This window comes from Candidatus Yanofskybacteria bacterium (assembly GCA_003514055.1).
Lineage (GTDB): Bacteria > Patescibacteriota > Minisyncoccia > 2-02-FULL-40-12 > GWA2-44-9 > UBA12115.
Genome location: DOSG01000008.1, coordinates 1 through 55,666, shown reverse-complemented (window position 1 = coordinate 55,666; position 55,666 = coordinate 1). Strand labels below are relative to the sequence as shown.

The window sequence follows — 55,666 nt, the reverse complement described above, 5'->3', positions numbered from 1 at the left end:
ATTGTCAGGGGCGTGGTGATCCGCCCGATATGCTCGTATTTTCTAGGATCCGTCTTAACGGAGAGTGGAGAGAGATGTGGTTTGCTTTCGAGCAGAGCTATATCGCAGAAACTTCTCGGGCATAAATATCAACAAAGCGGCGTTTCGCCGCTTTTTGTAGTATTATGGTATTAATGGATAAGATGAAGATATCAATAGTAACTGTAAATTATAACGGAGCAGAAGACACGATTAATCTTCTAAATATATTTAAGAATCAAACCGATTCTGATTTCGAATTGATTGTAGTTGAGAATGGTTCTAACGTGGCCGACATAGATAGGCTCAATGAGTATCAAAAAAAGCATGGTTGGCAGAACCTGGTGGTTATTAAAAATGGTCAAAACCTCGGCTTTTCTGGGGGGTGTAATGTGGGCATAAAAAAGGCCTTGGCCGGAGGGTCAAAATGGGTGATTTTGATCAATAACGATACAACACCTGAAAAGGACTTTATCGCTCGCCTAAAGGCCGTTTTGAGGCTCAAAAGGGGGGTAGTTTCAATACCTTTGGATGAGGGTGGGCATACGGCCTATGCTGGCTTGGTGAAGTGGCTAAAGCCTACCCTCGGACACATATATACGCCTGAATACAATGGCTGTCTTTGCGGCCTAAAAGACAGCCATTGTATTCAACGCGGCCATTGTGTTTCTAATATCTACGCCATCGGTGGTGGCGCGGCCATATCTAGTGATGTGTTTGAAAAGATTGGCCTAATGGATGAGGACTATTTTCTGTACTTTGAAGATGCCGACTTATCATTGACTGCGGCTCAAGCCGGGTTTTCAATCGGCATAGCCGAAGGAGTATCTATTAATCATAAGGTATCGGCCTCAACCAAAAAATTAGGGTCTCCGTTACTGTTGAGATATCATTACCGTAACGCTCTTTATTTCAATCGTAAATTTGGTCCGTGGTGGGTGCAAATATTATTGTGGCCCTGGAGCATCTGGATTATTAAAAAGCAGATAATCAAATTGATATTTGGTATCGAAAAAGAAAGGTCGCAGGCAATACTAAACGGAGTATTCGATTTTTATAAAGATAAAATGGGCAAAATAGGAAATTAAAAAGAGGCTACTTAGCCCCTAGTTATTACCGACCCAGCTGAATGGACAGACTGGAATATGTAATTCCTGTACTAGCACGCCATTGATAAGTTCGACCAGGCCTTCTTCAACGCAAGATTCAAATGATACGTTATCGCGTTGCAGTATGGTATTGCATCCTGGGCATGGCAAGGGATAGGATTGTCCTAAATGGTTATTTAGCTCAAATCTTTTTCCCGGCAGTAATGCTTTGTTAGCCATGATGGCCTCCACAAAGATCTTCACGTAGTATATGATGATAACCTCGAGTGTCAATAATAATACGACATGCTTAAAATAGGGATTGAGTGCGAAAATTTAGAGGATGCAAAGTCTAGATGGGGCGTTGGCCACGTGGTTTTAAATTTACTTAAAGAATATGAGAAAAATATAGAATGGCATAAAGAATTTAAATTATATCTATATTTCAATCAATTCATCCCCGACGACGAAGTTCTGAAGAATCCAATATTCGTCAAAAGAATCGTCGGCTGGAAGTCCCTAAAATCGTTTAATATTTTTTATCACATTTTAATGCCAGTTAAGGCAATGCTCGACGGCGTCGATAGAATGTTTTTCCCGGCCTATATGATGCCGCCATTATACTTAGGGAAAGCCGTAGTGATACTGACCAACGATGTTTACTATGAGTACAAGCAAGGTACGTTGCCGTTCAAATATAGATTAGCCTATGGGATGTTTACTAACTGGGCCGCGAAGTTCGCTTATAAAATCATGGCCATATCGGGGGCATCGAAAGATGAGGTTGCCAGACTATACAAAATAAAACCAAATAAGATATTTGTTTCACGTCTTGGGTCCCATCGGGCTAGAGAAGTTGCACAAGATTTTAAATCGAATAGCCTGTACATATTATACGTGGGCCAAATGTTTGCAAGACGCCACGCCAAAGAAACGATATTAGCTTTTAGTCAGATAGCCCCCAAATATCCAGATCTGAGATTAATATTGGTGGGCCGGGATAAATATCCCAGACCGATAATTCAGAGCATGGTTAAAGAAATGAATAATAGATTTGGCCGTGAAAGAATTAATTATCGTGACTATGTAGCTGATGACGAAATCTCAAGATTGTATTCTAGCGCCGAATTGGTTGTTTATGTATCTGAATCAGAGGCGTTCGGTTTGCCGCCGGTGGAAGCGGCTTCATATGGCGTACCAGTAGTTGTGATGGACAACGCCTTGAATCACGAACTTTTTAACGATGCTGCTTTTTTTGCTGCAAACGGTACCTCAGAAAAGATTGCCGATGCTATTGATAGGGGACTCAAAGACGAGCAAAAAAGAAAATATTGTAAGGATAGATACAAAGAATTAATTCCAAGGCTTAGCTGGAGCAGTTTTGCTAAATCATTTTTTGAGAATGTTAAATAATAAAAAAACTGGCGGAATAGTTTACGTGGCTGAGGTTATCTGCTTCTTTCTGGTTATTTCTGGTCTTATACCTCGCGAATTCGTTTTATATTTAGTGGCCATGTTAGCTTTGTATTTGATCTTAGCACCGCTGGAGGATGGAGTAATATTTTTTGCGGCCTCAATCCCGATGTTTTTGGCGATTCCATTCAGTTCTAGCTTTGATAACTTTAATTCTTGGAGGATATTCTCAGTCATATTATTCGTGAAATGGTTTTTGTCCCGGCTTAAAACCACGAAAATCTTTACAAAGGGCGCCTTTGTACAATGGCGCCCTTTGTACGCAATGGCTCTCGTTGCACTTTATGCGCTGATGTTACTTTCAGTGTCCATGGCTTCGGATAAGGCGGCCGCTATCAAAAGAATTATCTATTTTACTAATTTAAGCTTGGTTGGCTTTCCAGTTTACTATCTAACCACGAGAAGTAGCGATTTTTCGAAGCGACTAATTCGAGCCTTAACGATTCCGGTTTTACTAGTTACGATTATTGGTTTTTTACAATTGGCCTCAAGTTACTTTATTGATATTTATCAATTCATGCGCATATGGGGTGAGAACATCCAATGCAATCAGTTTGGTCAGCAATGGTGCGATATTGCCGTGAGGGTTGGTAATACTTGGTTCGCTTACTACGGAGAGCAACTTTCGTTGAGGATGTTTTCTCTTTTTCCAGATTCTCATTCTTTCCCAATATTTCTGCTTCTGGGTATGCCAGCTATTTTTGCTTGGACTATGCGCAAAATGGATGTTGGTGCGAAATTCCAAGATTTGATTAAAACAAGGACTAAGCTATTCGTGGTTTGGGTGCCGATAATATTCCTAGCAGTAATTTTAACTGGCACCAGAGGTTTCTGGGCGGCGAGTGTGGGAGTGGTTGCGCTTGCTATCGGCGTGATTATCTATATGACGATTAAGAAAGAAACTAAGGTGAGTTATTTTAAATTCATTTCTAGCTACATAATTTTGTTTTTTATGATGTTCTTTGTTGCCTATCCGATATTTACTTCGCCTCAATTTTTATTATCAAAAGGGGATTGGAGCATGCTTGGTAATCGAATTAGATCAGTCATAGATTTTGGTGAGACTTCTAACGCTCAAAGAATAGAAATCTGGAAAAAAAGTTTAGTATCTATAGCGGACCATCCATTGTTGGGAGTGGGTATTGGTAATTATCCAGTCGTGTTGTCTCAAGATATTAAACTGTCTAAGGCTGGATCTTCGGCGCATAATATTTATTTGCACGTAGCCGCGGAGATGGGCGTTTTTGCCCTGATTGCGCTATGTGCATTCTTGTTTGAGTTATTCAAAATAATCTATAGAAAATTCATCGATTCTAAGGCGGACACCACGCTGGCAACTTATTATGGTGCAAGTCTATTATTCATTCCGTGGGTCTTCGCTTACTTAATGACTGACGTAGCTATATTCGACGAACGCGCCTTTCTTATGCTTGCCGTTTCTGCCGCTCTTTTGGTAAACAAAGGCCCAGACTAAGCCTGGGCTTGAAATGTTTCGGAAAGAGAAAAAACTGGTTCCAGCACAAATCCAAATGTAGCATTCATATCGGGAGATGTCCTCCAATCGGATATTTCCAATATACTCTGGGCTATCAAATATTTTAGCACCATTATCATGTCTTGCTTGGCAAAGTTGAGATATCTATGGTCGAAATTTATGCAATACCAAGTTTGCTTTTGACCAAGAAAATTGACTACTTGATTCAGTGACGATGTCGCGTCTTCTTTGAAATGTGCGATTAAATCGTTCTTTATAATTTCTTGGCTTGGAGTAAGCTCATCCATCTTTCTGCTTCTCTTGGAAAATGACTGGAAAAAGGATATAATGTTAGGAATAAGATGTCAAGTAGAATCTCAATAAATCTAGTGGTTTTTAATGGCGAAAAATATATTCGCCATTGTTTGGATTCGATAAAGAACTTGAACTATCCGCATGATCTAATTGAGCTAAATATCTGGGATAATAATTCAACCGATGGAACAAAGAAAATAATCAAAGACTGGCAATTAGAACTTGGAGAATTAGCTTTTGTGAATTCTCAAGTTATTGAAAATTCACAAAACATAGGCATGTGGGCTGGGCAGGAAAAGTTGTTTGAAATATCAGCTGGGAAATATGTGGTCGTGCTTTCCGTAGACGTGATATTAGATAAGAATTTTCTACTTGAAGCGATGGGGGTCATGGAAGTAAGCGCCGATATTGGTGCACTTCAGGCCAAAGTCTACCGATTTGATTTGGACCAGCTGAAAGGTCGTAATCTTAGGCTGGGTACCGACGTCATAGACACATGTGGTTTTAAAATATTCAAATCGAGGAGGATAGTTAATATCGGCCATGGCGAGAAAGACACGGGCCAATACAACACGCAGAAAGAGATATTCGGCGTTGAAGGTGCGGTGCCTGTTTTTAGAAAGGAAGCGTTTGCTAGTTTAAGAATCAAAATCAATCCGTCAGGTGCCGGAGAGATATTCGATCACGATTTTTTTTGGTATGCCGAGGATTTAGATATTGCGTGGCGCATGAACCTATTCGGCTGGAAGCAGATATATGCTCCACGAGTTTTGGCTTGGCATGATCGCCAGACAACAAAATCGTTGTCTGGCGGTTTCACCGAATTCAGAAAAAGTAGACAGCAGATACCGCTCAATAAGCGCCGGCTTGAATGGAAAAATCTTAGGTTTACAATGATCAAGAATGAGTATATAATAAATTGCCTCAAGGACTTCTTTTATATAGCGAAAAGAGAATTAACCATGCTGGCCTACCTCCTTATCTATGAGCCAGCCGTTTTAAGCGAGGTTAGCGTGGTATTAAAAAATATTCCTAAAATGCTCAAGAAGAGAAATGCCATTATGAGACGAGCTGTAGCCGCGCCAGCTCGAATGCGCGAATGGTATGAATAATAAAGAAATGAATTTTATAGACCCCGTAGGACATAATAATCAGCCAAGTAAGAAGAAGATACTTGGTCTAGGCGTTTCAATTATAGCCATAGTAGCCTTGAGCTACGGAGCTTTAATGTTGGGCTTAGCTTATAACGAGATTGTCATTACCAGTGATGGTAGTGTTCCTTTCTGGAATCGTGTCTCGGCCATTTTGTCATTTCCGGTAGCCGCAATATCTACCGATCCGACACCAAAGCCTGACCCAAATCGTTTAGACATCTTAATATTAGGCATGCGTGGTCTCGACGATCCGGACGCGATTCAAGGCGGTATGTTAACCGACACGATCTTGCTTTTTAGTTACGACAAGACCACCGCAAAGTCATCGTTGGTGTCTATCCCACGAGATCTTTACATAAAAATCGACAAGTACAAGATGGGCAAGATAAACGAAGTTTATGAATATGGACTTAGTCGCAAAGAGGGGCTAGATTTTACAAAGAGAGTATTTTCGATAATGACTGGAATATATATAGATAATGCCATAGTCTTTGATTTTACAGCGTTCAAGAAAATTGTTGACGAGCTAGATGGGGTGGACGTATACCTAGACAAACCATTTGAAGAGAAGAGCCAGTGGGGGAATAGCTTCTATCTGCCGGCTGGGCTCAATCATCTCGATGGTGAAGGTGCGCTCTATTACGCTCGATCGAGGTATTCAACTAGCGATTTCGATAGGTCTAGGCGTCAACAGGAAATTATAATGGCTATTAAAGACAAAGTCATGACTGCTAATTTGACCTCAGATCCTCTTAAAGCTTTTGGCATGCTAAGTGTCGTTCGCAGCGACATTAAAACAGATTTGAATATTTGGAATTTGTCGGAATTAATAAACTTGTATCAACAAGTGAAAAAGGCTATGCCCAAAGAATATGTAATTTCCACCGCGAATTTACTTTATCAAACATACATCGATGCAATTTACGTGTTACTTCCAAATGGCGAGAATTTCGATTTATTTAAAAAGTTTTTCGCTGAAACTTTAAATTAATGCTTTCGATACTCGTCATCAATTATAAGAATCCGGCGCTATTACGACTGTGTTTGAAATCTTTTAAACGTATTGTTCGCGCAGATTTTAAATACGAAATCATAGTTATCGATATCGCCAGCAGTATAGAGACCCGGAATGTCGTCAATGAAGAGTTTAAGGATATAAAATTAGTGGCATTCGACCAGAATATCGGTTATACCAAAGGCGTTAACGCTGGCCTTCAGGCCAGCGTTAACGATTACGTATTTGTAATCAATCCCGATATAATTCCGCTTGAAGGTGCAGTAGAGACTTTGTATGAATTGATTAAAGATGATCCTAAAATTGGCATAGTCGGCCCGGAATTATTAAATTTTGACGGCAGTCATCAGGATTCATACTTTAGATTCTATTCGCCACTAACTACCATATATCGTCGAAGTTTTATCGGCAGAATAGGATTATTTAAAAAAGAAGTTGAGCAGTTCTTAATGCACGATCACGATCTGTTCAAAGAAACTGATGCCGATTGGTTGATGGGCTCAGCAATCATGGTTAGTAAAAAAGCTATAAAAAAAGTTGGCTCAATGGACGAAAATCTATTTCTCTATATGAGTGATGTTGACTGGGCGCGTCGCTTCTGGGAAAATGGATACAGAGTAATTTATTATCCTAAATCTAAAATGTATCACTATCATCGTAGAGGTTCGAAGAGTCGCTTCGATGTCTTTGATGCTTTATTCAAAAAAGAAACCAGATGGCACATAAAAGATGCTATCAAATATTTTAAAAAATATGGAATCAGAAAATCAAATATTACAACCAGAAGCATCTAGGACTAAATCGAAGTGGCGCTTAGTAGTGCTTGTTGGCGTCTTATTAATCGGCTTAGCAGTCGGTTATTTTATTGGCCAATACGAACCTTCACCGGTTGTAGCTAGGCTGATAAATAAGGATGCGGTTAAGTACAAAGACATTGATTTTGAACTCTTTTGGCAGGTGTGGGACAAATTAAACGAGAAATACGTAGATAAGGGTGAACTTAGTAACGAAAAAATGTTTTACGGTGCTATAGCGGGTATGGTGAACAGCGCCGGAGATCCTTATACTACGTTCTTTGAACCTGTTGAAAGCAAAAAATTCCAGGAAGAAATATCTGGATCTTTCGGCGGTGTTGGTCTAGAGTTGAGTAAAAAGAATAATGTTTTAACCGTCGTTTCTCCATTAAAAGGCACTCCCGCCGATAAGGCTGGGATAAAAGCTGGAGATAAAGTTGTTAAGATTAATGGTAAAAGCACCCAAGAAATGTCCGTGGATGAAGCGGTAAACTTGATTCGTGGCAAGAAAGGAACTAAAGTTATATTGTCGATTTCCAATGGAGAATTAAGAGATTATGAATTAACGAGAGATACGATCAAGATTCCGACAGTCGATCTGAAATATTTTGAAGAGGGTAGTAATAAAATCGCCTACATGCAGATATACTCCTTCAATCAGAATGTTGAATCTGAATTCAACAAGGCAGCACAAGATATAATAAAGAGTGGGGCTACTAGGCTAATCTTGGATTTGAGAAATAATCCGGGTGGGTTGTTGGATTCTGCCATAAATATGGCCGGGTGGTTCTTAAATAGAGGTCAGATTGTAGTCATGGAGCAGTTCGGCGATGGTACGAGAAACGAATTCAAGAGTAATGGTAACGGCTTGCTCAAATTACCTACGGTGATATTGATGAATGGCGGATCAGCGTCGGCATCAGAAATCTTAGCCGGAGCACTGCATGATAATAGAGGAATAAAATTAGTAGGCGAAAAGTCGTTTGGAAAGGGTTCTGTCCAAGAATTGGAAAACTTTTCCGACGGCTCATCGTTAAAAGTTACGATTGCCAAATGGCTGACACCTAATGGTATATCGATTTCTGAAAAAGGGATTGAAGCCGATATCAAGGTTATGTTGCCGGAAGATCCAAAAGAACTCGAAGCATTGGTTATAGGCGAGAAAGGGAAAGATCCTCAGCTCGACAAGGCTTTGGAATTGTTAAGATAATAACTCAGTAGATTACAAAGAACGCCCTTCTCGGGGCGCTCTTTGTAATTGTGATCAAGCCCGCTTGATTATTAATATTGTAGTGATAATCTAGTCTGAGTACTCGAGGGCGCTATGACGAAAAAAGAGCTTCATGACATGTTAGAAGAAGACGCCCGAACTCATTTAAAAGGGATCCTTCCGTCAATCTACAGGAATAGCTATCAGAACGGCTTAGCCGAATCTGACTTCGACTGGATTGATGCAAATAGAGCTAGAGCTAATCGAATCGCTGAGGCTGTCGTAGTAGATTTCATAAATTACGTGGCCATAAGAGGCGGTTGCGATCTGGGTCTACGAGTGGCTGATATTAGGAGAAAAAAACCAAAAGTCATCCCAAGTCAGGTGCATATAGACTGACCGAGCAATTGCTCGGCTTTATTTTCCCCTCAATTTGCTTATTGACAAATCGCCTAGACGGCGTAGATTATCGGTGGAGATAGCTCCACGGTTCCGCCACAGAGCGGGGCATAACATGGGAGGCTACGGTGTTCGAACCACAACAGAAGTACGACATAGCCGTACTCGGTGATCTTTCAAAAAGAGAAGTGAGGCCGACTAAGAACTTTCATGAATGGCTGAAGATGTGGCAAACTGCCAAGACTCTTGGTGAATTGCTAGGGCTACTTCATGAAGGTTTTGAAGTTAGTCTTACTGCATCAACATACGGTGAGCCAGATTACGACGATATCGATCGCCTGATATTTTACTTTCTAGTTGCTGACGGCCATTTCTTGCTCAGATCCAATTCTCCGCTAGATCCGCCGAAGTTTAGGATAGGCTACGATAAAAATGGAAATGAAGTAGTAAGGTCTGAGGGCGAAATTCGACAAATCGTGGCGCAAAAAGCATTCAAGATGCTTGTTCAGAATTTTTTTAAAGGCGCAGAAACTCGAAAAGTGATTGAATATCGACGAGATGATAGTTTTGGTAGTTTTTGGAATAAGACTATTCAATCGGAGCGAATATTTAATGCCATCCTCGGCTTCTTTAGTATCCATCAGAGACGCTACGCTGATGATTTCGAAATTCCGAATCTACCACGCCAACGCGAACGAACTCATCATGAACAGATAGCCTTCGACTTTCTTATGAATTTTGTAGAACTTATCTGGGAGTGGCGAGATCCTGAAGTCCAGTCTTGGCGAAAAGAAGAAGAAATAGCTGAGCAGAAAAAACGCACAGCTGAAATTCGAAAAAGAGTCGACGAAGCTAAACCTTGGACGATCGAAGTCATGGAGATACTAGGCCAACTTGATATATTGCGTAAATACATACCGACTTTGGACAAGGCTTCTTTGGCCAAATTGAAAGAGATCGCTATGCGTAGAAAGATTCATGACTATAGGCATCCAGTGGAAAAAACTCGATTGGTTGCCAGCCTTGATGAAGCTCGGTTCGTAGGATCTCGAGCGGCTTGGCTAATAAGCGAATACGAACTGGTGAAGAGAGAGGGTAATCGTCTTGAAGAAATTCGATCTGCTCAGCGCGAGATCGAAGAAGCGAATGAAAGAATCAGGATGTTGGAAGCACAGAAGAAAACATAGCTAGTGCGGGGTCGGAACGACCCCGCTTTTATTTATCCGTTAAAAAGACTAGAGTTATTAGTATATGAACCTACTAAGTAAATTATCCATTGGTCTAATTAGGCGCGAAAGCATGGTTTTAATTGGTATAAGTGATTCGGGTAAAACAAAATTTGTAAAAGAGGAACTAATCCCTGAGCTTGAGAAAAAAGGCAAAAAGGTTGCGTATTTTAAGGATGCCGACAATATCAGAGAGCAAGAAGCTGATGTCTACATTTTCGACGAAGTCGAGACATTTAGCGATAGGGAATACTTGGAAGAGAAATATCCCGAAGAGAAACCCTACTATACGGATGATTACGAAAGAAAGGTTAAGAATTGGTTCTGGGAATATAAAAAATATGACAGTGCTTGCTTATACATAATTACCCGAAAAACCAAAGAAGATGTCGAATATCTGTCTGACCACTTCAAATTCGCCGATTGGGACAGCCGCAGACTAGAAGTTTTTACTTTCGAATAAGGGGTGAAGCTTGAGATAGAGAGCATTTTTGAATAAAAAGACGGGCGGCCTGTTGGCCGCCCGTTGGCGTCTCTGACGCCGGCGTCGCTACTGCTTGATCTCCGCCGCTACAATTTCCGCCGCGAAGGCGAGAATCTTTTCGCCTTCCTCGGGGACGAGAACGCCGGATCGGATCGTATCGGCTACCATCTGCTGGTGAAGTTCGCCGCTGGCCACCTCTACGAGAGTTTTGGCGGCAATTCTCAACCGACTCTCTGGCCAACCCTCGCTGGGCCTTCGGGCTTTTGCGGTTGCGATCACTTCTTTGGCCTCCGCCAAGGCGAGGATTCTTTGGCCATCCTCCGCGGTGAGGCCGCCCATCCTGACGGCTTGGTTGATCACCATCTGACGGACATACGGGGATCTCTCTTGGATCATCCCGGTGGCCAGACGAATAGCGTCTTCTGGTAGACCGGCGGACTTGCCGTACTCCGCCGTTTCCGCTGACAGCGCCTCGATCTCCTGCATTGTGACCGCCGTTTCCTCCGGCGTCTGCACGATGTGGCCTCCGGCGAGACCTTCGTTGAAGATTGCCTTGCCTTCTTCCACGGAGAAGAAGCTTGCAGACTGCTTATCCGTGGATTTGAGCCTCCAATGAGGCTTCGGATTGGCACACTCGCATCGAACAATTGCAACTTTCATGAAAGGATCTCCTGTGAACGTGGATGGCAAGATAATAGCATAATTGATCTTAAGCGTCAAGCTGGCCATGAATGTCTACGATGCCATGATGATGTTGGCCGTAATTGAAATAAATCGTCAAAAAAGCTAGGATTAATATACGCAATGAAGATGGAAAAAATTGATTCTAAAATTAATATAGACATAGCTGGCGGAGAAGGCGAATATTTCTACGCCAAGGCTAGAAGAAATCCCCAGGAAACTTTTATAGTATTGGACCCTGTTGAGGGACCAGCAACTCCAAGTCTAAAAAACCTGCATAGGATAGCATGGAAAAGTGATATCGATTCTCATTTGCCATTTAGATCTGAAAGCGTAGATCAAGTCTGTATAAATTTCTTAATGGGTGAGATTAAAACAAAGGATCCTCGAGGTTACACCGTAAGCCATGACATCAGTAAGTACACTCGAGTTTTAAAAGATGCTAAAGAAGTATTGAAACCAGACGGTAAAGTTGTAATTATAGAGCCTAAGACGAATATGCGTTACATAATTGATATTCTTGACGAGTTAGGTTTTGTCGTAACTTTGGGTCCATCGCCGTTAGCATATTCTGATGGAAATACGTCCAAATGGGCAAGATTCTTTATTGACGTATCTGAATCAAGTCCAAGGATGGACGCCAGTGACGAAAATTCAATTTGGCCGACGATGGTTGAGGCTATTAAATAATAAGATTGTTCAGCTAGCAATTATCAATAAAGAAACTGGCCAATTTTGGAAAGAAGGCTAAAGAGTAGGCTGGCGATGGGAATGAAATGATCAATAGGATAAAAAAGACGGGCGGCCTGTTGGCCGCCCGTTGGCGTCTCTGACGCCGGCGTCGCTACTGCTTGATCTCCGCCGCGAGGGCGAGGATCTTTTCGCCGTCTTCGGCACCCAAGAGTCCCTCCTGGACAACTTGTGCGACTTGTCGCCGACGATCCTCTGCCAGCTCGAATTCGGCTCGGAGATTCTTGGCAGCACGGGCCAAGATCGTTTCCGGCAGGCCGGTAGACCTGCCATCCATCGCTGCGGCCAGTGCTTCGGCTTTCGTGGCGGGCAGGCCGCAGGATTCCAACTCCTTCAACGTGGCCGCCGTTTCGTCATCGGTCTGCGTAATGAGACCTTTGTTCAGGCTCATTTCGAGGAGCTGTTTGCCCGCCTCGATGGAGAAGAACCCCTGAGATTCATTCTCTGCTGTCTGAAACTTACGGTGAGCCTGCGTAGTTCCGCATTCGCACTGAACGACTGTGACTTTCATGACGAACCTCCCGCGTGAAAAGAACGTGAAACTGAATGCTAAGATGTTAGCATAATCGGGAAGACATGTCAAGCGGGCTTGAATACGCGGCATGCGAAGAATAGGCTAATGAAAGAAATAGGCCTGAGCGTTTGTATTATAGATGAGTGGTCGATGGGTAATATAAAAAACATAATAAATACAACAAAAATGATAAACAGAAAGATAATATTAACCGTAGTTGGTCTATCAGCCGTCGGAGCTATGGTTCTTGCAGGCACAGATTCAGCCTCAGCTTTTCGAGGTGATGCCACAAAGGTCGGGCCAAATTATTCGGTCGAAAGGCACGAAGCTATGCAAAAAGCCTTAGCGGCTAGTGATTATGAGGCTTGGAAGGCCTTAATGGGCGACAAGGGTCGCGTAACTGAAGTTATTACCAAGGATAATTTCGCTAAGTTCGTCGAAGCTTACAAGCTAGCCGAACAAGGCAAATATGCCGAAGCCGAAGCGATTAGAAAAGAATTAAAGCTAGGCGTAGGTATCGGCCGTAAAGCTGGAATGGGTTTTGGACGAGGCATGGGCGAGGGCCTTGGTTTCGGTAGAAATCATAAGTAGAATGGCCCGAATAGAGCATAGCAGCAGAACCCTCAGCCGATAAGATGGCCTGAGGGTTCTGCCTTGTAAGCCAAAGATTGTGATAATATAAATAGGCATGGTTGATCTAAAAACATTAAGCGACGAAAAACTCATAGAATACGTCCGTGCTGCAGATCAAGATGCTTATCTTGAGGTGGTCTTACGTTATCAAGACAAATTGCTAAGATATGCCAACTACCTAGCGCAAGATCAAATGAAGTCAGCCGATATCGTCCAGAATGCCTTCATCAAAGCTTTCGTCAATTTGCAAAGCTTCAATTCAAAGATGAAATTCTCTACCTGGATTTATCGCATAGTTCACAACGAGGCCATGAATGAAATAGTTAGGTACAAGAAAGAGATGCCCATGCCCGAAGAATTTGATTTCAAAAGCGACGAGAACATAGAATACGATCTTATTCAAAAAGAAACTTCAGATTTAGTCAGAAAATGTCTCTCGGAAATGCCCCTAATTTATTCCGAGCCGTTATCCCTTTTCTTTCTTGAAGATAAATCATACGAAGAGATAAGCGATATTTTACGATTACCCGTCGGTACAGTTGGCACAAGAATTAATCGTGCTAAAATTTTAATGAAGAAGATATGTCCGACAATATAAACAACAATTTATCGAACAAGGTTATGGCCCAGATCAAAGATGGCCATACAAAGATGAAACCCAGATGGTACTTCGTGTTGGGCTCTTTAAGTATGATAGTCGGTCTAGCCAGCCTGTTCGTTCTCTCTACTTTTTTTGTAAGTCTAATCACTTTTTCTATTCGAAGTCATGGCCCCATGGCCGGCATACGCTTGCAAAATATGTTAGCCCTCTTTCCGTGGTGGGCCTTGATAACAGCAGCTATCGGCCTTGGCATATCCTGTCTGATGCTTAGGACCTACGACTTATCATATAAAAAGAATTTTTTGATGATAGCCGCTGGGTTTATTTTGGGCGCAATCTTGATGGGTTGGTTTATAGATTATTCTGGCTTAGACAATGCTTGGATTGAACGAGGCCCTGCGGCAAAGATATATAAACCATACGACGCTGGTCAAAGAATGAGAGGCCCCGGCTGGAAATCTGTTCCCAATAAAATTAAGAAGCAAGAAATAATAAAAGACGGACAAATAAAAAGAAGTCTCGATTAATTTTACAAAGCTTGAGGCTTATTGTATAGTAGGCAAAGTACACGAGGCAAAAACACATAGAGAATGGAGGGTATAAATGTTTTACCCAAACATGACTGCTGGCCTGAAAAAACATATTTTGATTCAATATCCTGCCGCCACGCCACTTTTTAGGGAGCCCAACTTGCTTAGTCTTCTAAGCAGTCGAGAGCGAGCGTGCTATGCTCTATGGATGTTAGATTATCTACAGACGTTGACGTCCGGCGATCCGATTACGGCCGCTGCTAGAAGGGGTCGTTGGATGGGATATGTTAACAGAGAGCTTGAGGTGTTGGGTGTCATCACCAATGACGAGATTAGAACGTTGATGCGATTGGATCTAGATAATCCACAGTAGGCCGGGTGTATACCCGGTTTTTTATATTTTAGTGTGGTATAATTTAGTACATAAAGATAAATAAAACACGATGGAAACAAAATGTTCAAAATGTCAGATGCTAGTCACGGAAATGAAGTGTAAGACATGCTCGGTAGTGGTGCCGGAAGCAGAAGTCGAAACTCATGCTTGCGGTAAAGAAAATGTAGTAGCCGTTTGTGATGGATGTAAACTAGTCGATGGCGAGTGTACGTGTGCCGTTGCCGCTTGTGCAACCTGCTCGAAGTTAATGGAAGAGTGTGTTTGTGAAGCCTAAGAGAATTTAATCAAAAAGCGCCCCGAGGGGCGCTTTTTGATTGCGAAAATACAAGACGAATGGAGGCCTGAGTCAACTTTGACTTTACTGACCGGGACTGCTTTAATGACAGCATTATGGTATTCCTTCGACCTGCCTACAAACAGCCGAATGCCTGGACCTGTGGCCCCGCCGTGGCCCGTATTATCTTGCACTCCTTTGGGCGTAAAAAGACCCTCAGGGAGATCTCGAAGGAATTAAGTACCACCAGGGCGGGTACGGCTAATAAAGACCTTAAAAGGGTTTTTAAGAAGCATGGGTTATCGTTTACCGAGAAGGAGGGTGCCACGACTAAAGATCTAAAAGCCAAGCTCAAAACTCACTGGATTATAATCGCATATTGGATCCCAAAGCATAAAGAGGCTCATTATTCTATCGTTCGTCGAGTTACCTCAAAACGTGTCTATTTCCACGATACTTGGTTTGGTTCTAATCATAGTTACTCAGTTAAGCACTTCATGAAATATTGGTGGGATGACGAAGCTACTCGCTGGTTCCTAGCCGTCAAAAAGCCAACCTCATTCGCAGCTCGTATTCTCAAGCCCATCTTCCGCTGGATTAGCTAAAAGACCACTATCGCTATCTAAACAAAGGGCGCCTTTGTACAAAGGCGCCCTTTGTGATATTTTAGCCTAAATTGTTCCTTGAGAGGGGGGTCTTATGTCACAAGAACGCTTGAAGATATATGGCATTGAGTTGCGTTGGATTATTGTCAGTATAGGCTGGCTGATCATGTGCGGGATTATGTATCCGGACATGAAGGCGATAATGCCTCTTTGGGCTTTTATTATTGCTATGCTGCTAGGGGCATTCTGGGGCTGGCTACTTATTGTCTTAGCCCTTAATCCAGTCCTGGCATTCATGAAGAAGACTTTAACTAATGCTCTCAGGGTTGATGTAGATGATAGGCCATGAGCAAGAGAAAATTAAGGATGAAGCCAGGCGTCACCTATATTATCTGCCCAGACAAAAAATGTAAATTATTCTGGGAGCCTAGCGTGCTAGTCCCTTGTGATGGTCATTGTCCAAGACAATCAGAGCAAAAGTTAGTTATTATTTGTCGTGCATGTGAACAGAATATCGTTTTGGATGGCGGACACTTCAAAATACGCAGAGTCGATTGTAAGTGCGGCGGTTCAAACTTTGGTAGAATGAGTGGCAAATATCATCTTCTTTACAAATTGCCCTAATACCACGAAAGTGGTATTTTATTTAAAGTCCTTCGGGGATAAGGTGAAGAGCATGGCATCAATGCAAGTCGTATGCGTAGCCATCAGAAGACGAGTAACCTATGACTACGAGATCATTGGATGGAAGTTATACGATAAAGAGCACGCCGAACTCGCCAGAGGACCATTTCTGAATCCCCTGAAAGAAAAATTACAGTCGACGATGGGCGATATCAAAATAGAGTTCACGGAAGGAATGTGGGAGGAAGGCTAATCCCGGCGAAGCCGGGATTTTGTTTATTTAAAATAGTTTGCTAAATAAAAAAGCGGATTGATATTATCTCTCCGCCGAAGCGATTCTACTTGAATAGCCCACCGAAATATCGATGCTCTCCCAAGATCGTCCCTGGTGGGAACCCCGTCTGGGGCGAGGTGGCGATGATCTGTTCCTTGCCAGAGAAATTGGTAAAGTCATTGTCGAGTGGGATGTTGATGTACTGAAAGATATGTTCGCCATCTTCCAATCCCCTTGGGCCTCGCCCGCCCGTAAAAACATCGGCGTTGTAATTTCTTAACAGCGCTCGTTTGAGAAAGGGGATAACCAGTTCATTATACCAGCCACCATAATGCATAATCCAGACGGGCTTTTCGGCGAGCCAGATCGTCGTAGTTCCGTAGCTATAATCTGAGTCTAACGATACGAAGTAATAATCTAGAAGATCGAATTCCCCATCGCTAAATCGGATACTTTTTGCTCCTGGCAGTTCAGAAATGGCAGATTTTGCCGTCGGTGATGCCCAGCCATTCCGCATAGATTTAAAGAAAAAATGCCTAATTAGATTGATTGTATCCTTGTCCATCCCTGCCTCCACTTAAAGAACGTGCAACTAGAATACCACTTTTATCATAATCGTCAATGTAAGGGGCGCCTTCGTATTGACGATTGTGATAAACAAAAAGGCGGATAATTCCGCCCACTAATTTACAGACCCCATTTCTTACGTTCTTTAACCTCTTCTGTTTCTTGTTTTTTTCTGCTACTTTCTTTATTTTTTGCCGCAAGCATCTTCTGTACTTGTAGGGCCTTTGACTCTAAGGCATCAAGAGCCTCTTCCCACTTACCGGGAATATACGTAACAACCTCTGCGCCGCCTTCGTCAAAAACCAGCTTGCGTTTGTAATATATCGTTTGCGAAAAGAATCCTACTGCTCCGTCGCCGCCGGATATTTCGCCGCTCTCATGTGTAATCTTCAAGTCAGAATTTTCAAAGAAATATCGATTTCCCCAAATGCCATTATGATCATCTAGGCTATTATGCGAGCCTAGATAACGAGCCACTGCGGAAGCTTTACCGGAGATATCTTTGTCTTCTGCCTGTTCTCTGCGTCGTGCAATCTTAGCTTGAAGGCTTATTTTTTTCTTGGCCATTTCGAACTTGCTCCTTCAAAGAACGTGAGTCCAAAATATCACTTTAGTGGCACTTGTCAATTTAAAACATAAGGCCCACTTTTTTAAGTGGGCTCACTAGTATTCCCTGTCCTCGAGGGGTAGTGAATGCTAAGCCTGAGTAGGTCGTCGTCGACAGATATAGTAAATGCCTACGATCGTGATCAGCATGGGAGACACGATTACTAGACACGCATCTCGAAGCGATATCACTCTAGTTGCTCCAATAAAGATCGCCGTGTAAGCCACGCTTAGCAGAAGTAATTCTATCCTTTGTCTAGTTTTCATGAAAGCCTCTGCGCGGTAGACCCTAGAGTCCGAGGTACCTGGCCACGGCGGCCGCCATGAAGAACATGAAAGGGGCAGCAATGAAAACAGGCTTGATGTGATTCTTCTCAAGCCCTGCAAGCATGACCATGATAGCGGACACCACGCCGAAGGAAAAAAGAAGTATAGCCACGTTCTCTCCGCTACTTTTTGAACAATAATGCTCGTGGGAGTAGCTCCCGTTGCTTACGAACTAAAAAGATATTACGACATATCTACGGCACTGTCAATGGAAAGACGCCCCGCATATACGTTATATGCTACTTGAGATATTTCTTACCTTTTAACTCCGCCGGAAGAAAATCGTCGCGAGTGTATTTTTCGTAGCCTTTGCCGTAATTAAGCTCCTTCATTAATTTAGTCGGAGCATTTCGGATCTTAAGTGGAATAGGCAAGTTGCCATGTTTTTTGACATCTTCCATCGCGGCCAAAAAAGCATTGTATGAACTGCGATCTTTATTAGCCTTGGCTAGATAAACCGTGGCCGAAGCCAAATTAATTTGAGCTTCTGGCAAGCCTACGACTTCTACTGCGCGAAAGGCGTCGTTAGCTACAACGATTGCCGTTGGTTGAGAGTTGCCGATATCTTCACTGGCAAAAATAATCATCCTTCGGGCAATAAATTTCGGATCTTCGCCACAATCGATCATTCTGGCCAGATAATAGAGTGCGGCGTCTGGCTGACTAGCGCGCATGCCTTTTATATAAGCGCTAATTAGGTTGTGATGCTCTTCGCCTTTCTTATCATAGCGTAGAAACTTAGACTGTAGAGCATCGCCAAGGGTTTTAAGCGAAATTTTACCATATAGCCTCTGGGCTGAGTCCAGCAAGCCGATAGCTTGCCTAGCATCACCGTTAGCCATATTAATTAGCCAGTCGGCTGACTTGGCGTCGATTTTAACCTTAGCGCGTTTGATGATAGCTTTCATCTCGTCGGATGTATATTCGCTCATCACAAAAACTTGGCAACGAGAGAGTAGGGGAGATATAATCTCGAAACTTGGGTTTTCAGTAGTCGCGCCAATTAAAGTAATATCGCCATTTTCAACAAAAGGTAAGAGATAATCCTGCTGGGCCTTATTGAAACGATGAATTTCATCTAAGAACAAGATCTTGGGTCGCATACCGCGGATCTTAACTATTTCCCTAATGTCATCCTTACCCGCGGACACAGCCGATAATTCAAAAAGTTGGCCATCAATGGCTTGGGCGTATATTTTTGCAAGCGTAGTCTTGCCTGATCCCGGCGGGCCCCAGAGAATAAACGAAAACTTGTGGCCTTTTTCAATGGCTACGCGGATTGGCTTATCTGGCCCAACCAAGTGGCTCTGACCGATATATTCATTTAGATTTTTTGGCCTAATCCTGACGGCTAGTGGTTCTGCCATGCCCCAATTCTAGCAGAGTAGGAGAGCGATTAATACAATTGACAATACGCCACGTTTACCACATACTATCCTCAAGTTCTTTGAGGAGAGTGCCATGGAACTGCTGAGTTTTCTCGGATTGGTATTCATTGGAGTTATTACTTTCTTTATTCCAAGAACCGTAGTTGCTTGCATTGGCATGTATTTTCTTCATGGTAACTTGCTAGCGGTCTTTATTTGGGTAGTCCTTATAGTTATTGCATTCGTGGTAGATGTATCGGACGCTTTTAAATAGACGATTTAATAACATATTCTTTATACCGGCTCTTAGCCGGTTTTCTTTTACTAAATTTACTTATTGCCGAGAATGGGGAATTATTGTATTATATGGCCAGCTATTTCCCAAGGAGGGAGCCGTGAAGGTTAAAGATCCGAAAGCGATTATTGAGCATATCGGTCAATGGTTACGCGAGAAATTGACTATCAAGCCAGACCATGAGCCTGTGGCAGTTATAGGTCTTTCAGGTGGTATTGATTCGGCGTTAGTGGCACTAATCTGCCTATATAACAATATCGAGGTCGTAACTGTGAATATGTCATGCCATTCAAGTAAGTGGAGCTTCGATAGGGCTCAGGAATTTACCAGTACTTATCGCTTGAAATTTATCTCCATACCACTGACTGACGCAGCTGACAATATTTTGGATTGGGCTGATCACGGATTATATGGCTACCGGCTTGGTCGTCTCGGCTGGGCTCAACTACCCAAGCAAGACATGATCGATCGAGGTAGCTTTTTCTCTTGCTTACGAGCGCCGGTACTCGATTACGTGGCCAAGCGTGTTGGTGGATTGATTGTTGGCACCGGCAACAGAGACGAAGATTTTATCCTGCGCTATTTCAATAAGCGCGGCGACGGAGCTGTTGATTTGTCGCCAATCGCTGATCTGCATAAGAGCGAAGTTCGCCAATTGTTCGAATGGCTAGCTTTCGAATGCGCACCGACATCATTTAAAGGCGAAATGCCTCCAGCAGCCGATGCGATTCTGGAAGCTAAGCCATCGGCAGATCTCTGGGGTGGCGAGCCCCAATATGACGAAGACGAACTTGGCCTGACTTACGATCAGGTCGAAGAAGTAGATAAAATCGTCGAAGTTCTTGAGCCTGAGTTTTGGAGTCTTGGTCTCCAAGACAGAGAATTTGAAATTAACTTGTGGTTAGATAACGAAATGATCTCTAACAATGAAGCGGAAATTATTCGAAAAGTGTCCGCAATGGAACTTGTTACCAAGCACAAGGCTAATCCCAACATTCCCGTCTGCCCAATCCGCGAGCATGACGAGTGGTTCGTGAACGATACCGACTAATCCCGAATCAGCCGAGCTAACGCTCGGCCTTTTTATTGACGAATTTATAGGTGGTGGTAGTATACCCAAGCGGTTCTTTGGGAGAAGAAGCATGAACTGTAACATGTCAGATTGCGACGGATCCCTAGATCAGTCAAATCCAATCAATCTTCAGGTCAGTTGCCACTCTATGGCGACATTCTATCCGTGCACCAAGTGTGGACGCATACATTACGACGATGGCGAGATGGCCTTTAATAGAGCCGGCCATGCCGCATATTTCGAAGATGGGCACGTGGTAAATAAAGACGAGCATGGAATCATTCAGAGCATTCTCTAGTAAATAAATAGCCCCGAGACGGGGCTTTATTTTATTATTCTTTGATAGGTGATCTCTTCTATTTTATCTTCTGGACTTGGAGTATATTTATCTCCGATTTTACGGATTATCGCAACGCGATCTTTACTATATCTGTCGCCTTGGAGGCCAAAGAACTCGATTATTTCCCAGAGAAGCTTTTCCCCGGCGATCAATTCGTCGTCATCTTCTTCTTGGACTACGCTCTCATTGCCTTCATTATCTATAATAACGAATCCATTACTAGCTTTACGTATGGTAACTCCCCACCAATCTTTTTTCTCAGGGTCCATCACGTTTCTCCTCCCGAAATGTACTAAATTAATGCTACGACGACCCACGAAGGCAGTCAAGCAAAATATTGATTGACTTAGGGCTTAAATTGTGTAAAATATAATAACTATGATTAAAGTAATACTATTAGAAAATATAAAAGGCTACGGCCTGATTGGTGACGTCAAGAATGTTGCCGATGGCTATGCTAAGAACTTCCTGTTTCCGAAAAAATGGGCTAAACCGGCCACTAGTGGCACAGCTAAGGAGATAGAGAATCTACGGAAGAAGGCGACCATCATGGTCGAGATTGAGAGAAAAAATGCCGAAGGCGTCGCAGAGCAAATGAAAACGCTCGTCACCGAAATCGTTAGAAAAGCTAATGACGGCGGAACTCTATTCGACGGTATAGATAAAATAGATATTGTCGAGGCCGTGAAAGTAGCTACTCGAATCGAATTAGAGGAAGACATGATCACACTCGAAGACAAGATTAAGAAAGTTGGAGAGTACATAGTCCCGGTAGAGCTTATGAAAGACATCAAGACAGAGCTCAAGGTGATCGTCAAAGCCGAGTAAGATCAAGAAATTAAAAAAGCGCAGATATAAGTTTTGAGAGACTCTCGGAGCGCGACTGGCGCGAGAGAGAGGGTGATTTCTAGCAAGAAATACAGCCCGTACTCGAAAAATTTATATCTGCGCTTTTTACTTCCCTAGGTCTAGACTACGTGAATCACTTTTGCCTCTCTCTTAGAACCATCGAAGCATTTCTTCTTTGTAGTGGTGAACTTGACCACGCCTTCTTTTACGGAATATAGAGTATAATCAGATCCAGCTCGAACTCCTTCGCCAGCCAAGATCTTATTGCCAACTTGCCTGACTAAAATACTGCCATTCTTAGCTTTTTCGCCGGCATAAAGTTTGATTCCTCGATATTTTGGTTGTGAGTCTCTACCTAACTGCGTAGAGCCTATAGCTTTTGTATGTGCCATGGATTATATTAATAGTATATAAACTAGCTCAACTATGTTAACAAAATTTATAGACTTAGTCAAACGGTATCAATATGACATATTTCTAGGCTGTTGTTTCGCCTTCGTCGCCATAATCAGCTTCAATATGGGCAAGATTGGACTATTCGGCTCCTCGACTCTCAAGGCTGGAATGGGTGCCAATATATATCAAGCTGCACAGAATGGTTCAGATAAGCCGCTACCGGCCACAACGGCCAAGAAGGCCGTTGATTTGAGGGTGGTTGTATCTAAAAGCGCATCTTCAAAGCTCTATCATTTTACTTGGTGCTCGGGTGCCAAGCGAATCAAAGAAGAGAACAAGGTCTGGTTCAATACCGAGGCCGAAGCTGTGGCCGCGGGCTACTCTCTTGCTGGCAATTGTCAGTAGGTATATATTAGGGTTGGATTCATCGTGGAGGATGCGAATGGACGCAAATAAACTATTCGAAATGACTGCTTTATACAAAGGAATTTTCGATCAAATGGGCGTAGTCTCTAGAAGTTGCGATAGATCGGCAACGAATGTGAGTAGAGAGGCTAAACTTGCCCATTGTCGTAGAATGCTAGACAAGCTACCCAAGTATATTGCTCAGGGAAGAACGGAGAAAGCCCAACGCTGGATCGCCTTCATCCAGGGCGTTCTATGGGGACTCGACCTGACTACGATAACGGAATTAAAAAATACTAGTCGCCCAGTTACCGGCAAATAGCCGGTTTTTCTTTGCCCTTGCCGCCAGCTATTAACGAGTATATATTGAGGCTAGTTCCTATCAGAAGGATACTACTATGCCCAACCTAGAAGTGTCCCCGAATTCCCAGCTCACGCTTATTGCGAATCTTGAAGCAGAATTAAGAGAGAAAATTAGAGAGGCTAGGCTGACAATTCATGGTGCCGAACACCAGCTCGCCGTACTAGAGAGTATTAAAGCCAAATTACCTCAACATTCTGATTTTTGCACTAACTGCTTCGGCAACGGGAAAACTCAAAAGCAGGATTTCTATGGTCACGACTCCAATGAATGGCAATATGTACATGTAGAATGTCCCCAGTGTGCGGGCACCGGACTCAAATCTTCTGCGAAAATGACCCCTCCAGCCGGCTAATAGCCGGCCTTTCTTTACATTTAATTAAAAATGGTATAGAATATATTGCTTGTGTGCTAGGCTTAGGTGTGCACTTCTCGAGTACGGGCTGTATCTCTCTACTGAGAAATCACCCTCTCGCTCGAGCCCAGTCGGCTCTGCGCGGGCCTCTCGAAGTCCACACCTAAGCCTTCCACCTATAAGAAGGGGTAGGAAATAAGACACAATCTCAAGTAATTTATGGAAATACGCAATATCGCAATTATAGCTCACGTGGATCATGGCAAAACTGCTCTGACCGATGCCCTAATGAAGCAGACAGGCATGGTTGAAGAAGGTTTTAGCATGGACTCGAATGACCTAGAAAGAGAAAGAGGCATAACCATTTATTCAAAAAATGCATCTTTATTTTACAAAGGGACCAAGATAAATATCGTTGATACTCCAGGCCACGCTGATTTTAGCTCTGAAGTCGAGCGCGTGCTAAGGTCAATCGACACGGTTTTGCTAGTCGTGGATGCCCAAGAAGGTCCGATGCCACAGACTAAATTTGTTTTAAAAAAGTCGCTTGAGCTAGGACTCAAGCCGATTGTAGTTATTAATAAAATAGATAAACCAGCGGCTGATCCCAAGCAAGCCAACGAAGATGTCCTTGAATTATTTATGGATCTTGGTGCCAACGACGAGCAATTAGACTTCAAGACTGTTTATGCCATTGGTCGCGATGGTATCGCTAAGAACGAACTTCATCATGAATCTGTCGATTTAACTCCGCTTCTGGATACTATCCTATTAGACGTTCCGGCGGCTAAGGCTGACACATCGCTACCATTGAGATTGCAGCCGTTTAATCTAGCCTATGATAATTTCTTAGGCAGATTAGGCATAGGCAGGATATACGAAGGCGTCATAAAGACTGGAAGTACGGTTTTTGTTAAGCAGCCTAATGGTATCACTACTAGTGGCAAGATAACCAAACTCTTTACTTTTGATGGCATGAAAAGAAAAGAAGTCGAGCAGGCCGAAGCAGGGGATATTGTCATGGTCGCCGGTTTGCCAGATATATACATAGGCGAGACATTATGCGACTCTCCGGACCAAGAATTATTGCCATCAATCAACGTTGACGAGCCAACCATTAGTCTGAACTTCTTAGTTAACGACTCGCCATTCGCCGGTCGCGAAGGAAAATTTGTTACCACTCGTCAGATTAGAGAAAGATTAGAGAAAGAGCTAGAAGTAAACATTGGATTAAAAATAGATTTTAATTCTAATGAATTTTATAAAGTATACGGTAGGGGAGAATTGCACATTGCCATTCTACTTGAGAACATGAGAAGAGAGGGCTACGAACTTCAGGTGTCTCAGCCTCAAGTTATTACCAAAGACGTGGATGGCGTTAAACACGAGCCATACGAAGAGGCAATAATCGATGTACCAGACCTACTGGCTGGAGTCGTAATCCAAAAACTAGGCAAAAGATCGGGCATAATGACCGCTATGCAGCAACATCATGGCGAGACCAGACTAACCTTTGAAGTACCCACCAGAGGCCTCTTGGGCTTCAGAAATGAGTTTATAATCGATACTAGAGGCGAAGGCATCCTATCCAGCAGGTTTATTGGTTTTAGACCTCATGTTGGAGATATAAAGAAAAAGGAAACTGGCTCGATGGTTTCAGCTGAGACTGGCAAGGCTCTCGGCTTTTCGTTGTACAATTTGCAAGAAAGGGGAACCCTGTACATTGATCCCAATACTCAAGTATACGAGGGTATGGTCATAGGCAATACGGCCAAAGGCAACGACTTAAACGTAAACCCGATTAAGGGCAAGAAACTTACCAATATGCGCGCCTCTGGTTCTGATGAAAATATTATCCTGATTCCTCCGCTAACAATCTCTCTTGAGCGTGGCTTGGAAGTTATGTCCGAAGATGAATATCTAGAGATAACTCCTCAGAGCATAAGACTCAGGAAAAAATATCTCACCGATATTGATCGCATTCGCGCCGAAAGGAAGAATAACGGCAACTAAAATAATAGCCCTCGCACATGGGAGCTATTATTTTGGACTGGACTGGCAACAGCTTGCGTGGTATTATCTCAATAGCTCCGAAGCCAAGGAATCAAATCATGTCAGAAATCGTTCGTGGTCCAACTCCGATGCAACTCCTGCGATCTGCTCAGGCCGTCCAGGACGCTCTCGAAGATGCCGCCAGAAAAGAATGTTGGCTAAATGTCGATATTCAATGCCCGCATGGTTTTCCCGATGGCAAATTCGTCAACCGCCCAAAAAATTTCTGCCGATACGGTTGCTGTGAATTTATCACCCTAGATATTGCTGAAGAATTACGAGGCATGTCTTAAGCACCATAAAACGGCTTTCAGCCGTTTTATTTTATCATCCAATTAATTGGGGGGGGTAGGCCTACCTTACATTAATATACTTATTCCAGTGCTCATAAAGCTTACCAGTGGCCACAATATCTCCGTAACAGTATTTTGCAATCTTTAGATATTCCTTGCTTTTAAATAAGCCGGCTACGTCATCTCCACTAACGCCTTCAGCCTTGGGACTCTCGATCCCAAATCCTTGGCACCACATATGTAAATTCTTTCTCCATCTAGCAGCGCCGAAATTAGATAATACGTCCAGTAGGTCGAAGTGAGGCTGTTTGGCGTACCGGTTATGCATTAGGTTAATCGTCGGCTTGATTTTGAGTATCGCGGACCTGATCATTATAAACGGCACATCAAAAGAGTGGCCATTGAATGAAACAAATAAATCATAATGAGTTGCTAAGTCCCAAAACTTTTTCAATATCTCTTTTTCATTGAGACAGGGGACATAATGAACGCCGTCTTCTTCTACTATATCCATCTTCTCTCCTTCTGTTCGAAAATATACGGCGCCTTTCTCTGTGTCGGGGTTAAGAATTCCGATTGCGACTATACTACCGGTCAAAGGGGAAAATCCCATACCATTTTTCACGTCATCAATCTCCTCTGGAGATTCAGCGTAGGCGAGTAGGAACTCTTTCGATTTATCATCTAGCGATTCGAACTCAACTCCGACCGTTTCAATATCAAATATTAGTTTAGGCATGAATCTATTCTAACCAATTACATAAAATGGAGCAATTTGAGGGCCAGTCCCCTAATGGGGGATAAAATTAGATCGTCGGCCTATTTAAACAGAAAAACTGCCAAGAGGCAGCTAAGAAGAGAAAAGTATAAAATTCATTTTTACCGATACACGTAGAGGAATATATAGAGAGAGCTACCCCAGGGCAGGAGAGGAATATAAAAATAATTACTAAATAAGTTTTTTACTTAAATGATAAAAATCGTGAGGGGAGTGCCAATTCGAAGCACACGATACGTCGCACAATGTGGGTTATGCGACTCTGTATTGCCTTGAAACCCGGGAATGGCTAACTACCTAATTAGATCCAATACGACCTTGGCGATGCCGGCCATGACCGATATGACAGTCAGAAATATCTCAAGCATCAATGCCCCTATCGCCTTTATCCCTACTATTAAGTCATTTATACCCATTTTTGAGGCCCAAGGTGCTATCTAGGTATTCGTCGAACGCCTAGGATGCATTCTCAAGGCTTTTAGAGTTCAAATTTAGTTCATTATGAACTTTTTTTAATTATACAATTATTTTTACTTTTTTAATATTTAATTAGAAAAGACTTACTAACAATGGCTATCTTTAGGTTCCAAATTTAGATGGCGTTCCTTGAGACCAAAAAAGCATTATCAGAAATCTTAGGCCACTCCCCCAGCCCAATATTATTTTGCAACATGTCTAGGAACTGTCAATACACAAACATTGATAAACCCTATCCCCATTATCTGTCTCGCCTACGAATACCTTTACCTTTATAAATATTTCATCAAATAATCGATATCTTTCTTTGTCGTCTCTCTACCCATAGATATCCTAATACTCGCTAATGCTCGCTCTCTAGTGAGTCCGATAGCAGACAATACGCGCGAAGGCTTCTCAGAATCTGCCTGGATACAAGCAGAGCCAGAAGATATGCACACGCCCTTGATGCTCAAGTCTAAAACCATTCGTTCGGCAACCTTACTAGGAATTGATACATTGATAATACTTGCCAATCCATTCTCCGTATCGCCATTAAATATAGCTTCTGGATATTTACCATAAATTTTTTGAATGGCATATTTCTTTATCGCAGACAGTCTCTTGGTCTCACTCGCCCTCATCTTATCCGATATGCCAAGCGCCTCAGTGAAGCCGATTATACCTGCGACATTTTCGGTTCCAGACCTTAAGCCACGCTCCTGTCCCCCGCCTAAAATCGTGGGGGATATAGTAATCCTTTTATTTTTAAAAAGTAATCCCACGCCCTTTGGGCCATAAACTTTGGCGCTATTAAGAGTTAAGAGATCAGCGCCTAATGAACCAGCATTCATACTTAGCAAGCACGGAGCTTGGCAGGCGTCTATATGTAGGATAGGAAGGTTATTATTGTTTCTATATGTTTTTATAATCTTCGATATCTGGCTAATCTTTTGAATTGTGCCAATTTCATTATTAGCGTATATGATAGATACTAAAATTGTATCTCTTCTCAATGATTTTTTTAGTTCATCTAAGTCCACGTACCCTTTGGCGTCTACTTTTAAGAAAGTTATTTTGAATCCTAACTTCTGTAATTTCTTCACCGATTCGAAAACAGCTGCATGCTCAATGCTCGATACTATGATGTGCTTGCCGATATTCTTGTATTGTTCAGCTACTCCAAATATGGCCAGATTGGCCGACTCCGTGCCAGAGGATGTGAATATAATTTCAAAAGGTGATCCCCCAATTATTTTTGATATCTTCTCCCGAGCTACAATAACTGCACGTTTGGCCTCGAGACCTTTAAAATGCAAAGAGGACGGATTGCCATATTCGTTTTTCATGTAGGGTATCATCTTTCTCAGCACTCTCGAATCAACAGGAGTAGCCGCCGCATTGTCTAGGTATACTTCTTTCATTAACAATATTAAAACATAATTACGATCAATTGACCAGAGCAAACTAAAAGCCGACATTAGTCGGCGAGTATTTGTATATTAAATCCATCTATTTGGATCAAGTCTTCGTAAGAACTTTGTCGGGCTTAAGGGTGATATTATTGGCAGCTAGAGATTTCTCCACTCTGAATTTAGCCGCATCCATGATGATCTTGCCCACTAGTTCCGAAACATAATCTTGTTCATAGGAGGTCAGTTGGCCCAAAATCAAAGCCTCGGCTACGGCCAAAGGTGAACCGAATTTTTCTAAAAGATCGGCTGCTCCAATAATCATGGCATCTCCTCAAGAAACGAACTAAGCACAAGGATACCACTTTTACGACACTAGTCAACATTGTCTATGGTCAACGCCGGCTTATTTTATCTTCCCGGTCTTCTTGTATCTCTTCCAGATTGGCAGCCACTCTTTTTTGAATAGCGCAAGAAGCACATCATCCCAATACCTGCCATTACTGAATTTAGCTTTTCGCTTTCGCCCTTCGATTTTATATCCGCAATGGAGACTGTAGTGAATACTTCTTTTATTATATTCGTACGCCGCCGATTCAATTCGACGAAGATTTAGAGTATTAAAAGCATAATCGAGTAGAAACATTTTGGCATCGGTTCCATAGCCCTTACCCCAGAGATCTTTCTGGCCAATATAAGCTCCCGTGGTACACGATCTGTCTTTCCAATTAATTCTATGCAACCCCATAACACCGATTGCCTTTCGGCTCGTCTTTTCTTCTATCATAAATACAATCTTAGTTTCGTCTGTTGCGCTTTTCTCTACCCACTCCTTCTCATATTTCTCAGAAACTGGTCTGTATCTAGCTATGAATTGCCTTATCTCCGGATCATTGGCCCATACTAGTAATTGGGGGACATCCGATAGTTCAATTGGCCTCAGTATGGTTTTGTGCCCCACGATAAAGATTGGCCTACTTGGCTGTGATTCCATAACTGCTCCTTGTCAAAGAACGAAAACTGCTCCGGCAGAATGCCGGAGCAGTTTATATAATCAAATACGTTTGAGTTTAGATGTAATTACATAAAATGTCCCAGCAAAAATCAGGCCCGTATGGCTTTGCGACGTGGCTGATATTAAATTGGGACATTAATGCGTATTTCATTGCAAAACTATTATAACATAGATACTATAAATAGTCCAGGGGATTAATTGAGCCATCGAAATAGTTAAAATAGAGCTGTCCATTTTTATCCTTCACGTAAGTAAAGAAGTCTTTATAAATGCTGAGGTGTAAATGCGATCCGGATGAATTTCCAGTCGAGCCCTCGTACCCAATAACTTGACCAAGCTTAACGGCCGTACCAACTCTCAAGAACGAGAGGGAGCTCATATGGGCGTAGACGCTAACTAAGTTGTACTGACCAGGATGTTTTATGGCTACCCAATTGCCCCAACCATCATTTTTACCGTTAGCGATTATCTCTCCGTCCCCTATGGCCTTAATCTCGGAGCCCATGCCATTGGCCATGTCTACGCCGTTATGCGGTGATCCGCCGTATGCTCCTCTTTTGGCATAAGTCGTCATACCATAACCCTGAGTTATTCTTTTTATTCCTTCGGGCCAAGAAAAAAGCTTGGTCCCCTTCTTCGGCAACTTCTCGGCTGTCACGTGAACTATATACAAGCCTCCTTGGATAATTTTTGTCTCAAGTTCTCTTAGCTCAGTGAAAAAAAGCATTTTTTTATTCTCGGCTTCTTTGAGCATTTTTTGATAAAGAGCTTCCTGGCCCTTGGTTTCTTTGAGAAGAGTGTTTTTCACGCTCGTAGCCTGACCAAGAGAGTTTCTCTGGGCAGCCTGCTCGCGATTATATGCTTCAAGGTCTTCCTTCTTACCCTCGAGATCGTTAACCTGTTGTTCTAAGGAGCTCTTTTCGGTTTTGAGCTCCGCAACCATATTTAATAAATTCAAATTAATATTTCTGGCATACTGTTCTTGTCTCAAAAAATCGGATAGATTTTGGTTCTTTATCAAAGATATTACCAATGGCTCTGCATCGTACTTATTTATAGACATTAAAAGCTCGCCTATAGTTTCCTTTCTGTAGTCAATACTCTTCTGGGTATCAAAAATAGTAGTCTGAGTATCTTCCATCTCTATCTTTGTTTTATCTATTTTTTTACTGGTCAACAATATCTGCGTCTCTATTCTGGAGATTTGGCTTTTAAGTGAGTTTATTTCGACCTGAAGTGATGCCGCTTCAGCTTTCTCGCTAGCGATATTAGTTCTAAATTTTGCCGCTTCGGCTTCAAGCTGAATAATCTGAGCTTTTAGTTCTTCTATTCTTTCCTGCTCCGTCTGAGCCAAAACAATCGATGGCAAAAGAATAAAGACGGCTAATAGCAAAAATAGCAGACAGTCACTTTTCCACTTTTTGTTCTTTGACAGCGTCATTTATTAAAAGTTTAATTATATTAGATCCTTAACAAGGGAATTCCCATGAACACCGTGCGCTCGATCTTGAATCGCATGCAGATGAATTATGACATTGCAATGTATGGCACACTGATTATACTAGCCACTTCAGTTTTACCACGTATAGCCTATCACCCTCTCAGGCCAAGTCATCATCACCATCCAGCATTAATGATTTGTGCAGGTATGGCGGCCTACATTCTCCTGTCTATAGTACCGGCAATAATAGAAGGATCTCTGCATAGATTGGCTCCCGCTAAAATAGCCACTTGGATCTATCAACGCAGGGAATCTCGAGTTATCAAGGCCCTCAGAGTTGATAAGTTTTTTTCAACTGAGAATGATTTTATCTGGCTCATTCTGGCCATTACGGCTGTGCTCTTCAGTCTTGGCCACAGGACTTGGATAAGCACCTTCGGCCACGTAACCGTAAACATTCTCTATGCTGTCGTCTTTATGCAAAAAGGTTTTTGGCCGTCAGTCTTTACGAATACTCTCGCTAACATAATAATCGGAATCGTGGGAATACTTTTCTCGGCGCTAATCCTGTCCTAGGGCAGGATTTTTGTTGCCTCGTCTATTCTCTTTAATGATTCTTCTTTGCCGAGCACAAAGGCTATCTCGATCGGATCTGGAGATTTTTCTTTCCCGCTTAGAGCTGCTCTGAGCGGCCAATAGATAAGGCCCCTGTCTCCCCCTGATATTTTGGCTAGATCATCTAGCCCCAGCCTTAGCGCTTCTTTGTCTGTGAATTCTTGATGATCGATAATGTCTCTGACTTTTCTTAATGCCTCAATTGATTCTTCCAGTGTAGCCTTTTTCCATTTTAATAAATCTTTATTGTAGACTGGCGTCTCCCAAAAATAACTATAATTAATGACGTCCGTTAGTTTATCTAGCCTCTCTGTGACGAATGGCACTGCCGCTAAAGGCATCTCTTTTATACCAACAATCTCTTTGAACTTTTCGGGCTCCATTTGTCTGACGTACTGGGCGTTTATCCAATCAAGCTTTTCAACATTCCAAACAGCGCCAGATTTATGAATCTTTTTAAGATCGAACTCTTTCAACATTTCATCCATGCTCATAATCTCTTTGCTGTATGTATAGCCCAAAAAAGCGATGAAGTTCATGATAGCTTCGGGCAAATAATCTTTTTTATATTCATCCAGTGCAGTGTTACTGTTACGTTTTGACATCTTCGATCTATCCGTGCCCAAGATTAGCGGTAAATGTGCGAATTTAGGAACATTTTCTTCTAACGCTTCATAAATTAGTATCTGCTTAAATGTGTTAGATATATGATCTTCGCCTCTTATGACATGGGATATCTTCATGTCGACATCATCAACTACTACCGCAAAATTGTATAGAGGATTTTTTAAGTCTTTAGCTATGCTAAAGTCTCCGAGTAGTCGCTCCTCTTGAGCTATGCTCCCTCTGATCTCATCTTCAAAATTAATCTTCCTGATTGAATTCTCATCCACTGCAAGTCTAATAATCCCTTTGCCAAGCGCGCCGTTTCCCGTACTCGACTTTTTGTGCTCGCACACGTGCCTCTGAGGATCACCTTTTTCGATTTGCGATTTTTTTTCCGCCTCGAGCTCTTCTTGGCTATGATAGCACCAGAATGCCTTACCAGAATCGAGTAATTTCCTCAACGATTTCTCATATATATCCGTGCGTTCGGTCTGGCGATAAAATTCGTCCCAATCGAGACCTAACCACTTGAGACCACCGATAATATCATCTTCAAACTCTTTCTTTGATCTTTCGGCGTCAGTGTCTTCTATCCTCAATACAAAAATACCTCCCAGGCTACGAGCGTATAGCCAATTAAAGAGGGTGGTTCTGGCACTACCAATATGCAAATAGCCCGTTGGTGACGGCGCCATTCTAACCCTTATTTCTGGGTTCTTATCCATATACTTATTATATCTAATTCTAGCCTTAAAACAAATATAAAAACCCCTAGGTGGGGCTTTAATGGAGGGTGACTTGTGACATCCCTGGTAATGGACTCTTTTCTATCTCCCAGTTTTCTGGATCTTCTTCGAGTATCGCTAGCAACTCATCATTAGTTATGAAAAGCTTCTTTCTCTTGTCTTGATTTAGTCCTGCTAGCCAAACATCATATGTATGATTGACGGTGTTTATTTTAATGGGACCTTTCGCTAGCAGAAATGATAGCTCATTTTCGCCAACTTTGAGGACGACATCGGGCTCAAAATTATCCATAACAGAGAAAACCTCGTTAGGATCTTCTCCAAATCGCCAAACATGAGTTGCTATCACCGAAGCGATGGTGGTGTCAAAAGGAAGGATAAACCTTATGTCCATTGGTAAACTCACCTTTCAATGATCTGGCATTTATTGTATACTTATTCCGTCGTCTGTCAAAGTCTCAAAAAATCATGACTGCATTCTAGCAGATCACGCTATGTACATACTCGAAGTCATACCCCTAACAAGTTTGCCAGTAAATGCTCCGCAAATATTAAGCTATTTTTGTCATGAAAATTTATCTCGCGGAGCATTAGTAGAAATTCCCCTAGGTAGTCGAAAAGTTACTGCCATAGTGATATCTTCTGATTCAGTTGATCAAATAAAAATATCCTTAAAGAAAACTGGCTATCAGCTCAAGCAAATATCCAAAATCCTATCTGAAACGCCTCAAATATCCGAATACCAATTAAAAATTGCCTCTTGGATCGCCAGATTTTATTACGCACCTCTGGGCCTCTCCGTTAAATCTGTCATTCCACCTTTTGCATTCAAGAAGAAGTATGCTCGAAATGATTCGCTCGCCAATCTTAATAATCTGCCGCATAACTTAGCGGAAATTAAGCCAACAATCATTTTAACTGAGGCTAAATCTTTTCTGATTAATCTTAAATCGCACATTAAGTCTACACTGGAGAAAGGAAGGCAAGTTGCGATTCTTGTTTCCGATAAAACCATAGCCACCTATTTGGCCGAAGAGATTAAGACAATGGCAGCCTTTTCGGTCGAAAAGACTGCCATTGTAAATTCTTCACTTTCAAACAAAAGCCATTTTGATATTTCGAATGGACTAGAATCCGGTGAGATCAAAATCATAATTGGCACACGATCTATCCTATTCAGTCAATTCAAAAATCTTGGCTTATTAATTGTCGAAGACTCAAACAACGAGATGTACAAGTCAGACATGACACCCAAATATAACGCCGCCAATCTCGCCGAAGAAGTCGCTCGCCTCAACAATGCTGAGCTCATATTAGCCAATCAAACTCTCGGAGTTAATGATTACCTCAATACCGTCGAGGCTAAATCGAATTTCATAAATCGAAAATCGCATCCGAAGCTGAGCATAGAGATGGTGGACATAATTCAAGAATTCAAGGATGATAATTTTTCCATATTTAGCCAGAAACTTAAGGCTGCCATGATCGATTGCGTCAATAACGACAAAAAAACTCTCATCCTCTCTCCACGACTCGGCTACTCTGGAACATTAATATGTCAAAATTGTGGAGCTTCGGTCGTGTGTTCAAACTGCGAAATCCCCATGCGCGTCCACAAGACAGTCAACCTAGTCTTAGTTTGTCATCATTGCACCCAATCTCGACAAGTACCAGATCATTGCGCCAACTGTAATAGCGGCAAACTAAAACCATCTGGATCACCAGGCAGTCAAAAAATATTTGAGACAATCATGCGTTTTATTGAATACGGCCAGATGAAAAAAGCGCCAGCGCTTATACTTGATTCCGATGTTATTAAGAACGACTTAGAAGAAAACGAAGCCATAGAAACCCTGAATAAACCCGGCCCGGCTGTAATAATATCCACTCAGATGATATATAGCCATCGTTTTAAATATAATTTTGATCTAGTCGGGATTATAAACATCGACGCCCTAACTGCATTCGTGGATTTCCAAATCGAGGAGCGGCTAAACAATCAAATCCAAAAGATATTTGACTTCGAGCCGAAGAGGTTGATCATCCAAACATATAACCCAAATTCCAGCATTCTTAATTACGTTGCCAACGATAAAATTGAGGATTTCCTTAAAAACGAGCTGCGGATGAGAAAAATGTTCCTCTATCCGCCCTACGCGAAGATAATAAAGCTATCATATCGTCATCTAAACAAGCAAAAAGCCTATCTAGCCGCTAGAGTTGCTAGCGAAAAGTTAAGAATGGCTAGAATGCAATTGAAGCTAGAAGATAAAATAATATTGAATGATTCTTCGACTACATTTCTTAGTAGAGAGAATAACTATTACTATTATAATATGATTCTAAAAATCGAACCTAGCGTTAGTAATTTACGTGAATTTCTTAAATATGTTCCCTCCGGTTGGAACATCGACGTCGACCCCGCTAGGATCTTCTAACTGCTCAAGCCGAACTAAAAGACAGCTATGAATTACCGTTTGACAATTAACAACTTATACGTTATTATCTAGGCAAGGAGGTTCAGATGAGTAAACCAGATGAGATCGGGACATCAGAACAAATCCTATCCAACGAGTTCGATGCTACGATGAAAGCTATTGAAAAGGCCCAAAAGTTCTTGGGCCGGACAAACATTGATGCCTCTGCTATCACTACTTCTAACTTGGCCGTAGCCAGAGCTCTTGTCCTCGTGGCGACTGTCATCGACCACCGAGGCACCGACATCGTCGAAAAGCTCGGGAATCTCGAAGACGTAGCCCAAGCCGTCAAAGAAGTTGGCGGGACAATCGGTCTCAAATCGTTCCGCTAATATCTGGTATCCATGTACGAGCAGCTATCTTAGCCCGCATCCTGCGGGCCTTTATTTTATTCACGCACATCTTGACTTTTAGGTAAATAATCGTTAATATATTCGAAGCTTACCTGAGGAGTGCCCATGGCAGAGACTTATTTTTCCCACGAAAAAACAACAAGAGAGATCATCGGCACATTGCTTCAAATTGACGATCCATCCATTCCTCCTGATAAGCAAGCCCAGATTACCTCAAATCTAGCTATCGCCCAAGCTATTCTTACTTTGGCCGCCGCTGTTCACGAACAAACAGAGGTTCATCGTAATAGTTCTAACAACCTTGACCAAACTATTCGCCAAGCAAGCTACACACTGGCTAGTAAGTAACTTCATCTCCTGCCCGCATCCTGCGGGCCTTTTTTGTCTATTCAATCTCCATTCATTGACTAACCGATTTAAATTTAAGACAATGTGGTTATGGCTGAAATAACCAAAATTCCAGAAAAAATACTCAGAAAGATTCTCGAGAAGATCGATCCTGAAGATATAAAAAATGGCGCCTATACGACGCTCATTTCCGATATGAAAGTTTCCATGCTCAAGAACGAAGGCGTCGGATTAGCAGCCAACCAAATCGGCAAGGATCTGGCCATATTTGTCATAGCCCCATATCTGGCTAAAGAACACGATGTGCCAGAAGTATATTTTAATCCCGAGATAACTGAATATTCAAAAGAATTGGATGAGCTTGAAGAGGGTTGTCTATCCATCCCAAAATATTTCGCGCCCATAAAACGCTCCAAGAAAGTAATGATTAAATTCGTCGACGAACAAGGTAAAAAACAGAAAATAAAAGCGCGAGGTTTCCTCGCGCGGGTCTACCAACATGAGACCGACCATCTCCACGGCCTCGTCATCAAAGACCGCAAATAGGCTATAGAGATTATGTCTTCTTTGCACCGATAGTCGAGCCGCTCCTGCGGCGTCTCGCTGTCTACACGCTCGGCCCTCGGTCCGGCAGTTGCCGGAATCCAAGCCCTCGGACCTGCGCGAGTTGCACGAAGCCACAACCTCTCTAGCTCGAGTTTGAAATTTAAATAAAAACGTAGATGTTATTTTCGAGAGGCCCTCGCAGGCTCGGCTGGAGCCGAGAGAGAGGGTGATTTTCCAGAAGGAAAATACAACCCGTACTCGAGAAAATGATATATACGTTTTTATATTAATGAAAATAATATTTTTCGGAACACCAGAATTCGCCATCCCAAGCCTCAAAAAATTAATTGAAGCTGGTTTTAATATTGCAGCGGTAGTTACCACGCCCGACGAGCCAACCGGTAGGAAAGGCACGTTGACTCCCCCGCCAGTTAAAATTTTCGCCGAAAAAAATGGTTTAATGTTCTCGCAGCCAACCCTCCTGAGCGATGACCGATTTTTTGAAGAATTTAAGGGTCTAGAACCAGACGTATGTATTGTAGTCGCTTACGGTAAGCTCATACCAAAAAGATATCTCGAAGTTCCAAAATATGGCTTTATCAATATTCACCCATCTCTATTGCCGAAATATCGTGGCCCATCTCCCATTCAATCGGCTATTCTTAATGGTGATAGCGCCACCGGAGTTTCGATTATGATAATTGATGAGAAGATGGATCATGGCCCGATATTAAAACAAATTGAGTACGTCATATCCAAAGATGGCTACTTTTACGACACTCAGAAAGAATTAGCCGATATAGGAGCAAATCTGTTACTTGAAACGTTGCCCGAATATCTGAATGGCAAGATTATCCCCAGAAAACAGAATGACGGGCAGGCGACGTACGTGGGCATGCTAGATCGACATCATGGTAGGATAGATTGGGCTAAATCAGCCGAAAGCATCTATAACCAAGTTCGAGCTTTGAGTCTCAATCCCGGTACCTGGACAACCCTAAACGGTAAAACGTTGAATATTTTTAGAGCTGAAATGGTTGAGCTTGCTAGCTACGATAAGATAATCAGAGAGAAAAATAGACTCCTCATCCGAGCATCAAATAACTACATATCCCCAACAGTCCTCCAGCTTGAAGGCAAAAAGATTCTACCCATCAAAGACTTCCTCAACGGTCTAGGCGATGACAATATAATCATTGCCTAAAACAAAACAGCCCCGATTTGGGGCTGTTTTGTTTTAGGCTTAGTTAATTATTGGCTCGCCAGTCTTATAGAAGCTCATTTCAAACTGGTTAACGGGAGCAACTTGGAATTCTTTCAATCCCATTCTCCTTATGGCCATCGGCGTCAAATATTTTTTGGTGCTACCATCAACTGAGAACACATCCCTATTCAATGGATTCTCAAGATAGACGTATTGGTTTACCGGATACAAATTAAATTCCTTAGTGCTAATTACTAATATGTCTTCTTTCCTATCTCCGTATGATTCATAGACCTTTGCGTCGGGAACCAATCTAACGAACCCTGCTTCAGTAAGATAATAAACCTTCTTTGAACCCTTTGGCTGAACTAATCTAACCCTAGGATATTTATTGAGTTCTACTTGGGGGATCTCCCTTACCATCTCTTTCTTATAGCCATAGTTAAGGAATACCTCTTCGCTTGGAACCAAATGCTTCATGCCTCGCACGATTTCATAAACTTCCGGACTTCCGACAACTTTAACCAATGAAACATCTTCTTTGCTTATTTTTCTGGTAACCGTTCCAGTATAAACATTAGCTGATAAATTATATTTACCAAACCAACTGGAGCTGGACTTACTTGAGTTGCTTGTATTAGAATTCTGGACCGAGTTAGAACTCTGAGTCGTGTTTGTATTTGAGCCACCAACAGTCGTACCGCTAGCCAGCGGACCATTGCCGGTGATCATTCCGGTCCTGAGACAGCCTAGCCCCAATTGACCGATAACGTTACAAACTAGTTTCTCTTGATTGCCTTCTGACTTATTAATAGTCTCGTCGAAATTGATAGCAGCAAAAGCAGAATCGCCAAAAATCACGCCAACCAAAATAAGCGCGATGACCAGATATTTAGTAGTATAAACTGAGATTTTATCCATGGGTATATTATATCATTTTGCAGATAATTTGTCAATGTGAGGCTTTATGCACACGTATTGCTTCCAATACTCCAAATAATGGCTTATAATCTATATAAATGGAGCAAGAGTCTATTCTATCAGTTCACGAATTAAAAGTCGTCCTAGACGGCAATGAGATCCTAAAAGACCTTAGTTTTTTCGTAAAAAAAGGTGATGTTTTAGCCCTAGTAGGCCCCAATGGCGCTGGCAAGTCAGTTTTGTTTAGAGCACTCTTGGGACTGATCCCCTCCTCTGGTAAAATCGACTGGGCCAACAATATTAAAATAAATTATGTCCCCCAGAAATTTCATATAGACAAAGACCTCCCCTTGACCGTTGAAGAGTTTTTAAAATTCAAAGGAGCCAGCACCGAACAAATTATTGCGACCTTAATATCCGTTGGCGTAACCGACGAAGCACACGCCGGAGAAGTCGAGCATTATGTCAAAGAGCATTTATTACGTCAAAGAGTCGGGTGGCTCTCGGGTGGGCAATTACAAAGAATATTAATTGTCTGGTCTATTCTCGATGATCCAGATGTTTTACTTTTTGACGAACCTACTTCTGGCATAGACATTGGTGGAGAAGAAACAATATATAATCTGCTAAAACGACTAAACGACGAGAGAAATATGACGATTATTCTGATATCCCACGATTTAAATATCGTTTACAAGTATGCCAATAACGTCATCTGCCTGAATAGACAGATGATCTGCTTTGGCACTCCGAGCATAGTTCTCGATCCAATTGCCCTATCCAAGCTTTACGGCGGCGAAACCAGTTTCTACAAACACGAACATAGCAACAATGAGCACAATCATTAATTACTTAAATGGGCCAACGGGCATCCAGCTGCTAGTCGGCGTTTTAATTGGAATTGGGGCCGGTTATTTAGGTTCATACATGATCCTGCGCAGAATGTCTTTAGTTGGAGATGCCCTTTCACACGTAGCTCTCCCAGGCATAGCTATTGCCCTGCTACTACACATAAATCCATTCATCGGAGCATTCTCGGTGCTAATTATGGCCATATTAGGCATATATGCCCTCGAAAAACATACGACTCTACCGTCTGAGACTCTTGTCGGCATATTTTTTACTATCAGCCTAGCCTTGGGGCTAATACTTACTCCGGAACCAGAATTGCTAGAAGCTCTTTTCGGAGACATAACTAGAGTTGGCCCGCTAGATGTCATGATCACTGCCGTTCTGGTTATTATCTCCATCGTAGTCATGCGTCTCATCTCAAAAAAAGTGATGCTAGGTATCATTTCAAAAGATCTAACAAAGTCTATGGGCATAAAGGCTGATGCAGTTAACTTCGTATTTCTTCTACTCGTAGCCACCATCGTAGCTCTTGGCTTAAAAGTCGTCGGCACATTACTTATGGGTTCATTAGTAATCATCCCGGCCGCGGCGGCCAGGAACATATCCCTAAGCCTTAGAAGCTACACTGTATTGTCTGTAGTATTTGGTGCTATCTCTGCCCTAATTGGCATACCGCTAGCTCTATTCCTGGGAATATCTTCCGGTCCAATCATCGTCCTCACTAGTGGAGCTATATTCTTAATAACCCTCGTCTTTAAGCATTAAGGTTGATCAATCTCCTAATTTTTGCTAGGATATTATCGCTTTTCGATTAAGCATTTAATAAATCGTTTAAAGTGAAGCGTTAGATACTCCAGAGGAAACTGCGCAGACATTTCGGCTTATCCTTGAGATGCCCAACGCCCATTTGCTAGGCAAATAAGCGTTGGGCATAAAGTGGATCTTCGAAATGTCGAGCATTAGGGACGAAGGCTCGCAGGAAGCCTTTGATCCCGATCCGATGGAGCATCTAGCGCACAACAATATAATGTCAATCGTTGTAAACCAATTAAAACCAAAAACTTTCTTCATATACGAAGATCAACCCTACGTAGTCGTCGAGACTCATCATCTTAAGATGCAGCAGAGAAGGCCAACCGTTCAAACTAAAATGAGAAATCTTTTGAATGGCAAAATACTCGAAAGAAACTTTGCCCAATCAGACGTTTTCGAAGAAGCCGATATAGAAAGGCAAAAAGTAAAATTCCTCTACGCTCATAGAGATGAGTTCTGGTTTACGGAAGAGAAAAATGCAGGGAACAGGCTTCAGCTGAAAGAGGAGATATTGGGCGATCAAACTAAATTCTTGAAAGCTGGAACAGTACTTGATGCAATTTTATTTAACGGCAAAGTGATTAACGTTGAATTACCAGTCAAGATGGATTTCAAGATAGTCGAGGCTCCCCCATCAATCAAGGGCAATACCGCTCAAGGCGGCGTAAAGCAAGCTAAAATTGAGACTGGCGCTATGATAAACGTGCCTTTATTCATAGAGCAGGACGATGTCATTACTATAAATACTGAGAATGGCGAGTATGTCGGCCGTGCCGACAAGAATTGATTTTTTTAAATCCCAACAATGGCTGCCTTTGCGGCCTAAAAGGCGGCCATTGTTCTTAGTGGCCTGCATTCGAAAAAATTGTATATACGGACGCTTAGAAACAATAAAGACCCTTACGGGTCTTTTCGATTATTGAAGGATATATCCGGCCTCCTCTAAAAGACTGGCTATCCATTGACGACGTTCTTCGGGAAGTGTTAGCCAGATTCTTCTGGCCTCATTATTATGATCCCTACCGGTCTCACATTGCAGACAACTGAACTCCGAGAGATCCGGATTGCAATCGTGTCCTAGTCCCAAACATGGTTCGTGAGTAAAGACCCACTCAGCGGCAGCCCTCACTTCTTCTCGATCGGTAGAATGAAGCAAGATGCGTGAAATGTCGGTCAGTATCACTGTTTTTACGAGAGAAAGCGGGACAGAGACTGTTATGAATTTACGGGCGTGGATTGACAACTGATCCTCCCAGGAAGATTTACTACGAGAAAGAGCTTACCCCCATATTAATTACATTTTCTTAATATCGTGTCAACTTTGATTTTGAAATCGTCGGAGTATAACTCGCGCTCATTCGTGCCTTTTTAAAAATATTAGCATCAGGATAGGAGCAATCGCCCAATAGAATAAGGCCGTCTTTGTCGAAAAATATAATAAGAATGGCCCAGGGAAATAGGCTAGCATCTCGTAAGAAAGAGTGTTGGTGATAATTGATATTAAAAATCCTAGCTGTAGCACGCTTATGATAAACACAGAGAAAAATGATGCTTCCTTTAGGGTTAGCCTAGCTTTCACTAAGGACCTATTCAATATGTAAAAAACTCCCAGGTATACGATCAGCAAGGCGACAACTCTAATCAGATTGGTATCTTTGAGAGGTATCCACCTATAGAGTTCGCTAAAGTAAATGAACGTGGCATTAAAAACATAGGCGATATATATGCCCAATAAAGAGACCAGTGCCCGAGTTCTACCTAAGCTTAAACCGTATAACAGTAAGAATACGAGCAACAAACCCGCAAATAACATTTGCGGACCAGAAATCGTTTTCAATAAATCGGAGAAACTAGAAAGATGTATTCTCGAGAATATTTGCTGGATATAATCCATTACGATAATTATACAACATATTAAGTTATGAAAAAGCCTCTGCGGGGTTCGTGAACCCCGCAGAGGCCTGAATTAGTCTCTTGAAGATCTAGAAATTGATACCCACGCGAAGCCGTGGGAATCTAGTGAGGAGGCTCATGATCTCTGACGTCGCCGCGTTGACATCCTCACCTGATCCCGTCAACGAGATGACGCTTGATCTTTCGCCTCTGACTGGGGCGAGTGGGAGAGACGGGCTTTTCATGATGCGAACCTCGCCCATGTTCGGCGCCACCTCTAGCAGTTGATGATTTACCCAGGAAGATTTCATCAGCTTGTCTTTGTATTTTTCCAGATCTACGAATGTGGTATTCTCATTCTCACGAAGGAAATCTTCCATGATCACTCCAACCATGGAATTGCCATTCTGGAGGGCACGTGTAGCCACTACGAAAACGGTGATCCCCCTGTTCGCAACCTCTCTCAAGGAGGGTACGAAGTCCGAATCTGCGGCGACCAGCACGACTTCGGTCACCTCAGTCGGAAGCGCTTTGATCTGCTCCTGGATGAATTCATCGTCACGCGGTGCATTCACGACTTTCGTCACAAACCCAGCCGCACGTAGGAACTTGCCGATCTTCTGATCGGCTCCGGAGGACAGGACGTAAACCGGCGGAAGTAATCCGGCCGATTTACCAATCTCTGTCGTAAGAATCCGATAGAGCTCGGAGAACCTGTACGCTCCGATACCAAGGCCCTGGCGCATCCAGCCCAGAGCCTCGCCGTCCACAAAAATAGCTTTCATTACGACCTCCACGAAAATGTTGATAAAACGAACTGTGTGTAATTATATTATACCACATCCTCGATATTCTCACAATACACCCTGAATACAATGACGGCCATTGTATTCAAAACCCATAGCAAAGCGCTACTTGACGCGTATATTCACAACTAAATCCCCCGCCGGCCTCTTAAGTTTACCGGCATTACCACCTTTAGGCACGACTACTACATAATCATTATCTAAATCCACGGGAATCCTGATTTCTATACGTTTTTTAGTCTTTACCCTGCCCGTAGCTTTACAATCGCCACATTCTTTTTCTGGAGCCTGGCCTCTGCCCTTGCAAGCGCCACAAACAGAGACTCGGCTGAACGTGCCGAATGGAGTTCGAGTAGCTTGCTGGACCTGGCCTCTGCCGCCACAAGTTTTACAAGTGATCATCTTCGAACCCTTAGCTACCGACGTACCGTCACATTCTTCACAAACAATCATTGATTCATATTCGAATATCTTAGAATCTCCAAGATCCTTTTTGCCCACGCGAACTTCTAAATGTAGGTCTTCCCCTTTGCTTCTCTCTTCTTGCTGTTGGGCATAGCCTCCACCGCTAAAAGCATCGGAAAAAATATCAAAAATATCTTCAAAACCACTAGGCTGACGACGACCGCCACTAAAGAAATCATAAAAATTAGAATAATCTCCAGCTCCGGCACCACCGAAACCGCCACCATTAAAATCAGCCGAGCCAAAATTATCGTAATTGCTACGCTTTTTATCGTCGGACAGCACCTGATAGGCCTCGTTTATCTCCTTAAACTTAGCTTCATCTCCCGTTCCTTTATCGGGATGATATTGATGAGCCAATTTACGATAGGCCTTCTTTATCTCATCTGGTGTCGCCGATTTAGATATGCCTAGTGTTTGATAATAATCTTTCGCCATATTTATATAATCATTCTCTCTGCCTTTATATCCACCTCTTCTATTTTTATGAATCCCGTCAACCTCAGAACAGCAATTAGGAGCATTCCCATGCCAATCGCTAGCCAGTAAAATATCCAATTCAAACCGTAAATAATCAAGAACAATGTAGCCGCTAAAACTGGCCTAGAATATTTAAAATAGGGCTTCAATGTCTGATTAGTTTGGCTAATAAGATCTTCTGTTGTCTGCTGGGCAACGGCTTCTTTCTCCCTAGGACTGACTTTAGTAGGCACTAGCCCACTATCAATAGCCCTATCAACTATCGATCTAATAAATCTTTCGCTTGAAGATGGAATCCTCTCTTCTTCGGCTAGGGAAGCGATGGCGTCACTTTGATATGCCACGATTGATACGCCCAGAGCCATAGCTACAATTAAAGGAGTTAGGCCGGCGCCGATCATGGCTCGACTTTTAACTTTTATCCTCTGTTCGACTTCGTGGCCAACCATATTCCTAGAGTACCAGCCCAGAAGAATAATCACTCCGACTGTGACTAAATTCAGTACCGAGAAGCCAACTGCCAGTAGAAAGCCTAGAGCGGCAAAAATAAGCCCAACAAGAGCTTCCCGAGCACTCCTAAAAAGTGCCATACCCAATGCCAAAATAGAGATAAGTAATGTAACATAAATAATGCTAACGATATGATAGCTAGAGTAGCTTAGCATCTCGACTCCATTTAGCCAAGAACTCATGCCGTGCCAAAACAAAAATGACAGTACACCAATCACCACCACCCACCCCACAAATTTATATATTCTCATCTACTATATTTTAAACAAAGTTGGGGCAGCTAAGATTCTGAACAATCCGAGACTTATGGAACAAATAAATGAGAGATTCGATGATAAATACGGTAACCCCGAAGGGGCTTGCAATAATCTGGGTCGAAGCTCTTTAGAGCTGAGGGGCATCCAGATTTTGTTCGGATTTATCAGAAGCTCGAATATTAGTTGACCAGAAGTTGAGTTGTGAAGAATCTTAGCTGCCCCGACAAAGCGTTTTTACTTTTTAGTTTCTTCCTTCGGAGCCTCCTCCTCGGCCTTCGCTTCCTCTTTCGGCTGGGCCTGCTGAGCCTTTTCAGCTTCTTGCTGTTGCTTATACATCTCTCCGCCGATACGCTGTGCTACCTTAGACAGCTCTTCGGTAGTCTTCTTAATTTCTTCTACATTGTCAGACTTGAGAGCCGATTTAACAGCTTCAGCCTTTTCGTTTAATTCCTTTTTATCTTCTTCTTTTATCTTATCACCATTATCTTTAATTAGCTTCTCAGTAGTATAGACAAGTGTTTCAGATACATTTCGAGTCTCGGCCATTTCTTTTTTCTTTGCATCTTCCGCAGCAAATTTCTCGGCATCAGCCTGCATTTTCTTCTTTTCGTCATCGGTTAAGCCAGAAGATCCCTCAATTCTGATTGACTGCTCCTTGTTAGTAGCCTTATCTTTGGCTTTAACATTTAGAATGCCGTTAGCGTCGATATCAAAGGTTACCTCAACCTGAGGCACACCTCGCGGCGCTGGCGGGATACCATCAAGTATAAACCTACCCAGAGTTTTATTGTCGTGAGCCATTGCTCTTTCACCCTGGACAATGTGAATTTCTACCGATGGCTGATTGTCAGCCGCCGTAGAGAATATCTGAGTCTTAGAAACTGGTACGGTCGTGTTCTTCTCGATCATCTTCGTTGCCACTTGTCCCAAAGTTTCTATGCCCAACGATAATGGTGTCACATCAAGCAATAGGACATCTCTGACCTCACCCTGCATTATTCCACCCTGGATAGCCGCGCCAATAGCCACGACCTCGTCTGGATTAACATCCTTGTGAGGTTCCTTTCCAAATAGTCTTTTAACTTCCTCCATTATCAATGGCATTCTGGTTTGCCCACCAACCAATATAATCTCATTGATATCTGCCATCTTAAAACCAGAACTTTCAACTGTTTCCTTGGTCAGCTTTATAGATCTATCCACTAACGGCTTAACCAGCTCCTCTAGCTTAGATCGCGTGAAGGTCATGCTAAAGTGCTTAGCGCCAGAGGCGTCGGCCGTTAAGAATGGGATGTTAACTTCGGTTTGAAGGGTGCTGGATAACTCATGCTTGGCTTTCTCGGCCGCGTCCTTCATTCTTTGCACGGCTAGCTGATCCTTGGATATATCTACGCCCTGGTCTTTCTTAAATTCTTCCATGAAATGCCTTATGAGCAATTGATCGATATCATCTCCGCCTAAATGAGTATCACCGCCAGTGCCACGAACTTCAATGGTATCATCGCCTATCTCTAAGACTGATATATCGAATGTACCGCCGCCAAAATCATAAACCACAATCTTCTCGTCTTTTTTCTTATTTAAACCATAAGCCAAAGCTGCGGCTGTCGGTTCGTTTATAACTCTTTTGACATTTAACCCGGCAATTTCTCCAGCATCTTTAGTAGCTTTTCTTTGAGAGTCATCGAAGTAAGCCGGAACGGTGATAATCGCCTCGGTAATCTTTTCTCCCAACTTATCTTCAGCATCAGTCTTTAATTTTTGCAATATCATCGCTGATATTTCAGCTGGCTTTAGCCACTTATCGCCCATCTTAACTTCAACGTCATCATGAACGCCTTTTCTGATCTCGTACGGTAAGAGTTCTTTATCTCTTTGAACTTCTGGATCGCTAAACCTTCGGCCAATCAATCTTTTAACCGAATAAATTGTGTTGTTCGGATTAGTTACGGCTTGCCTTTTGGCGGTAACGCCAACGTATCTTTCACCAGACTTGCCGACGGCCACTATCGAAGGGGTAGTTCTTACGCCCTCTTTGTTCTCTAAAATTCTGGATTGGCCAATTTCCACAACCGCCATCGCCGAATTTGTTGTTCCCAAATCAATTCCTAATATTTTACTCATATATTTATATCGCTAGGCTAATCACTTGTTCGACATGTCAGAATTTCCCAGCGAGAAATTCTGACTAATTTCCTCGGCTCGCTCGTCCCACTAGGCGGGACACCTGCCCGCTCGCCTCCGGATTGTCTCTCAAGTGATTAGCCTAGCTCTGTATTAATTATTCTGATTATTTGTTTTTATCAATTATTTTTTGTACATATACGGAAGGTCTACATATTCCCATGTTCGCTGGTATATCTATTATCTTTCCATCTGGAGTCGGGATCCTGGACGATATTTTACCGCTCACAATACCCACAACCTTGCCAGTATCAAGCGAAAGCAATGGTGATCCGCTGGCTCCATTATTGGTATGCGTATCAATCAGATACATATGAAGCGAGCCATCGACGCCCCTGCGTTTTATCGAGCTAATTATGCATTTATTTGTCGTCATAGTTATTCCAAAACCCATACCCAATAGCTCTGTGGCTAATGGATAGCCTATATATGCCACATCATCGCCCTCATTAACTGACTCTGCTTTTTCAATGCCCTCTATTGTTTTAAATTCGACGTCACTCTCTCCTGGCTCTAAGGTGATTTGCATCAGGGCAACATCATTTTCCCTATCTAATTCCCCGATGAGTTTTGTTTTATATCGCTTATAATGCATGATGCCTTTCTCGTCGACTCCTTCTGGTACTGCAACTCCTAAATATTGATATTCGTTAGGCAGTATCTGGTCATACACATGGGCACAGGTAACATACTTACCATCTTTAGTAACTACAAACCCCGTTCCGCGTATACTTATTTTTTTCTGATCTCCTTCGCCCGGCATTTGAAGATCAATCATAACCACGGCCTCCATATTCTTCTTAATTAACTCTTGTGTATTCATATTTTATTTTAATTATTTTTATCATCGCCTTCGAGTATCGTTGCAGTGAATGGCATGCTATTTGGTAGTCGAATATTTTTCGTCGTACCAGATTCGATAGCCGCGGATTTTGGTTGCGACTCACCGGCTACATTATTCTGAGTCATGTTAATTTTGAGATTCATTATCACACTAGTAAGACCACTGAGCCTGTCATTTATACCAGATAACTCATTTTTGATCTCCAATAAGTTAAAGATTTTAAACGACTTATTTGGATATATACGAACAAACAATAAAATTAATATGACTACAGCTGCCCAAATCGCCGATGCGTCTGGAAAACAAAATGCAAGCATAACTATCAAGAAGATCGCGACGATATGGATAATAGTTTTCATAGTGTCATCCATTTCTATTTAGTTATTCTTACGCGTGACGGTCTGATGACTTTATCTTGCATCATATAGCCAGCTCTGACTTCTTCTAATTTCTCGCCGTCTTTCTCCATCTCAACCGCTTCGTGCAGTCCTGGATTGAACTTCTCGCCAACTACTTTTATTCTTGTTATCTCATATTTTTCTAGCGTCTTCTCGAAGTTCTTTATCGCTTTCTCGATGCCTTCGTACCAATCAGCATGTTTATCCTTCATCTCCACGCTGGCCTTCTTTAGGGCCTCTTCGAGGCCATCGACTACATCGATGATCTCTAGCGCCAGCCCTTCGTTGGCAAATTTTACTATTTGCTCAACCCTTCTACTCTCTTCCTTCTTATAATTCACAAAATCAGCCCTTTCTCTCTTCCAATTATTCAAATAATCCTCACATTGCACCTTACACTTCGCTAACTCTTCTTCAGAATTAACATCATCTTTCTTCTTATGTTCATCCCCCATCTTTTTATCGTTTCGAGCTAAGCGTGAATGGCGATTCCGAGAGGCTCTCGCAGGGTCGACTGGACCCGAGGGAGAGGGTGATTTTTCAGCAGAAAAATACAACCCGCACTCGAGAAATCGCTATTCACACTTAGCACTCTACGTGCTTATTTTATTTAATAAATCCGTCGTATATTTAATCAATGATATATTTTTACCGTAATCCATCCTCTTCGGCCCTATCAGCGTCAATGTAGCCGTACTGAGATCTGGCAAACGATAATGGCCACAAATCACGGAATGTTCTTTTATGTTTTTATTTGGATTTTCTGAACCTATGAACACGCTAGGAGTAAAAGAAATATATTTACTCGTGCCACCAAAAAATTGATTCTCAATCTCGTCGAATAGAGCCTCAAAGCCTTCGGTGAGCTGAGCCATATCTCTAGCTTTAGCTATCTCTTCAAATTCTGGCATAGATAGAATGCTGGCCAGTCCAGATTTGTAAAAACTTCTATCACCAAAACGATTTGTAATTACCAAGCTGTTAGTCAGGCAAGATATTGTTTTGGCAATTTCTCTATTCAAACTGTTCGAATCAAAGATATTTCCCAACACCATGGTGTTTATGATCCTCTTGAAATCATTATCTAGGACTAGATCATTCTTAGATAGTAAATTGTTAACATACAGACGATATGCCTTATCAGTCGGTACTTTACCTCCAGAAGTGTGAAGATGAGTTAGGTAGCCACCATCCTCCAAATCGAGCATCTCGTTCCTTAGAGTAGCCGGACTTATCTTAAAGCCACCGCGTTTATGCAAAAAGCTGGAAGCTATTGGTTTAGCCCAGTTTGTGTGCAACTGTATAACCTCATTCAATATGTTTATTTGTCTTTCACTAAGCATACCGGCATTATATTAAAATTAGCAGTCTCATGTCAAGACTGCTAATTGTGCATATTTTCATACAAAAAGGCGACCCAATGGTCGCCACGGCACTACTCGCAGTCTATAGATGGAAAGCGGAATTTTGACTTAATAAGATAGAGGTATATGAACAGGCCGCCGAGCAGATACGCCATGACGATAGCCTTCGTTCCAGTAAGACCAGACAGCCAAATGACTAGCAAGTATGCTATTCCTACGTCTAGCATCCAGATAATCGTCGGCCAGAACATAGCGTCGCCGATAGCTAGAAGGCAAGCGCATAGCAGAAGGAACGGACCGAATAAAACAGATCCGATAAACAGCCAGACGTGATCAGCTACCGTGCTCTTGCCAGCAACCTCAAGAGAACCCATATCCCCCTCCCTCCCCAAAGTAAGATCTGCAAAAATCATACTTAATTGAACATCCAAAGTAAAGAAAAAGAGTCCACTTGGACTCTACGACCGCGATCGCGCGGCTAGACTATTCTTTGTTCGACCGCTTGGATTAGTCGTGGAAATATGGCATACAAAACACGCATATGCTGCCAAAAGTAAATTTCGCTCCGCCTTCTTTCAATAGGCCACCTTCTACCGCAGTCCATACGACTGGGTCAATCTTCATACCGTCCGCGCCAAGCAACCAGTTTTCAATGACATTGTTCTTTCCGCAGAGAAAACATGTATGCTGAGCACTCATTACCGTAGCCACATTGATATCCTGAGTTCTGTTGGGATTTCTAAGATCGCAGAAATCAGTTGCGGGCATGACGCTTCCTTCCCTACTAGAACTAGGCATAGAATAACCGAATATGCCATAGTTGTCAACATTCACTCCAATTCTTAGATATCAGTTTCTGTGCTAAAATATTAGGGTATGCCCATTATAAAAAAGCTAAAGCGTGTCTGGGAATTATTAGGTGCAGGATTTATTACGGGCGCCTCTGACGACGAACCGTCAGCCATAGCTACATATACTATTGCTGGCGCAAAATATGGATATTCAATGCTCTGGGCATCACTTTTTACTTTGCCCTTCATGATCGCCATGCAAGAAATGAGCGGTCGCATTGGTAGGGTTTCGAATATGGGCTTGGCCGGGAACATGAAAAAACATTATCCAAGATGGCTAATGTTTTTTATTGCCGGACTAATAGTAATAGCTAATACGATTAATATCGGATCCAATATGTCTGCCATGACTCAAGCTTTTTCAATGGTTACAGGCCTAACTGACATAAATCATCATCGGTTAGTCGCCATAGCCATAACTATATTGATATTAGCCGTAACCATTTACCTCCCATACAAAAGAATATTCGCTATTTTCAAATGGACGGCCCTTAGCTTGTTCGCCTATATCTTTGCTACATTTACCATAAATCAAGACTGGGGAAACATACTATTTCACACGTTAATCCCCACTTTTCACTTTAGTAAGGATTATTTTATTGTATTAATTGCTTTCTTTGGTACTACGCTTTCTCCATATCTATTCTTCTGGCAAGCCAATCAAGAAGTTGAGGAAAAAATGATTGAGCAATGTAAGCCTGGCCACGTTTGTCATCTTAGGCCAGCCACCGACGTAGAACTCAGTCGCCTAACAACTGATACCAGAATCGGTATGTCGTTCTCGAATATAATCACCTTCTTCATTATCACCCTAGCCGCTTCAACGCTATTCAAAGCCGGACTCCACAATATTGAAAGTCTTCAAGATGCCGCTAGAGCGTTAGAACCACTAGCTGGAGAATATTCCTACCTTCTTTTCACAGTGGGCATAATAAGCGCCGGCTTTCTCGGTATTCCCGTTCTGGCCGGTTCCGCGGCTTACGTTATAGCCGAAGTATTTGGCTGGTCAGAAGGGTTAAATAAGTCATTCGCAAAAGCCAAAGAGTTCTATGCCGTTGTTATTGCTTCCACTTTCATTGGCCTGTTGATTCCTCTACTTGGTCTTAATCCAGTTAAGGCTCTATTCTACACATCTATAATCTATGGTGTCATAGCCCCAATCCTTATAATGATGGTTCTCCATATGTCTAACAATAAAAAGATTATGGGCACGCATACCAACGGCTGGTTAACCAACCTCTTTGGCCACACCGCCTTCGTTATAATGGCCATATTAGCCGTCCTCACTTTCTTCGTCCTATAGTGCCGCTTCGCGAGATTTTAGAAGAGCAATAAAAAAACAAGGCCCGCCGAGAGAGCGGACCTCGTAGGTCGATCTCTCGGCGGGCTTATAATTACCCGAGACTCCCGTCCAATCTTCCCACGCCTCGAATGTGCGAGAAGTCGACGAAGATCACCAGCGCCCCGCCTCGATCTCTTTCTTCTCGAGCCAGGGTCGGATGCTTATCGACGAGGATGTAGCAACCGTCATCGTCGACTTTTTCGATTCTCCCCCTAAGGTCAGAGGCACCAGCTCGAGAGATGACTACTTCGTCTCCTTCTCCCTCAAGCCTTCTGAGCATACTACGATAGGCGCGTTCCATCTCTCCTCCTCGTGTGCGTTTGAGCGGAACTACACCACCGCTCTGATCATTGTCGGACCGTAGTAGAGAATAGCCCCAACGACTACCCCCTCACCAAGAAGGCTCAAAAATACCCAGAGGTACTTCATTTTGAGGCGTTCTGAGACGATGCCGGTAACAGCAGCAATACTGATGGTAGCAATCGTGACAGCAATGAAGACAGCGTTACTACCAACGACAGTCGCTATGGGAGCGAAAACAGCAACGACAACAGCTGCAACGCCAGCGGCAACCGCAGCAATAGCAACAGAGAAAGCACCAGCCGAAACAACGGTAACAAAAACAACGGCAACGACGTAAGTCATAACAGCAATAGCCCCATCAGGCCATCCCATGATGGATCCTGCGATGACCATCGCAATACTTGCGATGATTGCGATGATCTCGGCGATAAGAAGCTTCTTCATGTTTCCTCCTCGTGTTAGTCCTTGAACTCAAATCCATCGTTCCACTCGTAGCCACACTTCCTACAGCGGCCGAGAGGTGGCCTCTTGAGTAAGGACCCCGGGCAACGGTGGAACCGACCCTTGCGATCCCTTACGTAGAGATCCTCCGGCTTCGGTCTCTTATGCTTTGCCATGGGTACCTCAATCTCGCCGATTGCTTGCAGCCCCACAGATGGCGGCCGTCATGAATAAGAAGAGTAGCGCCGAACCGATGACCGCAAGCGTCGGCCCAACGAAGACCGTCAGGAAGAAACGCTTGATGGGTCTTGCGGCTGCGACCTCCTCCTTGAGCATAGCCTCGGTCATGTCGATCGACATGATTCCCGAGGTAGTCAGCATCAAGAAGAAGAGGAACGTCAGTGGCAGTTGAATCGCCCACGCGAGGGCAATCTGCCAGAGCGCAAGGTGTGACGGAGTCAGAAGGGAAGGGTCCCAATTCATAGATCTATCTCCCAGGTTGTGAGGAACTAATACCGCTACAATACCGCATCTTAGCGGTACTGTCAATATTAATCCCCTCCCCTAAATGGCTAGTTGTAGTCTCGCCCATTTCGTGCAAGTTTTAATTAATCCAAGCGAAGCCCCATCCATTTTTGAAATCTCCACAGACAAGCCAAGGATAGGAGATTGGAAAAGCATTAGTCCAAAACAATAGGTCGAGGGCAATACAATCATTAAGAATCAATAGTGCGAGGGTTACCTATTGTTTTGGAGTATTAATGCTCTTCCATATCGACTAGACTTGGCGTAGTCGAGGACAAGATGAAAAAATTGATGGGGCGGAGCGATTTATTAACAGCTTCTCAACCAATTAGCTTGCTAACTCCCCTTTTATTTACAATAATGTAAACGATATGACGAGCAAAGATATCGTAGACAAGCTACCACCTCGTAACACAGATGCCGAGAAATCTCTTCTCGGATCATTATTAATAGATAGAGAGGCCATCAATAAAGTTGTGGACTTTTTGCGTCCAGAAGATTTCTATAATCGCAATCATCAGATAATTTTTGAGGCTATAATAACTCTATTCGAGAAAAGAGAACCGATAGATCTTTTAAATCTTTCTAATCGACTTCAAGATTCTGGCAATTTAGACATTAGCGGAGGGCTAAGCTATCTAACATCGCTAGCCAGCTCGGTGGCCACATCGGCTCACGCAACATCATACGCTAAGATCATCCAAAGAAAGAAAATGTTGCGCGATCTCATTGATGCCGCCAATTATATCTCTGGACTAGGCTATCAAGAAGACGAGGATGTAGAGACCTTATTGGATGACGCCGAGAAAAAGTTATTTTCAGTCTCGCAAAGATCTCTTTCTAAGACCCTGATGCCCCTAAAAGACACCTTGAGCGCGGCCATGGAAAGGATCACCAACCAAGACGACGGAGTTCTTCGTGGTCACAAGACTGGTTATGCCGATATGGATAGCACACTCGGCGGTCTGCAAAAATCCGACTTAATTATACTAGCGGCTAGACCCTCTGTTGGTAAAACTGCATTTGCCTTGAACTTAGCCTTAAACATTGCTCAGCAAGGCGTTCCCGTTGGCGTATTTAGTATGGAAATGTCCGTAGATCAAGTAGTCGATCGTTTAATTGCCGCCAGATCGGGTGTAAGTCTTTGGAAATTACGTACCGGTAAGCTATCTCACCAAGAAGAACACAACGATTTTCTCAGAATTACGACTGCCTGCGAGGAATTAGGTCAAATGCCAATATTCATCGACGACTCACCTTCTCCCAACATTCTACAGATGCGCACGATGGCCAGAAGACTTCAATCTGAGCATGGCCTTGGGCTACTAGTCATCGATTACTTACAGCTGATGACATCCAGAAAAGACTACAACAGCCCCGTCCAACAAGTGACAGAAATATCTAGAGGCCTAAAAGGTTTAGCTAAAGAATTGAATATTCCAGTTTTAGCATTATCTCAATTATCCCGCGCTATCGAGCAGAGAGATGGCCATAAACCCAGATTATCTGACCTGAGAGATTCTGGATCTATTGAACAAGATGCCGACTTAGTCATGTTTATTCATAGAGAAGATAAGATAAATCGCGAGAATGCCGAGAGAGATGGTAAGCTCAACATAGCCCAACTCGTTATCGCTAAGCATAGAAATGGTCCCACCGGAGAAATAGAGTTTAGAATTAATCCTGATAGCCTATTATTCCAAGAAGTAGATAGACACCATCAAGGCGAAATCATCTAGCTCGTTGATTAATGTGGCTTTCTCATACCAAGCGAGACATGAAATTTGAATATTATTTTCGAGAGGCCCGCGCAGGCGCGACGGCGCCGAGCGAGAGGGTGATTTCTCAACAGAGAAATACAACCCGTACTCAAGAAAATGATATTCAGAATTTAGCACAACTTTATGAATCAGAATTTTAAACACATTGTATCATTGTTAAGAAAGTTACCCGGAGTTGGCCCAAGACAGGCCGCTCGCTTTGTTTTGTCTTTAATGAATAAATCAGATACCGAGCTAGAAGAGCTAGGTACGGCCATCACAAATTTAAGAACCAATATTTCATTTTGTAATATCTGTTTCAATATAAGCGATAACCATATATGCGGAGTATGCTCGGACAAGAAAAGAGATCGCACCAAAATCATGGTATTAGAGAAGGTCACCGATCTAGAATCAATCGAAAAGACTGGGCTATATAGAGGCTTGTATCATATTCTAGGCGGAGCCATTAACCCGATCGACGGTGTACTCCCAGAGAATTTGAGACTTAGAGAGCTCGATACTCGGATATCTAATACCACTAAGGATCTAGGCGAAGTTGAGCTAATACTTGCCACCAATCCCAATACCGCAGGAGAGACAACAGCTATGTACGTCAGAGACATGCTCGATAAAAAAGATAACGTAAGGATTACTCATCTTGCTAGAGGCCTGGCTTCAGGATCTCATCTCGAATACATAGACGAGATTACGCTCAAGAATGCCCTTGAGTTCAGGAAGTAATCGCTCGACCCTAATCACTTCATCGTATCGGAGTCGAAAGCTTCCTGCGATCTTTCGCTCCTAACGCTCGATATTTCACAGAGCCCACTCGCTTAAGCGAG

Annotated in this window: 69 protein-coding genes (1 of these 69 cut by a window edge); 39 read left to right on the top strand and 30 right to left on the bottom strand. The window is 42.6% G+C overall.

Annotation, left to right across the window (positions count from 1 at the left end):
- From DEG18_02500 to DEG18_02485, 4 genes are all read left to right on the top strand, one after another.
- Positions 1–125, top strand: partial view of a hypothetical protein gene (locus DEG18_02500; GenBank protein ID HBX58455.1) — the end only. 196 nt of this gene lie to the left of the window's left edge; 125 of the gene's 321 nt are visible here — the last part of the coding sequence; its start codon lies beyond the left edge, outside the window; its stop codon occupies positions 123–125.
- Between the two features lie 39 nt (positions 126–164).
- Positions 165–1,106 (top strand): hypothetical protein, encoded by a 942-nt coding sequence (locus DEG18_02495; GenBank protein ID HBX58454.1) that lies wholly within the window; start codon positions 165–167, stop codon positions 1,104–1,106.
- 306 nt (positions 1,107–1,412) lie between these two features.
- On the top strand, positions 1,413–2,519 hold the full coding sequence (locus DEG18_02490) for a hypothetical protein (protein ID HBX58453.1): 1,107 nt from the start codon (positions 1,413–1,415) through the stop codon (positions 2,517–2,519).
- Positions 2,509–4,053 (top strand): hypothetical protein, encoded by a 1,545-nt coding sequence (locus DEG18_02485; GenBank protein HBX58452.1) that lies wholly within the window; start codon positions 2,509–2,511, stop codon positions 4,051–4,053. The genes DEG18_02490 and DEG18_02485 overlap by 11 nt, the downstream gene beginning before the upstream one ends.
- On the opposite strand, the gene DEG18_02480 is transcribed toward DEG18_02485, so the two are convergent.
- Positions 4,050–4,361 carry a hypothetical protein gene (locus DEG18_02480; GenBank protein HBX58451.1) on the bottom strand — a complete coding sequence of 104 codons (312 nt, stop codon included), beginning with the start codon at positions 4,359–4,361 and terminating at the stop codon, positions 4,050–4,052. The genes DEG18_02485 and DEG18_02480 overlap by 4 nt on opposite strands.
- 54 nt (positions 4,362–4,415) lie before the next feature.
- Here DEG18_02480 and DEG18_02475 point away from each other — a divergent pair, with 54 nt between their 5' ends.
- The 7 genes from DEG18_02475 to DEG18_02445 all read left to right on the top strand — a co-directional run bounded on the left by DEG18_02475 (position 4,416) and on the right by DEG18_02445 (position 10,629).
- Positions 4,416–5,480, top strand: coding sequence for a hypothetical protein (locus tag DEG18_02475; GenBank protein HBX58450.1), 1,065 nt, complete (start codon positions 4,416–4,418; stop codon positions 5,478–5,480).
- Complete coding sequence (locus DEG18_02470; protein ID HBX58449.1) at positions 5,473–6,513, top strand: hypothetical protein; 1,041 nt, start codon at positions 5,473–5,475, stop codon at positions 6,511–6,513. The genes DEG18_02475 and DEG18_02470 overlap by 8 nt, the downstream gene beginning before the upstream one ends.
- The gene (locus DEG18_02465; GenBank protein HBX58448.1) at positions 6,513–7,331 is read left to right on the top strand and encodes a hypothetical protein; all 819 of its coding nucleotides are present in this window, start codon (positions 6,513–6,515) and stop codon (positions 7,329–7,331) included. Before DEG18_02470 ends, DEG18_02465 begins: the two co-directional genes overlap by 1 nt.
- Complete coding sequence (locus tag DEG18_02460; protein HBX58447.1) at positions 7,267–8,541, top strand: S41 family peptidase; 1,275 nt, start codon at positions 7,267–7,269, stop codon at positions 8,539–8,541. The genes DEG18_02465 and DEG18_02460 overlap by 65 nt, the downstream gene beginning before the upstream one ends.
- A gap of 114 nt (positions 8,542–8,655) precedes the next feature.
- Positions 8,656–8,940 (top strand): hypothetical protein, encoded by a 285-nt coding sequence (locus DEG18_02455; protein ID HBX58446.1) that lies wholly within the window; start codon positions 8,656–8,658, stop codon positions 8,938–8,940.
- 128 nt (positions 8,941–9,068) lie between these two features.
- The gene (locus DEG18_02450; GenBank protein HBX58445.1) at positions 9,069–10,127 is read left to right on the top strand and encodes a hypothetical protein; all 1,059 of its coding nucleotides are present in this window, start codon (positions 9,069–9,071) and stop codon (positions 10,125–10,127) included.
- A gap of 64 nt (positions 10,128–10,191) precedes the next feature.
- Positions 10,192–10,629, top strand: coding sequence for a hypothetical protein (locus DEG18_02445; protein ID HBX58444.1), 438 nt, complete (start codon positions 10,192–10,194; stop codon positions 10,627–10,629).
- 87 nt (positions 10,630–10,716) lie between these two features.
- Here the strand turns inward: DEG18_02445 and DEG18_02440 are convergent, their stop codons facing one another.
- Entirely contained in the window at positions 10,717–11,379 is a 663-nt protein-coding gene (locus tag DEG18_02440) for a hypothetical protein (protein HBX58443.1), read from the bottom strand.
- 75 nt (positions 11,380–11,454) lie between these two features.
- Between DEG18_02440 and DEG18_02435 the strand changes: the two genes are divergently transcribed.
- Entirely contained in the window at positions 11,455–12,021 is a 567-nt protein-coding gene (locus tag DEG18_02435) for a hypothetical protein (protein ID HBX58442.1), read from the top strand.
- Positions 12,022–12,175: 154 nt separating this feature from the next.
- Here the strand turns inward: DEG18_02435 and DEG18_02430 are convergent, their stop codons facing one another.
- Entirely contained in the window at positions 12,176–12,685 is a 510-nt protein-coding gene (locus tag DEG18_02430; GenBank protein ID HBX58441.1) for a hypothetical protein, read from the bottom strand.
- Between the two features lie 15 nt (positions 12,686–12,700).
- Between DEG18_02430 and DEG18_02425 the strand changes: the two genes are divergently transcribed.
- The 7 genes from DEG18_02425 to DEG18_02395 all read left to right on the top strand — a co-directional run bounded on the left by DEG18_02425 (position 12,701) and on the right by DEG18_02395 (position 16,509).
- Positions 12,701–13,186: a hypothetical protein gene (locus DEG18_02425; protein HBX58440.1), complete on the top strand. Its 486-nt coding sequence runs from the start codon at positions 12,701–12,703 to the stop codon at positions 13,184–13,186.
- Between the two features lie 97 nt (positions 13,187–13,283).
- Positions 13,284–13,826 (top strand): hypothetical protein, encoded by a 543-nt coding sequence (locus DEG18_02420; protein HBX58439.1) that lies wholly within the window; start codon positions 13,284–13,286, stop codon positions 13,824–13,826.
- Entirely contained in the window at positions 13,811–14,356 is a 546-nt protein-coding gene (locus DEG18_02415) for a hypothetical protein (protein ID HBX58438.1), read from the top strand. Before DEG18_02420 ends, DEG18_02415 begins: the two co-directional genes overlap by 16 nt.
- Positions 14,357–14,447: 91 nt before the next feature.
- Positions 14,448–14,732, top strand: a complete 285-nt coding sequence (locus tag DEG18_02410) for a hypothetical protein (GenBank protein HBX58437.1) — start codon at positions 14,448–14,450, stop codon at positions 14,730–14,732.
- 70 nt (positions 14,733–14,802) lie between these two features.
- Positions 14,803–15,027, top strand: a complete 225-nt coding sequence (locus DEG18_02405; protein ID HBX58436.1) for a hypothetical protein — start codon at positions 14,803–14,805, stop codon at positions 15,025–15,027.
- A 116-nt stretch (positions 15,028–15,143) separates the two neighbouring features.
- On the top strand, positions 15,144–15,632 hold the full coding sequence (locus tag DEG18_02400) for a hypothetical protein (GenBank protein ID HBX58435.1): 489 nt from the start codon (positions 15,144–15,146) through the stop codon (positions 15,630–15,632).
- A gap of 589 nt (positions 15,633–16,221) precedes the next feature.
- Positions 16,222–16,509, top strand: a complete 288-nt coding sequence (locus tag DEG18_02395) for a hypothetical protein (GenBank protein HBX58434.1) — start codon at positions 16,222–16,224, stop codon at positions 16,507–16,509.
- Between the two features lie 85 nt (positions 16,510–16,594).
- Here the strand turns inward: DEG18_02395 and DEG18_02390 are convergent, their stop codons facing one another.
- From DEG18_02390 to DEG18_02380, 3 genes are all read right to left on the bottom strand, one after another.
- Positions 16,595–17,095, bottom strand: a complete 501-nt coding sequence (locus DEG18_02390; protein HBX58433.1) for a hypothetical protein — start codon at positions 17,093–17,095, stop codon at positions 16,595–16,597.
- A 122-nt stretch (positions 17,096–17,217) separates the two neighbouring features.
- The gene (locus DEG18_02385; GenBank protein HBX58432.1) at positions 17,218–17,664 is read right to left on the bottom strand and encodes a hypothetical protein; all 447 of its coding nucleotides are present in this window, start codon (positions 17,662–17,664) and stop codon (positions 17,218–17,220) included.
- Positions 17,665–18,269: 605 nt separating this feature from the next.
- Entirely contained in the window at positions 18,270–19,397 is a 1,128-nt protein-coding gene (locus tag DEG18_02380; GenBank protein HBX58431.1) for an AAA family ATPase, read from the bottom strand.
- A 251-nt stretch (positions 19,398–19,648) separates the two neighbouring features.
- Here DEG18_02380 and nadE point away from each other — a divergent pair, with 251 nt between their 5' ends.
- Together nadE and DEG18_02370 are read left to right on the top strand one after the other, a co-directional pair.
- On the top strand, positions 19,649–20,743 hold the full coding sequence (gene nadE, locus DEG18_02375; protein ID HBX58430.1) for an NAD(+) synthase: 1,095 nt from the start codon (positions 19,649–19,651) through the stop codon (positions 20,741–20,743).
- Positions 20,744–20,846: 103 nt separating this feature from the next.
- Entirely contained in the window at positions 20,847–21,062 is a 216-nt protein-coding gene (locus DEG18_02370; GenBank protein HBX58429.1) for a hypothetical protein, read from the top strand.
- Positions 21,063–21,088: 26 nt separating this feature from the next.
- On the opposite strand, the gene DEG18_02365 is transcribed toward DEG18_02370, so the two are convergent.
- The gene (locus DEG18_02365) at positions 21,089–21,373 is read right to left on the bottom strand and encodes a hypothetical protein (protein HBX58428.1); all 285 of its coding nucleotides are present in this window, start codon (positions 21,371–21,373) and stop codon (positions 21,089–21,091) included.
- A 109-nt stretch (positions 21,374–21,482) separates the two neighbouring features.
- Here DEG18_02365 and rplI point away from each other — a divergent pair, with 109 nt between their 5' ends.
- Entirely contained in the window at positions 21,483–21,932 is a 450-nt protein-coding gene (gene rplI, locus DEG18_02360) for a 50S ribosomal protein L9 (protein HBX58427.1), read from the top strand.
- Positions 21,933–22,072: 140 nt separating this feature from the next.
- Here rplI and DEG18_02355 read toward each other — a convergent pair whose 3' ends face one another.
- A complete protein-coding gene (locus tag DEG18_02355; GenBank protein HBX58426.1) occupies positions 22,073–22,345 on the bottom strand; it encodes a 50S ribosomal protein L27 in 273 nt (90 codons plus the stop codon).
- A gap of 34 nt (positions 22,346–22,379) precedes the next feature.
- On the opposite strand from DEG18_02355, the gene DEG18_02350 reads away from it, so the two are divergent.
- From DEG18_02350 to DEG18_02330, 5 genes are all read left to right on the top strand, one after another.
- Positions 22,380–22,754 (top strand): hypothetical protein, encoded by a 375-nt coding sequence (locus DEG18_02350; GenBank protein ID HBX58425.1) that lies wholly within the window; start codon positions 22,380–22,382, stop codon positions 22,752–22,754.
- 37 nt (positions 22,755–22,791) lie between these two features.
- A complete protein-coding gene (locus DEG18_02345) occupies positions 22,792–23,076 on the top strand; it encodes a hypothetical protein (protein ID HBX58424.1) in 285 nt (94 codons plus the stop codon).
- Positions 23,077–23,152: 76 nt separating this feature from the next.
- Entirely contained in the window at positions 23,153–23,470 is a 318-nt protein-coding gene (locus DEG18_02340; GenBank protein ID HBX58423.1) for a hypothetical protein, read from the top strand.
- 219 nt (positions 23,471–23,689) lie between these two features.
- Positions 23,690–25,483: a translational GTPase TypA gene (gene typA / locus DEG18_02335; protein HBX58422.1), complete on the top strand. Its 1,794-nt coding sequence runs from the start codon at positions 23,690–23,692 to the stop codon at positions 25,481–25,483.
- Between the two features lie 17 nt (positions 25,484–25,500).
- Complete coding sequence (locus DEG18_02330; protein HBX58421.1) at positions 25,501–25,815, top strand: hypothetical protein; 315 nt, start codon at positions 25,501–25,503, stop codon at positions 25,813–25,815.
- Between the two features lie 61 nt (positions 25,816–25,876).
- Here DEG18_02330 and DEG18_02325 read toward each other — a convergent pair whose 3' ends face one another.
- From DEG18_02325 to DEG18_02305, 5 genes are all read right to left on the bottom strand, one after another.
- Positions 25,877–26,554 (bottom strand): hypothetical protein, encoded by a 678-nt coding sequence (locus tag DEG18_02325; protein HBX58420.1) that lies wholly within the window; start codon positions 26,552–26,554, stop codon positions 25,877–25,879.
- Positions 26,555–27,342: 788 nt separating this feature from the next.
- Entirely contained in the window at positions 27,343–28,530 is a 1,188-nt protein-coding gene (locus DEG18_02320; GenBank protein ID HBX58419.1) for a cysteine desulfurase NifS, read from the bottom strand.
- A 40-nt stretch (positions 28,531–28,570) separates the two neighbouring features.
- Positions 28,571–28,786, bottom strand: coding sequence for a hypothetical protein (locus tag DEG18_02315; GenBank protein ID HBX58418.1), 216 nt, complete (start codon positions 28,784–28,786; stop codon positions 28,571–28,573).
- A gap of 81 nt (positions 28,787–28,867) precedes the next feature.
- Positions 28,868–29,455, bottom strand: coding sequence for an N-acetyltransferase (locus DEG18_02310; GenBank protein HBX58417.1), 588 nt, complete (start codon positions 29,453–29,455; stop codon positions 28,868–28,870).
- Positions 29,456–29,651: 196 nt separating this feature from the next.
- Positions 29,652–30,917, bottom strand: coding sequence for a hypothetical protein (locus tag DEG18_02305; GenBank protein HBX58416.1), 1,266 nt, complete (start codon positions 30,915–30,917; stop codon positions 29,652–29,654).
- Positions 30,918–31,124: 207 nt separating this feature from the next.
- Here DEG18_02305 and DEG18_02300 point away from each other — a divergent pair, with 207 nt between their 5' ends.
- On the top strand, positions 31,125–31,493 hold the full coding sequence (locus tag DEG18_02300; protein ID HBX58415.1) for a hypothetical protein: 369 nt from the start codon (positions 31,125–31,127) through the stop codon (positions 31,491–31,493).
- Here the strand turns inward: DEG18_02300 and DEG18_02295 are convergent.
- Entirely contained in the window at positions 31,490–32,863 is a 1,374-nt protein-coding gene (locus DEG18_02295) for a glutamate--tRNA ligase (GenBank protein ID HBX58414.1), read from the bottom strand. The two genes, DEG18_02300 and DEG18_02295, sit on opposite strands and share 4 nt — an antisense overlap.
- 58 nt (positions 32,864–32,921) lie before the next feature.
- Entirely contained in the window at positions 32,922–33,278 is a 357-nt protein-coding gene (locus tag DEG18_02290; GenBank protein ID HBX58413.1) for a hypothetical protein, read from the bottom strand.
- Between the two features lie 100 nt (positions 33,279–33,378).
- Between DEG18_02290 and priA the strand changes: the two genes are divergently transcribed.
- The 5 genes from priA (at position 33,379) to DEG18_02265 (ending at position 37,812) form a co-directional block, all read left to right on the top strand.
- Positions 33,379–35,322 carry a primosomal protein N' gene (priA, locus tag DEG18_02285; protein HBX58412.1) on the top strand — a complete coding sequence of 648 codons (1,944 nt, stop codon included), beginning with the start codon at positions 33,379–33,381 and terminating at the stop codon, positions 35,320–35,322.
- A gap of 86 nt (positions 35,323–35,408) precedes the next feature.
- A complete protein-coding gene (locus tag DEG18_02280; protein HBX58411.1) occupies positions 35,409–35,693 on the top strand; it encodes a hypothetical protein in 285 nt (94 codons plus the stop codon).
- 126 nt (positions 35,694–35,819) lie between these two features.
- A complete protein-coding gene (locus DEG18_02275) occupies positions 35,820–36,062 on the top strand; it encodes a hypothetical protein (GenBank protein HBX58410.1) in 243 nt (80 codons plus the stop codon).
- A 90-nt stretch (positions 36,063–36,152) separates the two neighbouring features.
- Complete coding sequence (gene def / locus DEG18_02270) at positions 36,153–36,608, top strand: peptide deformylase (protein ID HBX58409.1); 456 nt, start codon at positions 36,153–36,155, stop codon at positions 36,606–36,608.
- Positions 36,609–36,897: 289 nt separating this feature from the next.
- On the top strand, positions 36,898–37,812 hold the full coding sequence (locus DEG18_02265; GenBank protein ID HBX58408.1) for a methionyl-tRNA formyltransferase: 915 nt from the start codon (positions 36,898–36,900) through the stop codon (positions 37,810–37,812).
- 39 nt (positions 37,813–37,851) lie between these two features.
- Here the strand turns inward: DEG18_02265 and DEG18_02260 are convergent, their stop codons facing one another.
- Positions 37,852–38,733 (bottom strand): hypothetical protein, encoded by an 882-nt coding sequence (locus tag DEG18_02260; protein ID HBX58407.1) that lies wholly within the window; start codon positions 38,731–38,733, stop codon positions 37,852–37,854.
- Between the two features lie 98 nt (positions 38,734–38,831).
- Between DEG18_02260 and DEG18_02255 the strand changes: the two genes are divergently transcribed.
- From DEG18_02255 to DEG18_02245, 3 genes are all read left to right on the top strand, one after another.
- Positions 38,832–39,581 (top strand): ABC transporter ATP-binding protein, encoded by a 750-nt coding sequence (locus DEG18_02255; protein ID HBX58406.1) that lies wholly within the window; start codon positions 38,832–38,834, stop codon positions 39,579–39,581.
- Positions 39,565–40,350, top strand: coding sequence for an ABC transporter (locus tag DEG18_02250; GenBank protein ID HBX58405.1), 786 nt, complete (start codon positions 39,565–39,567; stop codon positions 40,348–40,350). The genes DEG18_02255 and DEG18_02250 overlap by 17 nt, the downstream gene beginning before the upstream one ends.
- 184 nt (positions 40,351–40,534) lie before the next feature.
- Positions 40,535–41,185, top strand: coding sequence for an elongation factor P (locus tag DEG18_02245; protein HBX58404.1), 651 nt, complete (start codon positions 40,535–40,537; stop codon positions 41,183–41,185).
- 567 nt (positions 41,186–41,752) lie between these two features.
- Here the strand turns inward: DEG18_02245 and DEG18_02240 are convergent.
- From DEG18_02240 to DEG18_02190, 11 genes are all read right to left on the bottom strand, one after another.
- The gene (locus DEG18_02240; protein ID HBX58403.1) at positions 41,753–42,292 is read right to left on the bottom strand and encodes a hypothetical protein; all 540 of its coding nucleotides are present in this window, start codon (positions 42,290–42,292) and stop codon (positions 41,753–41,755) included.
- Between the two features lie 88 nt (positions 42,293–42,380).
- Entirely contained in the window at positions 42,381–43,088 is a 708-nt protein-coding gene (locus tag DEG18_02235; protein HBX58402.1) for a hypothetical protein, read from the bottom strand.
- A gap of 114 nt (positions 43,089–43,202) precedes the next feature.
- Positions 43,203–44,000: a hypothetical protein gene (locus DEG18_02230; protein ID HBX58401.1), complete on the bottom strand. Its 798-nt coding sequence runs from the start codon at positions 43,998–44,000 to the stop codon at positions 43,203–43,205.
- A gap of 2 nt (positions 44,001–44,002) precedes the next feature.
- Positions 44,003–44,803: a hypothetical protein gene (locus DEG18_02225; GenBank protein HBX58400.1), complete on the bottom strand. Its 801-nt coding sequence runs from the start codon at positions 44,801–44,803 to the stop codon at positions 44,003–44,005.
- 240 nt (positions 44,804–45,043) lie between these two features.
- Positions 45,044–46,933, bottom strand: coding sequence for a molecular chaperone DnaK (locus DEG18_02220; GenBank protein ID HBX58399.1), 1,890 nt, complete (start codon positions 46,931–46,933; stop codon positions 45,044–45,046).
- Between the two features lie 166 nt (positions 46,934–47,099).
- Entirely contained in the window at positions 47,100–47,816 is a 717-nt protein-coding gene (locus tag DEG18_02215) for a hypothetical protein (GenBank protein HBX58398.1), read from the bottom strand.
- An 8-nt stretch (positions 47,817–47,824) separates the two neighbouring features.
- Positions 47,825–48,196: a hypothetical protein gene (locus DEG18_02210; protein ID HBX58397.1), complete on the bottom strand. Its 372-nt coding sequence runs from the start codon at positions 48,194–48,196 to the stop codon at positions 47,825–47,827.
- Between the two features lie 14 nt (positions 48,197–48,210).
- Complete coding sequence (gene grpE / locus DEG18_02205; protein ID HBX58396.1) at positions 48,211–48,690, bottom strand: nucleotide exchange factor GrpE; 480 nt, start codon at positions 48,688–48,690, stop codon at positions 48,211–48,213.
- Between the two features lie 138 nt (positions 48,691–48,828).
- The gene (locus tag DEG18_02200; GenBank protein ID HBX58395.1) at positions 48,829–49,578 is read right to left on the bottom strand and encodes a hypothetical protein; all 750 of its coding nucleotides are present in this window, start codon (positions 49,576–49,578) and stop codon (positions 48,829–48,831) included.
- Between the two features lie 92 nt (positions 49,579–49,670).
- Complete coding sequence (locus DEG18_02195) at positions 49,671–50,012, bottom strand: hypothetical protein (GenBank protein HBX58394.1); 342 nt, start codon at positions 50,010–50,012, stop codon at positions 49,671–49,673.
- Positions 50,013–50,106: 94 nt separating this feature from the next.
- Positions 50,107–50,397: a hypothetical protein gene (locus DEG18_02190; GenBank protein HBX58393.1), complete on the bottom strand. Its 291-nt coding sequence runs from the start codon at positions 50,395–50,397 to the stop codon at positions 50,107–50,109.
- 78 nt (positions 50,398–50,475) lie between these two features.
- Between DEG18_02190 and DEG18_02185 the strand changes: the two genes are divergently transcribed.
- The gene (locus DEG18_02185) at positions 50,476–51,753 is read left to right on the top strand and encodes an iron transporter (GenBank protein HBX58392.1); all 1,278 of its coding nucleotides are present in this window, start codon (positions 50,476–50,478) and stop codon (positions 51,751–51,753) included.
- A 91-nt stretch (positions 51,754–51,844) separates the two neighbouring features.
- Here DEG18_02185 and DEG18_02180 read toward each other — a convergent pair whose 3' ends face one another.
- From DEG18_02180 to DEG18_02170, 3 genes are all read right to left on the bottom strand, one after another.
- Positions 51,845–52,093, bottom strand: a complete 249-nt coding sequence (locus tag DEG18_02180; GenBank protein ID HBX58391.1) for a hypothetical protein — start codon at positions 52,091–52,093, stop codon at positions 51,845–51,847.
- A 29-nt stretch (positions 52,094–52,122) separates the two neighbouring features.
- A complete protein-coding gene (locus DEG18_02175) occupies positions 52,123–52,539 on the bottom strand; it encodes a hypothetical protein (GenBank protein ID HBX58390.1) in 417 nt (138 codons plus the stop codon).
- 180 nt (positions 52,540–52,719) lie between these two features.
- Positions 52,720–53,019 carry a hypothetical protein gene (locus DEG18_02170; GenBank protein ID HBX58389.1) on the bottom strand — a complete coding sequence of 100 codons (300 nt, stop codon included), beginning with the start codon at positions 53,017–53,019 and terminating at the stop codon, positions 52,720–52,722.
- Positions 53,020–53,432: 413 nt separating this feature from the next.
- Here DEG18_02170 and dnaB point away from each other — a divergent pair, with 413 nt between their 5' ends.
- A complete protein-coding gene (gene dnaB, locus DEG18_02165; GenBank protein ID HBX58388.1) occupies positions 53,433–54,800 on the top strand; it encodes a replicative DNA helicase in 1,368 nt (455 codons plus the stop codon).
- A gap of 165 nt (positions 54,801–54,965) precedes the next feature.
- Complete coding sequence (locus DEG18_02160; GenBank protein ID HBX58387.1) at positions 54,966–55,565, top strand: recombination protein RecR; 600 nt, start codon at positions 54,966–54,968, stop codon at positions 55,563–55,565.
- Positions 55,566–55,666: the final 101 nt, after the last annotated feature.

What these genes read in the sequence shown, in the direction of transcription:
- DEG18_02495 (HBX58454.1), top strand. Translation starts at nt 165, where the DNA reads ATGGTATTAATGGATAAGATGAAGATATCAATAGTAACTGTAAATTAT.
- DEG18_02490 (HBX58453.1), top strand. Translation starts at nt 1,413, where the DNA reads ATGCTTAAAATAGGGATTGAGTGCGAAAATTTAGAGGATGCAAAGTCT.
- DEG18_02485 (HBX58452.1), top strand. Translation starts at nt 2,509, where the DNA reads ATGTTAAATAATAAAAAAACTGGCGGAATAGTTTACGTGGCTGAGGTT.
- DEG18_02480 (HBX58451.1), bottom strand. Translation starts at nt 4,361, where the DNA reads ATGGATGAGCTTACTCCAAGCCAAGAAATTATAAAGAACGATTTAATC.
- DEG18_02475 (HBX58450.1), top strand. Translation starts at nt 4,416, where the DNA reads ATGTCAAGTAGAATCTCAATAAATCTAGTGGTTTTTAATGGCGAAAAA.
- DEG18_02470 (HBX58449.1), top strand. Translation starts at nt 5,473, where the DNA reads ATGAATAATAAAGAAATGAATTTTATAGACCCCGTAGGACATAATAAT.
- DEG18_02465 (HBX58448.1), top strand. Translation starts at nt 6,513, where the DNA reads ATGCTTTCGATACTCGTCATCAATTATAAGAATCCGGCGCTATTACGA.
- DEG18_02460 (HBX58447.1), top strand. Translation starts at nt 7,267, where the DNA reads ATGCTATCAAATATTTTAAAAAATATGGAATCAGAAAATCAAATATTA.
- DEG18_02455 (HBX58446.1), top strand. Translation starts at nt 8,656, where the DNA reads ATGACGAAAAAAGAGCTTCATGACATGTTAGAAGAAGACGCCCGAACT.
- DEG18_02445 (HBX58444.1), top strand. Translation starts at nt 10,192, where the DNA reads ATGAACCTACTAAGTAAATTATCCATTGGTCTAATTAGGCGCGAAAGC.
- DEG18_02440 (HBX58443.1), bottom strand. Translation starts at nt 11,379, where the DNA reads ATGGCCAGCTTGACGCTTAAGATCAATTATGCTATTATCTTGCCATCC.
- DEG18_02435 (HBX58442.1), top strand. Translation starts at nt 11,455, where the DNA reads ATGAAGATGGAAAAAATTGATTCTAAAATTAATATAGACATAGCTGGC.
- DEG18_02430 (HBX58441.1), bottom strand. Translation starts at nt 12,685, where the DNA reads ATGCCGCGTATTCAAGCCCGCTTGACATGTCTTCCCGATTATGCTAAC.
- DEG18_02425 (HBX58440.1), top strand. Translation starts at nt 12,701, where the DNA reads ATGAAAGAAATAGGCCTGAGCGTTTGTATTATAGATGAGTGGTCGATG.
- DEG18_02420 (HBX58439.1), top strand. Translation starts at nt 13,284, where the DNA reads ATGGTTGATCTAAAAACATTAAGCGACGAAAAACTCATAGAATACGTC.
- DEG18_02415 (HBX58438.1), top strand. Translation starts at nt 13,811, where the DNA reads ATGTCCGACAATATAAACAACAATTTATCGAACAAGGTTATGGCCCAG.
- DEG18_02410 (HBX58437.1), top strand. Translation starts at nt 14,448, where the DNA reads ATGACTGCTGGCCTGAAAAAACATATTTTGATTCAATATCCTGCCGCC.
- DEG18_02405 (HBX58436.1), top strand. Translation starts at nt 14,803, where the DNA reads ATGGAAACAAAATGTTCAAAATGTCAGATGCTAGTCACGGAAATGAAG.
- DEG18_02400 (HBX58435.1), top strand. Translation starts at nt 15,144, where the DNA reads ATGGTATTCCTTCGACCTGCCTACAAACAGCCGAATGCCTGGACCTGT.
- DEG18_02390 (HBX58433.1), bottom strand. Translation starts at nt 17,095, where the DNA reads ATGGACAAGGATACAATCAATCTAATTAGGCATTTTTTCTTTAAATCT.
- DEG18_02385 (HBX58432.1), bottom strand. Translation starts at nt 17,664, where the DNA reads ATGGCCAAGAAAAAAATAAGCCTTCAAGCTAAGATTGCACGACGCAGA.
- DEG18_02380 (HBX58431.1), bottom strand. Translation starts at nt 19,397, where the DNA reads ATGGCAGAACCACTAGCCGTCAGGATTAGGCCAAAAAATCTAAATGAA.
- nadE (HBX58430.1), top strand. Translation starts at nt 19,649, where the DNA reads ATGTATCGGACGCTTTTAAATAGACGATTTAATAACATATTCTTTATA.
- DEG18_02370 (HBX58429.1), top strand. Translation starts at nt 20,847, where the DNA reads ATGTCAGATTGCGACGGATCCCTAGATCAGTCAAATCCAATCAATCTT.
- DEG18_02365 (HBX58428.1), bottom strand. Translation starts at nt 21,373, where the DNA reads ATGGACCCTGAGAAAAAAGATTGGTGGGGAGTTACCATACGTAAAGCT.
- rplI (HBX58427.1), top strand. Translation starts at nt 21,483, where the DNA reads ATGATTAAAGTAATACTATTAGAAAATATAAAAGGCTACGGCCTGATT.
- DEG18_02355 (HBX58426.1), bottom strand. Translation starts at nt 22,345, where the DNA reads ATGGCACATACAAAAGCTATAGGCTCTACGCAGTTAGGTAGAGACTCA.
- DEG18_02350 (HBX58425.1), top strand. Translation starts at nt 22,380, where the DNA reads ATGTTAACAAAATTTATAGACTTAGTCAAACGGTATCAATATGACATA.
- DEG18_02345 (HBX58424.1), top strand. Translation starts at nt 22,792, where the DNA reads ATGGACGCAAATAAACTATTCGAAATGACTGCTTTATACAAAGGAATT.
- DEG18_02340 (HBX58423.1), top strand. Translation starts at nt 23,153, where the DNA reads ATGCCCAACCTAGAAGTGTCCCCGAATTCCCAGCTCACGCTTATTGCG.
- typA (HBX58422.1), top strand. Translation starts at nt 23,690, where the DNA reads ATGGAAATACGCAATATCGCAATTATAGCTCACGTGGATCATGGCAAA.
- DEG18_02330 (HBX58421.1), top strand. Translation starts at nt 25,501, where the DNA reads ATGGGAGCTATTATTTTGGACTGGACTGGCAACAGCTTGCGTGGTATT.
- DEG18_02325 (HBX58420.1), bottom strand. Translation starts at nt 26,554, where the DNA reads ATGCCTAAACTAATATTTGATATTGAAACGGTCGGAGTTGAGTTCGAA.
- DEG18_02320 (HBX58419.1), bottom strand. Translation starts at nt 28,530, where the DNA reads ATGTCGGCTTTTAGTTTGCTCTGGTCAATTGATCGTAATTATGTTTTA.
- DEG18_02315 (HBX58418.1), bottom strand. Translation starts at nt 28,786, where the DNA reads ATGATTATTGGAGCAGCCGATCTTTTAGAAAAATTCGGTTCACCTTTG.
- DEG18_02310 (HBX58417.1), bottom strand. Translation starts at nt 29,455, where the DNA reads ATGGAATCACAGCCAAGTAGGCCAATCTTTATCGTGGGGCACAAAACC.
- DEG18_02305 (HBX58416.1), bottom strand. Translation starts at nt 30,917, where the DNA reads ATGACGCTGTCAAAGAACAAAAAGTGGAAAAGTGACTGTCTGCTATTT.
- DEG18_02300 (HBX58415.1), top strand. Translation starts at nt 31,125, where the DNA reads ATGGCGGCCTACATTCTCCTGTCTATAGTACCGGCAATAATAGAAGGA.
- DEG18_02295 (HBX58414.1), bottom strand. Translation starts at nt 32,863, where the DNA reads ATGGATAAGAACCCAGAAATAAGGGTTAGAATGGCGCCGTCACCAACG.
- DEG18_02290 (HBX58413.1), bottom strand. Translation starts at nt 33,278, where the DNA reads ATGGACATAAGGTTTATCCTTCCTTTTGACACCACCATCGCTTCGGTG.
- priA (HBX58412.1), top strand. Translation starts at nt 33,379, where the DNA reads ATGTACATACTCGAAGTCATACCCCTAACAAGTTTGCCAGTAAATGCT.
- DEG18_02280 (HBX58411.1), top strand. Translation starts at nt 35,409, where the DNA reads ATGAGTAAACCAGATGAGATCGGGACATCAGAACAAATCCTATCCAAC.
- DEG18_02275 (HBX58410.1), top strand. Translation starts at nt 35,820, where the DNA reads ATGGCAGAGACTTATTTTTCCCACGAAAAAACAACAAGAGAGATCATC.
- def (HBX58409.1), top strand. Translation starts at nt 36,153, where the DNA reads ATGGCTGAAATAACCAAAATTCCAGAAAAAATACTCAGAAAGATTCTC.
- DEG18_02265 (HBX58408.1), top strand. Translation starts at nt 36,898, where the DNA reads ATGAAAATAATATTTTTCGGAACACCAGAATTCGCCATCCCAAGCCTC.
- DEG18_02260 (HBX58407.1), bottom strand. Translation starts at nt 38,733, where the DNA reads ATGGATAAAATCTCAGTTTATACTACTAAATATCTGGTCATCGCGCTT.
- DEG18_02255 (HBX58406.1), top strand. Translation starts at nt 38,832, where the DNA reads ATGGAGCAAGAGTCTATTCTATCAGTTCACGAATTAAAAGTCGTCCTA.
- DEG18_02250 (HBX58405.1), top strand. Translation starts at nt 39,565, where the DNA reads ATGAGCACAATCATTAATTACTTAAATGGGCCAACGGGCATCCAGCTG.
- DEG18_02245 (HBX58404.1), top strand. Translation starts at nt 40,535, where the DNA reads ATGTCGAGCATTAGGGACGAAGGCTCGCAGGAAGCCTTTGATCCCGAT.
- DEG18_02240 (HBX58403.1), bottom strand. Translation starts at nt 42,292, where the DNA reads ATGGATTATATCCAGCAAATATTCTCGAGAATACATCTTTCTAGTTTC.
- DEG18_02230 (HBX58401.1), bottom strand. Translation starts at nt 44,000, where the DNA reads ATGGCGAAAGATTATTATCAAACACTAGGCATATCTAAATCGGCGACA.
- DEG18_02225 (HBX58400.1), bottom strand. Translation starts at nt 44,803, where the DNA reads ATGAGAATATATAAATTTGTGGGGTGGGTGGTGGTGATTGGTGTACTG.
- DEG18_02220 (HBX58399.1), bottom strand. Translation starts at nt 46,933, where the DNA reads ATGAGTAAAATATTAGGAATTGATTTGGGAACAACAAATTCGGCGATG.
- DEG18_02215 (HBX58398.1), bottom strand. Translation starts at nt 47,816, where the DNA reads ATGAATACACAAGAGTTAATTAAGAAGAATATGGAGGCCGTGGTTATG.
- DEG18_02210 (HBX58397.1), bottom strand. Translation starts at nt 48,196, where the DNA reads ATGAAAACTATTATCCATATCGTCGCGATCTTCTTGATAGTTATGCTT.
- grpE (HBX58396.1), bottom strand. Translation starts at nt 48,690, where the DNA reads ATGGGGGATGAACATAAGAAGAAAGATGATGTTAATTCTGAAGAAGAG.
- DEG18_02200 (HBX58395.1), bottom strand. Translation starts at nt 49,578, where the DNA reads ATGCTTAGTGAAAGACAAATAAACATATTGAATGAGGTTATACAGTTG.
- DEG18_02195 (HBX58394.1), bottom strand. Translation starts at nt 50,012, where the DNA reads ATGATTTTTGCAGATCTTACTTTGGGGAGGGAGGGGGATATGGGTTCT.
- DEG18_02190 (HBX58393.1), bottom strand. Translation starts at nt 50,397, where the DNA reads ATGCCTAGTTCTAGTAGGGAAGGAAGCGTCATGCCCGCAACTGATTTC.
- DEG18_02185 (HBX58392.1), top strand. Translation starts at nt 50,476, where the DNA reads ATGCCCATTATAAAAAAGCTAAAGCGTGTCTGGGAATTATTAGGTGCA.
- DEG18_02180 (HBX58391.1), bottom strand. Translation starts at nt 52,093, where the DNA reads ATGGAACGCGCCTATCGTAGTATGCTCAGAAGGCTTGAGGGAGAAGGA.
- DEG18_02175 (HBX58390.1), bottom strand. Translation starts at nt 52,539, where the DNA reads ATGAAGAAGCTTCTTATCGCCGAGATCATCGCAATCATCGCAAGTATT.
- DEG18_02170 (HBX58389.1), bottom strand. Translation starts at nt 53,019, where the DNA reads ATGAATTGGGACCCTTCCCTTCTGACTCCGTCACACCTTGCGCTCTGG.
- dnaB (HBX58388.1), top strand. Translation starts at nt 53,433, where the DNA reads ATGACGAGCAAAGATATCGTAGACAAGCTACCACCTCGTAACACAGAT.
- DEG18_02160 (HBX58387.1), top strand. Translation starts at nt 54,966, where the DNA reads ATGAATCAGAATTTTAAACACATTGTATCATTGTTAAGAAAGTTACCC.